This window comes from Kitasatospora sp. NPDC051853, from assembly GCF_044452665.1.
Classification (GTDB): Bacteria; Actinomycetota; Actinomycetes; order Streptomycetales; family Streptomycetaceae; genus Kitasatospora.
The window spans coordinates 279941-335510 of sequence record NZ_JBITBY010000010.1 but is presented as its reverse complement, the minus strand read 5'-3'; the positions used below and the strand labels follow the sequence as shown (position 1 = coordinate 335510).

Here is a 55570-nt window from a genome sequence, read left to right as displayed (position 1 = left end):
GGTCCTGACGGCGCTGCTCACCTTCCTGTGTGCCGTCTACTCCACCAAGCGCCTGCCGGACGGGCCCGGCGCCCGGGCCTTCACCGGCCTGGTCCTGCTCCTGGAGGTCGGCATGCTCGCCACCTTCCTGGTGCTCGACCTGGTGCTGTTCTTCCTGGCCTTCGAGATCGTGCTGATCCCGATGTACTTCCTGATCGCCCGCTGGGGCAGCGGTCAGCGGGTCCCGGCGGCCAACCGCTTCATCCTCTACACCCTGCTCGGCTCCGCCGTGATGCTGCTCGGCTTCCTGCTGATCGGCCATCAGACCGGCACCTTCGACATGACCGAGCTGGCGCAGCGCCACGGCTCCGGCCTGAGCCACGGCACCCAGGTGATCGCCGCGCTGGCGATCCTGGTCGGCCTGGCCGTGAAGGCCCCGGCCTTCCCGCTGCACAGCTGGCTGCCGGACGCGCACACCGCCGCGCCCACCGCCGGCTCGGTGCTGCTGGCCGGCGTGATGCTCAAGATGGGCACCTACGGCCTGGTCCGGGTGCTGCTCCCGGTGGTCCCGGACGGCACCGCCACGCTGGCCCCGTACCTCGGGGCGCTGGCCGCCGTCGGCATCGTCTACGGCTCGCTGGCCTGCCTGGCCCTGGCCCGGCCCGGTGCCAAGGGCGACCTCAAGCGCCTGATCGCGTACTCCTCGGTCGGCCACATGGGCTTCGTGCTGCTCGGGATCGCCTCGCTCACCCCGAGCGGGGTGAACGGCGCCCTGTTCGCCAACATCGCCCACGGCCTGATCACCGGCCTGCTGTTCTTCCTGGTCGGCGCCGTCAAGGACCGCTACGGCACCGCCGACCTGGACACCCTCGCCGGTGCCACCGGCGCCGCGCTGTACGGCCGGGCGCCCCGGATCGGCGGGCTGCTGGCCTTCGCCGCCGTGGCCAGCCTCGGCCTGCCCGGCCTGGCCGGCTTCTGGGGCGAACTGCTCGCCATGTACGGCGCCTTCGAGCCGGCTGCCGGGCTCTCCCGCCCCGCCTTCCTCACCTACCTGGTGCTGGCCGGGCTCGGCACCCTGCTCACCGCCGCCTACCTGCTGATCGTGGTCAAGCGGGTCTGCATGGGCGATCCGAAGCAGGACGGGCCCGAGCTTGCGGACATCAAGGCGTACGAGGCGGTCAGCTGGACCCCGCTGGCCGCCCTCACCCTGCTGGCCGGGCTCTGGCCCGCCCTGCTGCTCGGGCTCTCCGACCCGGCCGTCAAGCACCTGCTCGGGGGTGGCTGACCCGTGCTCACCCTCCCCACCTCCCTGGGACGGACCGCCATGACTCCTCTCGCCGCCGCCGACCCGGGCTCGCTGATCCAGTCCGTCGACTGGGTGGCGATCGCCCCGACGCTGATCGCCGCGCTCGGGGCCCTGGTGGTGCTGGTGGCCGACCTCTTCCTGAAGGGGAGTCAGAAGCGGCTGCTCTCCTGGCTGGCGGGCGGGGCCCTGGTGCTCGCGCTGGCCGCCCTGCTGCCGCTCGCCCTCGGCGACCCGCGCTCCACCTTCTGCATCACCGGCACCGGCTGCTCCTACGTGGCCGACGACTTCACGCTGGTCTTCCAGCTGCTGGCGCTGGCCGGCGCCCTGCTGGTCACCCTGCTCTCCGTCCACACCGTCAGCTCCGAGCAGCTGCCCGGCGGCGAGTACTGGTTCCTGCTGCTGAGCAGCGCCGCCGGCGCCGCCCTGCTGCCCGCCTCCCGGGACCTGGCCACCCTGGTGGTCGCCCTGGAGGTCGTCACCCTGCCGTCCTTCGCGCTGGTCGCGCTGCGCCGGGACGGGCGGGGCGCCGAGGCCTCGATGAAGTTCTTCCTCTCCTCCGTCACGGCCACCGCCGTGATGCTGCTGGGCGTCGGCTTCGTCTACGCCGCCTCCGGCAGCCTCCACTTCTCCGCCGTGGCCGAGGGCCTGACGCAGGCCCCGGCCCAGCTGCGCCACCTGGCCGAGGCGGGCGCGGTGCTCACCCTGGTCGGCTTCGCCTTCAAGACCGCCGCCGTGCCGTTCCACTTCTGGGTGCCGGACACCTACGTCGGCTCCCCGGTGCCGGTCGCGGGCTACCTCTCGGTGGTCGGCAAGGCGGCCGGTCTGGCGGGCCTCGCCCTGGTCACCACGCTGGCCTTCCGCCCGTACGGGCACACCTGGGGCCTGGTGCTCGCGGTGCTGGCCGCCGTCACCATGACCGCGGGCAACGTGGCCGCGCTCCGCCAGCGCGGCGCGGACCGGGACGGCGCCGTCCGGCTGCTGGCCTGGTCCTCCGTCAGCCAGGCCGGGTACCTGCTGGTGCCGCTGGCCGCCGCCGGGTATGCGGGGACGGCGGAGCCGGTCGGGGCGGCGGCCGCGTACGCGCTGATCTACGGGGCCGTCAACCTCGGTGCCTTCGCCGTGGTCGCGGTCTGCGGCGGCGGCGCGCTGGACTCCTACCGGGGCCTGTTCGCCCGCAACCGCTGGTCCGCGCTGGCGCTGGCCTTCTTCCTGCTCTGCCTGGCCGGGCTGCCGCCGGGCGTGGTCGGCCTGTTCGGCAAGGTCGTGGTCTTCCAGGCCGCGGTGGACGCGGGCCTCGGCTGGCTGGCCGTGGTGATGGCGGTCAACGTCGTGATCGCGCTGTACTACTACCTCACCTGGACCGCGAAGCTCTTCGCCCCGGGCGAGGGGACGGCCCGTCAGGTCCCGGGCCCGCTGAAGGCCGGCATCGCCCTGACGGCCGCAACCGCGGGCGTCCTCTCAGTGGCCCCGCAGCTCGTTCTCCAGGTGGTGTCGGGCTCCCTGTTCTGACGTACCGGCGGTCCTCAGGGAACGAAGGGCCCGTGCGGGCACGTTGATCCCGTAGTAGGGATGGGGTCAGAAGGGCTTCCCACCGCACCACCTGGAGGGCCTGCGTGCACCGGCACAACGGGTTGAGGACGGCCGCACTGCTCGGCGGCCTGTCGGCGCTGATCCTGGTGATCGGCAGCTTCTTCGGCCGGGCGGGCTTCGTCCTCGCACTGCTGGTCGCCCTCGGCACCAACGCCTACGCGTACTGGAACAGCGACAAGCTCGCGCTGCGCGCCATGCGGGCCCGCCCGGTCAGCGAGATCGAGGCGCCGCAGCTGTACCGGATCGTCCGCGAGCTCTCCACCTCCGCCCGTCAGCCGATGCCCCGGCTCTACATCTCGCCCACCGAGGCGCCGAACGCCTTCGCCACCGGCCGCGACCCGCGGCACGCCGCCGTCTGCTGCACCGAGGGCATCCTGCGGCTGCTGGACGAGCGCGAGCTGCGCGGGGTGCTGGGCCACGAGCTCAGCCACGTCCACAACCGGGACATCCTGATCTCCTCGGTGGCCGGCGCGCTGGCCTCGGTGGTGATGTTCCTGGTCAACTTCGCCTGGCTGATCCCGTTCGGCCGCAGCGAGGACGACGACGGCCCGGGCCTGTTCGGCATGCTGGCGATGATGATCCTCGGCCCGCTGGCCGCCTCCCTGATCCAACTGGCCGTCAGCCGCTCCCGGGAGTACCAGGCCGACGCCGACGGCGCCCGGATCACCGGGGACCCGCTCGCCCTGGCCGGCGCGCTGCGCAAGCTGGAGAGCGGCACCCAGCTGCGCCCGCTGCCGCCCGAGCCGGGCCTGAAGACCGCCAGCCACATGATGATCGCCAGCCCGTTCCGCACCGGCGAGGCCGGCACCCGGCTGTTCTCCACCCACCCGCCGATGGCCGAGCGGATCGCCCGGCTGGAGCGGATGGCCGGGGAGCGGCTGGCATGACAATCTGATCCCCGCCCTCAACACAGCGACCGCAGGAGCACATCCGCATGAGCAGCGCAGCACACTACGACGTCGTCGTCCTCGGTGCCGGTCCCGGCGGCTACACCGCAGCCGTCCGCTCCGCCCAACTGGGCCTGCGCACGGCCGTGATCGAGTCCAAGTACTGGGGCGGCGTCTGTCTGAACGTCGGCTGCATCCCGTCCAAGGCGCTGCTGCGCAACGCCGAGCTGGCGCACATCTTCACCAAGGAGGCCAAGACCTTCGGCATCAAGGTCGAGGGCTCGGTCAGCTTCGACTACACCGAGGCGTTCAAGCGCAGCCGCTCGGTGGCCGACGGCCGGGTCAAGGGCGTCCACTACCTGATGAAGAAGAACGGGATCACGGAGTACGACGGCCGTGGCACCTTCGTGGACGAGCACACCCTCCAGGTCGCGCTGAACGGCGGCGGCTTCGAGGTCGTCACCTTCGACCACTGCATCATCGCCACCGGCGCCTCCACCCGCCTGCTGCCCGGCACCAGCCTGAGCGACCGGGTGGTGACGTACGAGGAGCAGATCCTCACCGACCAGCTGCCCGGCAGCATCATCATCGCGGGCGCCGGCGCGATCGGCGTCGAGTTCGCCTACGTGCTGCACAACTACGGCGTGCAGGTCACCATCGTCGAGTTCCTGGACCGGATGGTGCCGCTGGAGGACGCCGAGGTCTCGGCCGAGCTGGCCAAGCAGTACAAGAAGCTGGGCATCCAGGTGCTCACCTCCACCCGGGTCGAGTCGATCGACGACAGCGACCCGGCGGCCAAGGTGAAGGTCACCGTCACCAAGGACGGCGTGCAGCAGGTGCTGGAGGCCGACAAGGTGCTCCAGGCGATCGGCTTCGCCCCCCGCACCCAGGGCTACGGCCTGGAGAACGCAGGGGTCAAGCTCACCGACCGGGGCGCCATCGCGATCGACGGCCGCGGCCGCACCAGCGTGGACCACATCTTCGCGATCGGCGACGTGACCGCCAAGCTGATGCTGGCCCACGCGGCCGAGGCGATGGCCGTGATCGCCGCCGAGACCATCGGCGACGCGGAGACCATGGAGGTGGACTTCGCGATGATCCCGCGCGCCACCTACTGCCAGCCGCAGATCGCCAGCTTCGGCTACACCGAGGCGCAGGCCCGGGAGCTCGGCTACGACGTCAAGGTCGCCAAGTTCCCGTTCACCGCCAACGGCAAGGCCCACGGCCTCGGCCACCCGGTCGGCTTCGTCAAGGTGATCAGCGACAACACCCACGGCGAGCTGCTCGGCGCCCACATGATCGGCCCCGAGGTCACCGAGCTGCTGCCCGAGCTGACGCTGGCCCAGCAGTGGGACCTCACCGTGCACGAGGTGGCCCGCAACGTGCACGCCCACCCGACCCTCGGCGAGGCCGTCAAGGAGGCCGTGCACGGCCTGGCCGGCCACATGATCAACATGTGACCGGCCGGTTGGTCTGGGCCCTTCGCGGGCCTGCCGCGCGTCAGTCGCGGTAGGTGCAGAGGGCCCAGACCACGAAGGCGTCGATCGCGATGGCGATCAGCGACCAGAGCGGGTAGTAGGGCAGGAAGAGGAAGTTCAGCACCAGGTGCAGCGAGACCAGGGCGATGCCGACCACCCGGGCCCAGGCCGCGCCGGTGAGCATCCCGAAGCCGACCAGGGCGAGCACCGCGCCGAGCAGCAGGTGGATCCAGCCCCAGGACGTCAGGCTGAACGAGAAGGTGTAGTTCGGGGTGGTCAGGTAGACGTCGTCCTTGGCCAGCGCCACCACGCCCTGCAGGACCCCGATCACCCCGCTGACGGCCATCATCACGCCGGCGAACAGCACCAGGCCGGTGACCGCCCCGGAGTTGGACCGGCGCGCACCGCCCGGGGCGGGTACGGGGCCTGACGGATCGTAGAGCGGGCCGGATGCCTGGGCCATGGCTGCCTCCTGGGCTGAACTGACGGAGTGCCAGTTTTGTCCCATTATGTGAGGGCCGTCGGTGCACGGCACCCCGGACGGGGCGGCGGGTGGACGGCGGATGGACGGCCCTCCGGGGGCGCGGGACGATGGAGGCGGCAGGAGAGAGGGGCCCGGGATGCGCCAGCACCGATTCCACCGCGACCACGGCGAGCACTCCGTCACCGTCTTCCTCCGGCAGGGCCTGCACACCGAGGCCGAGCTGCTGGTCGACGGCAAGGAGGTCGGCAACCGCCGCCTGACCGGCCGGGGCCCCTGGGCCCTGGACGACTCCCTCCCCGAGGACCCGCCGGTGCCGTTCACCGTCCGGATCACCCCGAGCGACCCGCCGGCCTGCGTCCTGGAGATCGCCGGGGCCGTGCACCCGATGCCGCCGGTGCAGCCGGCGCCGCCGGCGCCGCCGGCGACCTGAGTCAGCCGGAGAGCTCCGCGGCGGTCGGCGGATTGGCACCGGCCCGGGAGACGGTGAGGGCGGCGGCGCGGCCCGCGTAGCGCAGCAGCCAGGCCAGCTCCCGCTGGTTCAGCACCGACAGCGCCGGGCGGGCCGCCGCACCCAGCAGCCCCCGGGAGGCCAGCCGGTCCAGCACCGCCGCCGTGAACGAATCCCCCGCCCCGACCGTGTCCACCACCTCGGCCGGGGCGGCGGCCTGCTCGGCCTCGGCGTACCGGGTGTACGCGGCGGAACCGGCGGCGCCCCTGGTCACCAGCACCACGGCCGGGCCGAGGGCCAGCCAGTGCCCGGCCACCTCGCGCTCGCTCCTGCCCGGGTAGAGCCAGGCCAGGTCCTCGTCACTGGCCTTCACCAGATCGGCCACCGCGACGCAGCGCTCCACCCGCGGGAGCGCCTCGGCCGGGGAGCCGAGCAGAGCGGGGCGGACGTTGGGGTCGTAGCTGACGGAGGAACCGGCGGCACGGGCCCGCTCCGCGAGGGCCAGCACCGTCGCGGCCCCCGGCTCCAGCAGGGCGGAGACCGAGCCCAGGTGCAGGTGCTCGGCCGGCGCCACCTCGGTGTCGGCCAGGCTCCACCGCACGTCCAGCTCGTACGAGGGCTGCCCGTCCGGGCCGAGGGTCACCACGGCGGTCGGGGTCGGCACCCCGGCCTGACCGTCCGTCAGCAGCTCCACCCCGGCCCCGCGCAGATGACCCGCGATCAGCTCCCCGACCGGGTCCGCCCCGAGCTGGGTCAGCAGCGCCGCCCGCCGCCCCAGCCTGGCCAGCCCGTACGCGACGTTCGCCGGACTCCCCCCGGCGTGCACCACGTCCTCCCGCCCGTCCACCCGGACGACGTCTGCCACGCTCTCCCCGACCACCACGAACGAACCCATGACCGCCAACCTACCGGCCCGCCCTGACCGCCCTCCGGGCGGTCAGGGGCGCGAGGAACTGCGCGAATCGGAAGAAGGCGACCCAAGTGCCGGGTACGGAGACCCAGTTGCAAGTGAACCCCCGCCCCCGGCAACCAGGCCGGCCCCTCCCGCAGCGCGCAGCCACCCGGGAGGCCCGCCCGCGCCGCGCGCCCGGACCGCCCTCCGGGCGGTCAGGGGCGCGGGGAACTGCGCGAATCGGAAGGAGGTGACCCAAGTGCCGGGTACGGAGACTCAGTTGCAGGTGAACCCCCGTACCCGGCAACCAGGCCGCCGCCTCCGCCGCGCGCAGCCACCCGGGAGGCCCACCCGGGGGTGCGGGGAACTGCGCGAATCGGGAGAAGGTGACCCAAGTGCCGGGTACGGAGACCCAGTTGCAGGTGAACCCCCGTACCCGGCAACCAGGTCGTTGTCTCCCGCAGCGCGCAGTTCCCCGCGCCCCCGGCCTCACCACCTTGCGGCTACCCGTGCCTCCCCCGCGTGCCCCGCGCAGCGGCTCCACCAGCTCTCCAGATGCTCCGTCGTGCGCCCCGCGCAGCGGAAAAACGGGCCTGGTTGGGGTGGGGTGGGGGCGGTTATGTTGGTCGCTCCTGGGGCGGGAGGGGCGTGGGTGGTGAGCATCGAGGAGGCGGCGGCCCGGCGGTACGGGGCGGCCGGGGCGGCGGAGGGGGCCGGGCTCGCGGCGGTGCTGGCGGGGTACCGGCGGGCGCACCCGGGGGAGGGGCCGGTCGAGCTGGTGGCGGCGTTGGTGCACGGGCACCGGGAGGTGCTGGCGGCCCGGGAGCGGTTGGTGCGGCTGGCGGCGGGTGCGGGGCCGGAGGGGGAGCTGCGGGCGGGGGCGGAGCGGGCCGGGTTCGATCCGGCGGCGTCGTTCCAGGCCTGGCTGGCGGGCCGGGCGGCGGCCGCCCCGGGGGAGGAGGGGGCGGAGCGGCTGCGGGAGCGCCTGGGCCGGGTGCCGGGCCGGTTCGCGGTGGAGGCGCCGGAGCCGGGCCGCTGGCTGGTCCTGGGGCAGGGGGCGGAGGAGCAGGCGGTGACGGCGCTGCTCGGCGGTGGCTGTCTGGCCGTCGGCCTGGAGCGGATCGGTCCGGAGGCGGCCCGCCGTTCGGTGCGTGACGCCCGCGCCGCGCACCGCCTGGCGGCGGGCCGTCCGGGTGTCTGGCGGTACGCGGAGCTGTGGCCGCTGGCGGTGACGGCCGCGGCCGTGGACCGGCTGGATCCGCTGCTGGCCCCGGCGGTGGCCGCCGCCCGTACGTACCCGTACCTGGCGGAGGCGGTCCGGGCCTTCGCGGACCACGGGTTCGACCCGCCGAGGGCGGCCCGCGCGCTGCGCCTGCGGCCGGAGGAGCTGGAGCGGCAGTTGCACCGCTGGCGGCAGCTCACCGGTGCCGACGTCCGTACCCTGCCCGGCCTGACGGCCTCCCGGGCCGCCGTCGAGCTGGCCGCCGTCGAGCCGTCCGCGGTCGAGCCGTCCGCCCGAACACCGGGGGAATAGGGGGGTCCCCCCACTCGCTGCCGTCGAGGAGTGGGGCCGCATGATGGGCGGGTGACCCGGCCCGGCCGCCGGGCGTTCACCGAGCCGTCGTGGGGCGCTCCGTGCAGCTGTTGCCCATTCGTGACCGATACCGGGCCGTCTGACGCAACCTTCACCACCCGTGTGGACGTATACAGAGACCGTAGGCGATGTGGGGAGTACACGGATGAGGCGGGCAGACAGGGCCCTGGTGGCGGGCGTGGTCGGCGGCGTGCTGATGCTGACGGCGGCGTGCAGCGGCGGCAGCGGCGGTGGCAGCGGCAGCGGCGGCAGTGGCGGCGACGGGGCCGGCAAGCCGTCGGCGGAGGCGTCGAAGACCTCCGCGGCGGTGGTGAGCGTGGAGCCGGCGGACGGGACCAAGGAGGTCAAGCCGTCCGGTGTGCTGAAGGTCGCGGTGGCGAGCGGGAAGCTCACCACGGTGAAGGTGACCGGCAAGGACGGCGCCGAGGTGCCGGGCGAGCTGGCCGCGGACGGTTCGGGCTGGGTTCCGAAGACCAACCTGGCGGTCTCCACCGAGTACCAGGTGGACGCCCAGGCGGTGGACGACAAGGGTGTGGCGACCAGCAAGAAGAGCAGCTTCACCACGCTGACCCCGAAGAAGGGCGCGGGCCCGCGGGACAACGTCGCGGAGAACCAGACCTACGGCGTCGGCATGATCGTCTCGCTCACCTTCACCACGCCGGTGAAGGACAAGGAGGCGGTGGAGAAGGCGGTCACCTTCCAGACCGCCGACAACGCCGTGGTGAAGCCGCACTGGTTCGGCAACCAGCGGGTGGACTTCCGTCCGGAGGCGTACTGGAAGTCGAACAGCAAGGTCACGGTCAAGTACAACCTCAAGAGCGTGGAGACCTCGCCCGGGGTCTACGGCGAGGTGGACAGCTCCCAGACCTTCAACATCGGCCGCTCCCGGGTCAGCGTCGCGGACGCCTCGTCGAAGCAGATGGTGGTGACCGAGGAGGGCAAGGCGCCGTTCACCGTGCCGATCAGCGCCGGTGCCAGCTCGCCCGCCTCCCAGAACACCTTCAACGGGACCATGGTGGTGATGGCCAAGGAGGGCACCACCGTCATGGACTCCAGCACGGTGGCCAACCACGAGGGCCCGGACTACAAGGTCGAGATGCCGCACGCGCTGCGGCTCACCCCGACCGGCACCTACGTGCACGGCAAGAACGTGTCCCGGTCGATCTTCGGCAGCCAGAACACCAGCCACGGCTGCATCGGCCTGTACGACACGGCCGGTGACGGTTCGTCGGACACCCCGGCGGGCAGCTTCTACGACGCCTCGATCGTCGGCGACGTGGTGACCGTGAAGAACTCGGTGGGCAAGCAGGTCGACCCGTCGAACGGCATGAGCGGCTGGAACATCGACTGGAGCAAGTGGTGACGGTGCGTCAGCCCTAGCTCGCCTTCTCGGGCGGGGGTGCCATCGGGTTTACCGGGCACCCCCCATCGAAGGGACGGACGGCCACGGGTCGTACGTGGACCGTACCTTTGTGGGAGTAGAAAACCCACAGGAAATGGAGACGCAGTACCACGCTTTCCATTTCGGTGCGGACTCCCCGTCCCTCGGAGTTCCCGAGAAAGCGAGAATGGAAAATGACCACCACCAGAGAGCGTTCTTCCGCCGTCACGTTCCGAAGGCGCATCCGCGCTGAAATCCTGCCGGTCAGCGTGGAGGCCCGCCTCTCGCTGCTGCTCAGGGTGAGCGTGGCCCTGGTGTTCATCTGGTTCGGACTGCCGAAGTTCTGGCCCGGGCTCAGCCCGGCCGAACCGCTGGCGGTCCGGACCACGGAGGCCCTGACGTTCGGCGTGCTGCACGGGCACCTCGCCTGTGTGCTGATCGCGGTCTTCGAGGTCGGCTTCGGCCTCCTCTTACTGACCGGCCGGATCCCTCGGCTCACCTACCTGGTGTTCCTCGGCCACATGGCCGGGACGGCCGCCCCGCTGATCCTCTTCCCCGAGGTCACCTGGGTGATGCCGGTCGTGGGGACGCTGGAGGGCCAGTACATCCTGAAGAACGTGGTGCTGATCGCGGCGGTCACCTCCGCCCTGGTCCTGACGCGTCAGGACCAGCGCCAGCGCCGCCGGCTCCAGCAGCAGATCGACGAGCTGGAGCACGCCCGGCCGGCCGCCGTGGCGGCCTGACCCACCCTCGCCCCACCGACCTGAACGGATTCTCCCCGACCGGGGGACGGCAATGACGCCGTCCTCCGGTTCCTGCTTTTCCGGGGGAATTCACGGATTCGGATCACCGGATTGTCCGTGATCCCCCATCGGTGGCACCGGGGAACAATCCCGTGAATTCGGCCGTACGTTTGTGTCATCGAAAGCGGAACTCCTCACCAAGGACGGAACACCGTGACCACTGACGCCACTGCCACCGAGCCCCTCTCCATCGCCCTCGTCGGTTCCGGCCCGCGCGGCCTCTCGGTCCTGGAGCGCCTCGCGGCCCGGCTGAACGACGGCGAACTGAGCGGCCGTCAGGTCCGCATCCACGTGATCGACGCGGTGGAGGTCGGCTCCGGGCGGGTGTGGCGCACGGACCAGGACGACTGGTTCACGATGAACACGGTGGTCGGCCAGGTGACCATGTACTCCGGTGACCCGGACGGCGGCCCGGCCCGGCCCGGCGCCGGCCCCTCGCTGGGCCAGTGGATCGCCGAGCGGGCCAGAACCCACGGCGAGCCGCTGCTCGGCCCGGACGACTACGCCTCCCGGCAGCGCTACGGCCAGTACCAGCAGGCCGTCTACCGGAGCATCCTGGCCAGCCTGCCGGAGCGGGTCGAGGTGGTCGAGCTGAACGGCCGGGTGGAGCACGTCGTGCCGCGCGGCGCCGGCGGCTACGTGCTCCGGGTCGACCTGGCGCCGTACGACCTGCCGTACCTGATCGAGGCCGACAAGGTGCTGCTGGCCACCGGTCACCCGACCAACCAGCCGGACGAGTTCGAGCAGCGGATGCTCGCCTTCACCGAGCGCCACCCGGGCACTGCCTACCTGTGCGGGGACTCCGCCGCCGACATGAGGCTGGACAAGGACACCATCGCCCCCGGCGCCACGGTCGCCATCCGCGGCCTGGGCCTCTCCTTCTACGACGTGATGCTCAGCCTGACCGTCGGCCGCGGCGGCACCTTCGACACGGACCGGGACGGCACCCTGCGCTACCTGGCCAGCGGCCTGGAGCCGAAGATCGTCACCGGTTCGCGCAGTGGCCTGCCGATCCCGGCCCGCGGCCGGAACCAGAAGAACCCCGACCACACCCACACCCCGGTCTTCCTCACCAAGCAGGCGGTGGCCGAGGCCCGCGCCCGCCGGCTGGCCGAGACCGGCAGCGGCCAGCTGGTCTTCAACGAGGACGTGCTGCCGCTGCTGATGCGGGAGGTGGAGCACGTCCACCAGGAGGTGCACCGCCGCAGCGGCGCCACCACCCCCGCCGAGCCGATCGACCTGCAGAAGCTGGCCCGTCCGTTCCAGGGCGAACTCTTCGCCGACAGCCGGGAGTTCGAGGCCCGTCTGCTGGAGGTGATGCGGGCCGACCTGGCCGCCGCCGACCAGGGCAACGCCGAGGGCCCGCTGAAGGCCGCGCTGGACGTGCTGCGCGACATCCGCAACGTGGTGCGCGAGGCGGTGGACTTCGGCGGCCTGCGCCCGGACAGCTACGCCCGCGAGTTCCAGCGCGACTTCCTGCCCGTCAACTCGCTGCTCTCGGCCGGTCCGCCGATCGCCCGGGTCGAGCAGCTGGTCGCCCTGATCGAGGCCGGGGTGGTCGAGGTGGCCGGCCCCGCCACCGACTTCGCCGCCGACGAGGAGAGCGGCACCTTCCGGATCTCCTCCCCGCAGGTGAACGGCTCCGAGCGGACCGCCACCGCCCTGATCGACGCCCGCATCCCCACCCCCGACCTCTACCGCGACTCCGCCCCGCTCACCCGCTCCCTGCTGACCGACGGCACCATCAGCGAGTACCGGCACGCCGACGAGCTGACCGGCGAGATCTTCTACACCGGCGGGCTGAACGTCACCCAGGCCCCGTTCCACCTGATCGCCGCCGACGGCACCGTCCACCCCGACCTGTACGCGCTGGGCATCCCGACCGAGCACACCCGCTGGTTCACCCAGGTCGGCAGCGGCAAGCCGGGCCTCAACACCCTGTTCCGCCAGGACGCCGACGCGATCGCCTCCGACATGCTGAGCACCGCGGCCCGCGCCGGGCTGCAGTACCTCACCTCGGTGGCGGCCCGCTGATCCGACGGCACCACCGCTGAACTGCCCTTCTCCACAAAGGAAAACGGCCCCTCCGGTTGGCTCTGACGAAGTGCCAGAAGCCGACTGGAGGGGCCGTCGTGCGTCGGTCGAGAGTGTCCCGCGTCGTGAGGTCCACCCGATCGAAGGGAAGCGGTACCCATGGGATCCACCCTCGCCACCGGTCTGCGCCGGGGCACCGTGCTCGCCCTGGCGGCCGTGCTGTCCGTCACCACCCTGGCCACCGGTGCGGCCACCGCCGCCGAGGACACCACCGACTCGGCGGTCAGCCAGTTCGCCCTGCAGGAGAGCTGGGCCGAGTTCGAGGACGGCGGGGCCAACCTGCTGCTCGCCTGGAACGAGAAGACCGTCCAGGCCACCATCGCCCAGGTCGGCCTGAACGGCGCCGCCGGCATCCTCCCGCCGGTCTCCGCCCGCTACCACGCGATCGTCTCCACCTGTGCCTACGACGCCTGGGCCGCCTACGACGCCCGGGCGATCGGCACCCGCCTCGGCGGCCAGCTGCGCCAGCAGTGGTGGAAGCGGACCTACGCCAACCGCAAGGCCGCGGTCGCGTACGCCTCGCACCGCGCGCTCAAGGACCTCTTCCCGCAGCAGACCGCGAGCTTCGACGCGCTGCTCCAGCAGCAGGGCTACGACCCGGCCAACGCCGAGGTCAACACCTCCACCGCGGCCGGCATCGCGCACACCGCCTGCGACGCGGTGCTCAACTACCGCCACAACGACGGGGCCAACCAGCTCGGCACCCCCGCCTACTCCGACCCGGGCAGCGGCTACGCCCCGGTCAACCCGGCGCAGGACCTGAACGCCTTCGACAAGTCGAAGGTGGTCGCCCCGGACCGCTGGAGCCCGCTGATCGTCAACGGGGTGACCCAGAAGTTCGCCGGCATCCAGTTCGCGGCCACCAAGCCGTACGCGATGAAGACCACCAGCCAGTTCCGGCCGGTCGTCCCGCCGGCCTACGGCACCGCCGAGGCGAACGCCTCGATCGAGGAGCTGCGCCAGATCAGCGCGGGCCTGACGGACCGCCAGAAGGCGATCGCCGAGTTCTGGATCGAGGCCGCGGAGGGCCCGACCGGCCACCAGAACCGCCAGGCCCAGTGGGTCGCCCGCCGCGACTTCCACACCCTGAGCCAGGACGTGAAGATGTTCTTCGGCCTCAACATGGCGATGGGCGACAGCGGCAACGCGGCCTGGGAGTCGAAGAAGTACTACGACTACGCCCGCCCGCTCACCATGATGCGCTACGCCTACGACGGTCAGCAGATCCAGTCCTTCGGCGGCCCCGGCCAGGGCACCGTCACCATGGACGGCAAGAACTGGAAGTCCTACCTGCCGACCCCGGCCTTCGCCTCGTACATCTCCGGCCACTCGATCTGGGGCGCCACCTGGGGCGAGTACATGAAGCTGTGGACCGGCAGCGACACCTACGGCGAGAGTGCCGTGGTCAAGGCCGGCACCCTGAAGTACGACACCAACGCCCCGGCCACGGACATCACGCTGAAGTGGGACACCTTCAGCCAGGCGGCCGACGAGGACGGCATGTCCCGCCTCTACGGCGGCGTGCACTGGCGCTTCGACAAGGAGCAGGGTGCGCTGCTCGGCCGGAACGTGGCGAACAACGCCTACAACGTCGCCCGCCAGTACTTCGCCGGGATCACCCCGAACGTGGGCTGACCGGGCGTCAGGAGGGGCGGTCGGGGCGAGTCTGACCGATATGTCCTGAATGTCTCCCTATGATCGGACCGCCGTCCGCACGGTGCGGGCGGCGGTCCGAGGGAGTTCCGATGGACGATTACCCGCTGCTCAACCTCTTCTGGACGATGCTCTGGCTGTTCCTCTGGGTGCTCTGGTTCTTCCTGCTCTTCAAGGTGATCGGGGACATCTTCCGCGACCACACGATGGGCGGCTGGGGCAAGGCGGGGTGGCTGGTCTTCGTGATCCTGCTGCCCTACCTGGGGGTGCTGGTCTACCTGATCGCCCGGGGGCGCTCGATGAGCGAACGCGACCGCGAACAGGTGCAGCGCAGTGAGGCCGCCTTCCGGGCGTACGTCCAGGAGGCCGCCGGCCAGCAGACGGGCGGCCAGAAGCCGACCCAGGCCGACGAGTTGGCGAAGCTGGCGCAGCTGCGGAGCAACGGCACGCTGACCGAGGAGGAGTTCCAGCAGGCCAAGGTCAAACTGCTGGCCTGAACCGGAACCGATCCTGTCCGGGGCCTTCCTCGACGATCTCCGAACTGGCATGCTGGCGGCCTGTTTTGGACATGTCGAGGGGGGTTCCGTGTCTCGTCTCTGGAGTGCGGGCCTGGCTGCGGCCAGCGCCCTGCTGTTGGTCCCCGGTGTGGCCGTCGCCGCACCGTCCGCCGGAGGGGCTCCGGCCAAGGTCGATCCGGTGTCCTGGACACCGTGCAACCCCGATCCGAGCAAGCCGGATCCGGGCATCTACGACTGCGCCACCTACCCGGTGCCGCTGGACTACGCCAAGCCGAACGGCGAGAAGATCGGCATCGCGATGCTGCGCCGCCGGGCCTCCGACCCGGCCAACCGAATAGGCTCGCTCTTCCTCAACCCGGGCGGCCCGGGCGGCAGCGGCTACCTCTGGGCCACCACCACCCGCTTCCAGAAGAAGGTCCAGGAGCGCTTCGACCTGGTCGGCTTCGACCCGCGCGGCGTGGCCCGCAGCAACCCGTTGCGCTGCTTCACCACCAACGAGGAGTCCGACGCCCTCTGGGCACGGGCCACCGGCGTCCCGGTCACCGCGGACGAGGTCCGCGACACCATGGCCGCCAACCGCGACTACGCGGCCGCCTGCGGCAAGAACGCCGGCCCGCTGATCAAGCACATGTCGACCATCAACGTGGTCCGCGACCTGGACCGGATGCGGCAGGCCGTCGGCGACGCCCAGCTCACCTTCGCGGGTTTCTCCTACGGCACCCTGATCGGCTCCACCTACGCCAACATGTACCCGTCCAAGGTCCGCGCCGTGATCGTCGACGGCAACGTCGACCCGCAGCTGCGCCTGGCCAACGGCCTGGAGTACGACCGCCAGCGCGCCGACGGCTTCGAGATCTCGCTGGACGCCTTCCTCGAGCGCTGCGCCGAGGTCGGCGCCCCGCGCTGCGCCTTCGGCGAGGGCGACACCCGGGCCCGCTTCGACGCCATCCGGGACCACCTGCGCACCAACCCGGTGACCCTGCCGAGCGGCTCCGTCGTCACCCTCTCCACCTTCACCAGCCAGGTCGCCAACGCGCTGTACGCGCAGAGCCGGCTGGCCCCGCTGGCCAAGTCCCTGAAGGACCTGGACACCGCGATCAACGCCCAGGGTGCCCGCTCCCTGACGGCCGGTCAGGCCTCCACCGGCGACGCCGACCAGCTGGCCGTCCTGGCCCCGGCCGCCCTCCGGGAGGCCCCGGCCGAGACCCCGTACACCTCGGACGACTCCTACTACGGCGTCAACTGCCAGGACAAGCCGTACCCGCCGGCCCCGCAGCTCTTCCCGCTGCTGGCCCGCGCCTGGGAGCACGAGTCCCCGACCTTCGGCCGCTACCAGGCCTTCGACGCGCCGCCGTGCGCGACCTGGCCGGCCCCGGCGCTCACCTCCGAGCGCTACAGCGGCCCGTGGAACAAGAAGACCGCCAACCCGGTGATGGTCATCGGCAACCTCTACGACCCGGCCACCCAGTACAAGTTCGCCCAGCGCATGCAGCGTGAGCTCGGCAACGCCGTCCTGGTCACCGTCGACTCCATCGAGCACTGCGCGATCGGCCGCAGCGCCGCCCTCAACACCCTGGTCACCGACTACCTGGTCGACCGGACCCCGCCGGCCCCGGGTCAGACCCTCAAGCCGGACCTGGACCCCTTCCCGGCGGTCTGATCCGACGTCACCACCACCGGCGTGCCCGTCCCTCCGCACGGAGGGGCGGGCACGCTCATTCGTTGACCAGCACCGGGAGGGAGAGGACGGCGGTGACCGGGGCGGAGGTGAGCTTCCCGGCCGGGACCGAGAAGTCGATGCCGCCCTGCGCCGCGCGCGGCCCGAGGTGGGCGCCCTCGGACTCCTCCTCCTCGTAGTGGAAGGTGCCGGTGCCGGCCAACTGCCCCTGCTGGTCGTAGAAGGCGGCCCGCAGCTCCAGGGTCAGCACGTCGCTGACGTCCGAGGTGACGGTCAGGTGGCCGCCCACGGCCGCGCCCTTGTCCAGGGTCAGGCGCTCCAGCGAGACCCGGTCGGTGAACGGGCCCGGCTCCACCCGGACCTCGCCCGGGCGGACCGGCCCGGCCAGCGAGGCGGTGGGGGAGGGGGCCTCCTTGGGCGCCGGCAGCGAGACCTGACCCGGGGCCGGCGGCGGCGCCGCCTCCTGCTCCGGTGCGGTGGAGGTGCACCCGGTGAGCAGGGCCAGGGCGAGCAGCGGAAGGACGAGGGCGGGGCGGGTCGGGTTCACGACGTGGGCTCCTGGGGGCGGGAGTACGGCCGGGGGCCGGGAGGGGGCGTGTGCCCTCCCGGCCCCCGGTGTCGGACGGATCGTCAGCTGCCGTACGGGGTCAGCGCGGCGAACGGGGTCAGCGCGGCGAACGGTTGAACAGCGAGCGGTACATCTTGCCGTACAGCTCGGTGTTGTCCTGGCTGGCGGCGTAGCGCTGCGACCCCGGGCCGAAGGCGAACAGCGGCACGTCGGCGCCGGTGTGGTTGCCGGACAGGTAGGTCAGCCAGAGGCTGGCCTCGGGGCTGCCGTCCACCACGCCCGCCGGGTCGTCCGGGGTGCGGAAGGTGGCCGGGGCGAAGTTCTTCGCGTCCTTGGAACCGGCGCCGTTCACGATGCCGGTGGAGCGGGTGGCGTCCTTGGTGTTGCCGCCGGAGCGCGAGGGAGTGCTGTTGTTGGCGGTGTTGCCACCGTCGACGTTCACCGGCGGGGCGGCGGCCTCCGCGTTGGTGAAGCTGCCCTTCTCGATGATGTTGAAGCCGGCGCACTCGTGGTCGGCGGTGACGATCACCAGGGTGTGGCCGTCGCGCTTGGCGAACTCCACGGCCTTGGCCACGGCGTCGTCGAAGGCCTTGATCTCGCCCAGGGTCTGGGCGGCGTCGTTGGCGTGCGAGCGCTTGTCGATCTGGGCGCCCTCGACCTGGAGGAAGAAGCCCTTGCGGTTGCGCTTGCCCAGCAGGTCGATCGCCTTGGTGGTGAGGTCCGACAGGGTCGGCTCGGCCTTCTCCGGGGCGCCGGCCGGCAGCGCGGCCTTGGCCGCCTCCACCGTCAGGTTGCCGCGGTTGAACAGGCCGATGACCTTGCCGCCGCGCACCGCGTCCAGCTCGGCCTTGGTGGCGACCTTCTGGCTGGCGGCGCTCTGCGCGGGCAGCGCGGCGTCGCCGAAGCTGCCGAGCACCTGGTAGCCGCGGTCCTTCAGGGCCTTCTGGTCGTCCGGCTCGAAGCGGGCCAGGCCGCCGCCGAGGATGACGTCGGCCGTGCCGTTGCGGGCGATCTGCTCGGCGACCGGGGTGATCAGGGTGGTGTCCGAGGGCTTGGCCTCGTACGTGCCGTCGGCGTTCTTCGGCAGGCAGGCCGCGTCCGAGTAGACCGGGCCCTGGCAGCCGCGCAGCAGCACGTGGCTGAACTGGCCGGCCGGGGTGGCGTCGGTGATCTCGGCGGTCGAGACGTTGCCGGTGGCGAAGCCGGCCGCCTTGGCCTGCTCCATCAGCGTGGCGACGCGCTTCTCGTACGAGTCCACGCCCAGCGCCGCGTTGTAGGTCTTCACACCGGAGGACCAGGCGGTGGCGGAGGAGGCCGAGTCGGTGACCAGGGCGGGCTTGTCGCTGCCCTTCTCCACCGCGTAGGTGGCGACCTGGCCGACGACCGGCAGGCGCTCCATGTTCAGCCGGCCCGCGGCACCGTAGAAGCGGTCCCGGCCGGCCGTGACATGGGTGCGGCCCATGCCGTCGCCCACCATGTAGATGACGTTGCGGATGTCGTTGCCGCCGCCGTACCAGCCCTCGTGGCCCTGGTCGTTGCGGTACTGCTCGGACGGCTCCGAGTTGGCGGTGACCGCCGCGCCGCCCACCAGGGCGCTCGCGGTCACGAGCACCAACGCGGCCTTGAAGGCCTTGCGCTGCATAGGGGTTCGTCTCCTCGACAGGTTCGGCGCACCCGGCCGGCTTCCGACCGCTTCCCACCGCGCACGCACCCGGGACAGCGCCGGGCGGTGCGACCGTAGCGACGGCGCGTGAACGCGCCACCCGTGGTGGGTGTCCGTTGTCCGAACAACTTCCCCACCGGCCGCCACGATGCGGCACGATCGGGCACGGAGGACAACGGACGAGGGGGATTCCGTGGAGAACCTGATCGCGGCGCTGGACGCCACGCGGACCGCGGCGGGGCTGCGCACCGTGACCGAACTGCTGGAGCCCGGCGGCGGCAACCTGGTCCACGACCCCTTCTCGGTGCTGATCTCCCGTCGGGTGACGCTCGGTCGGGGGAACGTCTTCTACCCGGGCGTCACGGTGGAGTGCGACCCGGAGAGCAGCTGCGCGATCGGCTCCGGCAACGTCTTCCGCCCCGGGGCCGTGGTGCTGGCCGAGGCGGGCGGCTCGGTCCGGATCGGCGACGGGAACCTGATCGGGGACGGCGGCGCCCGGATCAAGGCCAACCGGGCCGACGCGGCCGTGGAGGTCGGCGACCGGGCCAGGCTGCTCAACGGCCCCGAGATCGTGGGCCGTTCGGTGATCGGCGACGGCTGCCAGGTGATCGGCGCCATCGCCGCCCAGTCCGTCCGCCTGACGGGCGGCGGCGACCACGCGTACCCGGACCCGGACGGGCGGGGCGCGGTGCTCAAGGGGAGCGGCCTGGCGCGCGGGCTGGCCCTGGCGGTGGGCGAGGTGGTGAACGGCAACGGCGACTTCGCCGTCGCCCCGGTCGAGCGCCAGCGGGCGTACCACCCGGAGGCGCCGCGCCTCTGACGGGACGTGACGCGGGTCACGTCGGGCGGCTGTCACACTCCGGGCGGCCGTTCCGTCGAAGGGGTGACAGCGCAGAACGAGCACCGAACGAGGGAGCACCCCGTGGAGATCCGCCTCAACCCCTACACCAACCCGGTCCTGGGCAAGGTCTTCAAGCACATCATCGCGGCGGGGAAGGTCCTGGAGGAGTCGGGCCTGCCGACCGCCACCCAGGAGCTGGTCAAGCTCCGCGCCAGCCAGATCAACGGCTGCGGCTTCTGCACCGACATGCACTTCAAGGACGCCGTCCACCACGGCGAGAGCCCCGAGCGGCTCAACCTGGTCGCCGCCTGGCGGGAGGCCACCGTCTTCACCGAGGCCGAGCGCGCCGCCATCGAGCTCACCGAGGAGGCCACCCGGATCGCCGACGCGGCCGGCGGCGTCAGCGACGAGGTCTGGGCCCGCGCTACCCAGCACTACGACGAGGACCAGCTCGGCGCCCTGGTCGGCGCTATCGCCCTGATCAACGCCTTCAACCGGGCCAACGTCATCCTGCAGACCCCGGCGGGCGACTACCGCCCCGGCCAGTTCGCCTGACGCCCGGTCACCCGGCCGGGGTCCTCGCGGCCCGGGCCGGGTGACGGTGCATCAGACGGCGGCCAGGCTGACCTGCTGGTCGAAGACCACCCAGCGCCGGCCCCCGCGGCCGGAAGGACGGTGCTGGTCAGAGCCGGCGTGGCGACGGCGAGCGTCCTGCGAACCGCGATGGCCATCAGGCGGATTCCGTTCTCGCGAAAGGCCGCGCGCTCCGTGTGCGACCTCAGGTGATTTCCCCAGGTCGGGCCCGGGGCAAGGCCATTGGCGCCGGACTCGCCGCGACCGGATCTGCCCGCGGGGGCCCGCTCCGTGGGAGGCTGGTGGCATGAAGGTGATCGGTTTCGTCCTGAACGTGCTCTGGCTGCTGCTCTGCGGGATCTGGATGGCGATCGGCTACGCGGTGGCCGGGATCATCTGCTGCATCCTGATCGTCACCATCCCGTTCGGCATCGCCTCGTTCCGGATCGCCGGCTACGTGCTCTGGCCGTTCGGCCGGACCACGGTGGAGAAGCCCGACGCCGGTGCGCCGTCCTGCGTCGGCAACGTGATCTGGATCGTCTTCGCCGGCTGGTGGCTGGCGCTCGGTCACATCGCCACGGCCATCGCGCTGGCGATCACCATCATCGGCATCCCGTTCGCCTGGGCCAACCTCAAGCTGATCCCGATCTCGCTGATGCCGCTGGGCCGCGAGGTGGTCTCCACCGACCAGAAGTTCGGCGCCCGCTGACCCGTCGGGCGGCCGTCCCGGCCCGGACGGCCGCCGCGGTGGCCCCGGCCGCCGGGTGGGTGAGGTGACAGACCACGGGCGTGAGGCTCCCTCCGGCGGATCGGGGCTGCATAGAGTCGCGGGCGTTCCGAACCGCCGCGCCTCCAGGGGGACTTCGTGCTGCCCAGAAGACTGCTCACCGCCGCCGCACCGCTGCTCGTCGGCGCGCTCGCGCTCACCGCGAGCGCCTGCGCCAAGGACGAGGGCGAGGTCGGCGCGGACGGCAAGAAGATCGTCAAGATCGCCTACCAGGGGCCGCTGAGCGGGGACAACGCCGCGCTCGGGGTGCACATGGAGAACGGCGTGAAGCTGGCCGTCAAGCAGGCCAACGAGCGCGGCGACCTGCCGTTCTCGCTGACCTACGTGGCGGCCGACGACGCGGGCAGCGCCGACCAGTCCCCGGCCGCCGCGCAGAAGGTGATCGACGACGAGAAGGTGCTCGCCACCATCGGCCCGGCCTTCTCCAGCCCGACCAAGGCGGCCGGCCAGCTCTACTCGCAGGCGAACCTGCTGGCGCTGACGCCTTCCGCGAGCAGCCCCTCGCTGACCACGCTCGGCTTCAGCTCCTTCCTGCGCGGCATCCCGAACGACAACGCCCAGGGCGGCGGGATGGCCTCGTACTACGCGAAGAAGCTGAAGGCCAAGAAGGTCTTCCTGGTGGACGACAAGACCGAGTACGGCATCGGCCTGTCCGCGGTGGCGGACGCCGACCTCAAGGCGGCCGGCGTCGAGGTGGTGCGCCAGAGCGTGCCGCAGAAGACCCCGGACTACACCGCCGTGGCCACCGCCGCGAAGAACTCGGGTGCCGACGCGCTGATCTACGCCGGCTTCTACGCGGACGCCGCGCCGTTCGCCAAGAAGCTCAAGGAGGCGGGCTTCGACAAGCCGAGGATCGCCTCGGACGGGGTGAACGACCGGAAGTTCATCGAGCTGGCCGGTGCCGCCTCGGAGGGCTGGCTGGTCACCTGCCCGTGCGTGGACGCGGAGGTGGAGGCGGGCATCAAGAAGTTCACCGCCGACTACCAGGCCGAGTTCAAGACCGCGCCCGGCACCTACTCGGCGGAGTCCTTCGACGCCACCAACCTGGTGATCGAGCAGATCAAGGCGCTCGGCCCGGACGCCACCCGTGACCAGGTGCTGGCCAAGGTGAAGCAGGCCGACTACAAGGGCCTGACCAAGCGCTTCCGCTTCGACGCCAAGGGCGAGTTCCCGGACCGGACCGCGTTCCTCTACGAGGTGACCGAGGGCAAGATCGTCTACCGGGGCAACATCGAGACGCTGGCCGCGAGTTGAGCCAGGGGAGGACCCTCCGATGTCGCTCCACGAGTTCTGGGACTACCTGATACCGGGCGTCGCCCTGGGCGCGCTCTACTCGGTGATCGCGATCGGCTACACGCTGGTCTACGGCGTGCTCCAGCTGATCAACTTCGCCCACAGCGAGGTCTTCATGCTGGGCGGCTTCGGCGGCCTGGTCGTGCTCACCCAGCTGACCCCCGACCACCCCTCGGCCACCGTCTCGGTGCTGCTGGTGCTGGTCGGCCTGCTGGCCTCGGGCCTGGTCGGCGGGGCCACCGCGTACGGGTTGGAGCGGGTGGCGTACCGGCCGCTGCGGCGGCGCGGGGCGCCCAAGCTGATCTTCCTGATCAGCGCCATCGGTGCCTCCTTCTTCCTCTACAACCTGGCCGGCAAGCTGTTCGGCCGCGACCCGCTGCCGATGCCGGAGATCTACCGGAACAACGTGCTCTTCACGGTCTTCGGCGCCCGGGTGACGATCACCCAGGTCCTGCTGGTGGTCTGCGCGGTGGTGATGATGGGCGGGCTCGACCTGCTGGTGCACCGGACCAGGCTGGGCTCCGGCATCCGGGCCCTGGCCCAGGACCCGGAGACGGCCGGGCTGATGGGCGTGGACACCGACCGGGTGATCTCCCGGACCTTCGTGATCGGCGGCCTGATGGGCGGGGTGGCCGGCTTCCTGTTCGGGCTGAACACCCAGGTCTCCTTCACCATGGGCTTCAACCCGGGCATCACCGCCTTCGCGGCGGCGGTGCTCGGCGGCGTCGGCTCGATCCGCGGCGCGATGCTCGGCGGTCTGCTGCTCGGCCTGGTGGAGACCTTCAACGTGCCGCTGTTCGGCGAGGAGTGGCGCTACGTGGCCGCCTTCGTGGTGCTGGTCGGGGTGCTGATGCTCCGTCCGACCGGCATCCTCGGCGTCCGGATCGGGAGGACGGCATGACCACCCTGCTCCAGCGGCCGAGCCCGTCCCGGCTGGCCCGGCTCCGCACCCCCAAGTGGTACCAACTGCCGCGCTGGCGGCGGCTGTCCGCCCTGCTCGGGGCCGGCCTGCTGCTGGCCGTGATGACCGGCGAGCAGGGCAACGGGCGGGACCTGCTGTACTCGCTGCGGGAGACCCTCACCGGCGCCCGGCTCTGGATCTGCCTGGGCCTCGGCGTGCTGCTCTGGGCGGTGGCCGAGCTCGGCGCCCCGGCCCGGGCCGCCGCCCGGAAGGCGCTGACCGGCCTGCCCCGGCCACGACTGCCGCGCGCCGCACGGCCGGTGCTCGTCGTGCTCGGCCTGGCCGTCGCCGTCCTGGCCCCGCTCGGGCTCAGCCGGGCCACCAACCAGGTGCTGGTGGACTGGGTCGGCATCTACGTGCTGCTCGCCCTCGGCCTGAACGTGGTGATCGGCTGGGCCGGGCTGCTCGACCTGGGCTTCGTCGCCTTCTTCGCGATCGGCGGCTACAGCGCCGCGTTCTGGACCGGCCACCTGCCGGTGAAGCCGCCGTTCGAGCTCAACCCCTTCCTGGTGATCCCGGTCGCCATGCTCACCTGCCTGCTCGCCGGGGTGCTGCTCGGCGGGCCGACGCTGCGGCTGCGCGGCGACTACCTGGCCATCGTGACCCTCGGCTTCCACGAGATCATCTACCTGGTGGCCAAGAACGCCGAGGGCTTCACCCACGGCTCCAACGGGGCCTTCGGCATCCCGCACTTCTCGGTCGAGCTCGGCCCGGTCTCCTACCGCTGGAAGCTGGACCCGGTCGACTACTGGTGGCTGCTGCTCGGCCTGATCGTGCTGGCGGTCCTGGTGCTGCGCCGCCTCCAGCACTCCAAGGTCGGCCGGACCTGGGCGGCGATCCGCGAGGACGAGATCGCGGCCGCCGCGCACGGCGTGGACACCGTGAAGTACAAGCTGATGGCCTTCGCGATCGGCGCCTCCACCTCCGGCGCGGCCGGGGTGGTGTACGCGAGCAAGGTCGGCTTCGTGAACCCGGAGAACTTCCCGCTGCTCTACTCGGTGCTGGTGCTGGCCTACGTCATCTTCGGCGGCATGGGCTCGCTGCCGGGGGTGCTGCTCGGCGCCGGGCTGCTGGCCTGGCTGCCGCACGCGCTCAAGGACGTGGTGGACCAGAAGGACCGCTTCATGTACCTCGGGGCGCTGCTGGTGGTCATGATGATCTACCGCCCGCAGGGGCTGATCCCCGCCGGTGGCAAGCGAGTTGGGGGAGGGGCCCGATGAGCGTGGTGCTGGAGGCGGAGGGGCTGACGCTGCGCTTCGGCGGGCTCACCTCGCTCGCGGAGGTCGGCCTGCGGATGGAGCGCGGCGAGGTACTGGCCGTGATCGGCCCGAACGGCGCGGGCAAGACCTCGCTGTTCAACTCGCTGACCGGCGTCTACCGCCCGCAGGAGGGCCGGGTCACCTTCCACCCGGCCGACGGCGGCACGTACGAACTCCTGGGCCGCAAACCGCACCTGGTGAACCGTGCGGGCGTCGCCCGGACGTACCAGAACATCCGGCTGTTCGGTGCGCTGACGGCGCTGGAGAACGTCCAGGTGGCGGCCGAGACCCGGCTGCGCAGCGGCCCGCTGGGCATCGCGCTCGGCCTGCCGCACGCCCGCCGGGCCGCCCGGCGCAGTGCCGAACGGGCCGGTGAGCTGCTGGAGTTCGTGGGTCTGGCGGCCAAGGCGGACGAACCGGCCGGAGCGCTCGCCTACGGCGACCAGCGGCGGCTGGAGATCGCCCGCGCGCTGGCCACCGACCCCCGGGTGCTGCTGCTGGACGAGCCCGCGGCCGGGACCAACCCGACCGAGAAGCTCGAACTCACCGCCCTGATCCGGCGGATCAACCGGGAGCTGGAGATCGGCGTGCTGCTGATCGAGCACGACATGAAGCTGGTGATGTCGGTGGCCGACCGGGTGATGGTGCTCAACTTCGGCCGGGTGATCGCCGAGGGCACCCCGGCCGAGGTCCAGCAGGACCCGGCGGTGGTCGAGGCCTACCTGGGCGCGGAGGTGGCGGCGTGACGAGCGTGGTGGAGCCGGTCCGTGACGCCCCGGACGGCACCGGCGGCGCCCCGGCGCTGCTGGAGCTGGCCGGGCTGCGGGTGGACTACGGGGCGGTCACCGCGCTGCGCGGGATCGACCTGACGGTCCGCCAGGGCGAGGTGGTGGCCCTGCTCGGGGCCAACGGCGCGGGCAAGTCGACCACCCTGCGGGCGGTCTCCGGCCTGCTCCGCCCGGCCGCGGGGGAGGTGCGGTTCGCCGGCGAGCGGATCGACGGCGTGCCCTCCCACGAGGTGGTCGGCCTCGGCATCGCCCACTCCCCGGAGGGGCGGCGGGTGTTCGCCGGGATGACGGTGCTGGAGAACCTGCACCTCGGCGCCTACCGCTTCGGCCGGGTGGACGCCGCCGACCTGGAGCGGGTGTTCGGGCTCTTCCCGCGGCTGGCCGAGCGCCGTCGCCAGGTGGCCGGCACCCTCTCCGGCGGCGAGCAGCAGATGCTGGCGATCGGCCGGGCCCTGATGGCCCGCCCCGAACTGCTGCTGCTGGACGAGCCCTCGATGGGCCTGGCCCCGATCATCGTGGCCCAGCTCTTCGAGATCGTCCGGGAGATCAACCAGCAGGGCACCACCGTCCTGCTGGTCGAGCAGAACGCCGCCCAGGCGCTCCGGCTGGCCGACCGCGGCTACGTGCTGGAGACCGGCGAGATCCGGATGCACGGTCCGTCCGCCGAGCTGCTCCACGACCCCCGGGTCCGGGCCGCCTACCTCGGCGAGGGCGCCGCCTGACGGTCCTTCCGACTGCTCCGCAGCCGCGTGATGTGTCGCCACGTCACGCGGCTGTGTCGTTCCCGCGTACTTCCCGGCCCCCGTCTTGTGGGCCCCGGGCCGCCGCTCCTAGGGTCGCGTCCATGGCAACCGGAGTCCTCCTCGTTGCCCGCCGCCACGTCGACCACGGACGCCTGGCCTGCGGGCTCTGTCTCCCGCGCTGAACCCTCCGCACCCGTCCATCCCGCGACAACGGAAGGCACAGCCATGCCCGAGCACACCTCCCCCAGCCGCCGCGGCTTCCTCACCGGCGCCGCCGCGGTGGCCGCCGCCACCGCCGTCCCGCTGACCGCCGGCCGGGCCGCGGCCGACGGGCCCGCCGCCACCGCCGCCCGCCCCAACATCCTGCTGATCGTCACCGACGACCAGCCCAAGCACACCAACTGGGCCATCCAGAAGACCATCGCCTGGCTCGGCGACCACGGCGTGGAGTACCCGAACGGCCACGTCGCCACCCCGCTCTGCGCCCCGTCCCGCTCCTCGGTCTTCTCCGGCCGCTTCGCCCACAACCACGGTGTGCGCAACAACGGCGCCTCGGCCGCGCTGGACCAGCACAGCACCGTGCAGCGCTACCTGAAGCAGGCGGGCTACCGCACCGGGCTGTTCGGCAAGTACCTCAACTCCTGGACGCTGGCGGACAATCCGCCGCACTTCGAGGACTTCCTGCTGCTCCAGCCGTCCTACAGCAGCAGCGCCAACTACAACGACAACGGCACCGTCCGGCAGATCAGCGGCTACCCCACCAACGTGATCAAGAACCATGCGCTGGCCTTCCTGGACAAGGCCGCCACCGACACCCGGCCGTGGTTCGCCTACGTCACCCCGTACGCCTCGCACGAGCCCAACACCCCGGCCGCCAAGTACGCCGACACCGTCGTCCCGGCCTGGAACGGACGCCCCTCGGTGCCCGAGGACGACCGCAGCGACAAGCCCGCCTACATCCGCAACGCGACCGCCACCCTGGACGACGCCCGGGAGCTGCGCAAGCGTCAACTCCGCACCCTGCTCTCGGTGGACGACGCGGTGCAGGCCTTCCGCGACAAGCTGGAGGCACTCGGCCAGCTGGACAACACCCTGGTGATCTACGTGGCCGACAACGGCTACACCTGGGCCGACCACGGCTGGCTGAAGAAGTCGGTGCCCTACTCGCCCAGCCACCAGGTGCCGTTCTACCTCTCCTGGCCCGCCGCCGGTCTGGGCTCCGGCACCGTCGACAACCGGCTGGTCGCCAACATCGACATCGCCCCGACCGTCCTGGACGCCGCCGGCATCACTCCGGACACCCCGCAGGACGGCCGCTCGCTGCTGACCGGGTACTCCCGGGGCCACCTGCTGGTCGAGTGGTGGAAGCAGGGCACCGCCGCCGGCGGGCCCAACACCTGGGCCTCGTACGTGGACAAGGAGAAGCAGTACACCGAGTACTACGACCTCCACACCAACGCGGCCGGGGTGGTGAGCGGCACCGGACAGGTGCTGTTCCGCGAGTACTACGACCTGGTCAGCGACCCGTACCAGCTGCGGAACCTGCTCCACCAGGCCACCCCGGCCGAGGAGCAGGCGCTCGGCATCCCGGCGCTGGCCGCCACCCTGGCCGCCGACCGGACCAGTTGACCCGGACGGCCCCCGCCCGCGCGGGGGCGGGGGCCGTCCGTCCGTTCGTCCGAAGGGAACCTCCACGCGATGACCACCACCGAGCTCACCGTCGTGTCCGTCGGCGAACCCTCCGGCGGGCACAAGTCCTGCTGCACGCCCGGCCGTTCGGCGTCCGCCGCCCCGCAGGCCCAGGTCGCACCCGCCGCCCGGTCCGCCCGCGGTCTGCTCCGGCTCCCGGGCGGGCGCTTCCTGATGGGCACGGACGACGGCGTCGGCTACCCGGCCGACGGCGAGGGGCCGGTCCGCGAGGTCGAGGTCGCGCCGTTCCGGATCGCGCCGACGGCCGTCACCAACGCGCAGTACGCCGCCTTCGTGAAGGCCACCGGGTACGTCACCGAGGCCGAGGCCTTCGGCGCCAGCTTCGTCTTCGAGGGCTTCCTGACCGGGGACTTGGCCGCCGCCTCGCCCGCGGTGGCCGCCGTCCCGTGGTGGCGCTCGGTGGCCGGCGCCTCCTGGCGCAGCCCCGAGGGCCCCGGCTCCTCGGTCGGCGAACGCCAGAACCACCCCGTGGTGCACGTCTCCTGGAACGACGCCCGGGCCTACTGCGCCTGGGCGGGCGCCCGGCTGCCCACCGAGGCCGAGTGGGAGTACGCCGCGCGCGGCGGCCTGGAGCAGCGCCGCTACCCCTGGGGCGACGAACTCGCCCCGGGTGGAAGGGAGTCGTGCAACATCTGGCAGGGCGTCTTCCCGACCGTCAACACCGGCCACCGCGGCACCGTCCCGGTGAAGTCCTACCGGCCGAACGGCCACGGCCTGTACAACGTGGCCGGCAACGTCTGGGAGTGGTGCGCCGACTGGTTCAGCCCCGACTTCCACCGCACCGGCCCCCGGCAGGACCCGGCGGGCCCGCCGAGAGGAACCGCCCGGGTGATGCGGGGCGGCTCCCACATGTGCCACGACTCCTACTGCAACCGCTACCGGGTGGCCGCCCGCAGCTCCAACACCCCCGACAGCTCGGCCGGGAACATCGGTTTCCGGGTGGCGGGCTGACCCGTCGCCGGATTCTCCGTGGCGTTGCCGTTCGTGCCCGTGTACACAGGTGCCCATGAGCACCGTGGACCCGAGCGCCCTCGCCCCGACCTTCCGCCCCGCCGAGCTGGCCGGTGACGGCTTCCGGGCCGTGCCCTGGAGCCTGGTCGGTGACGTCGAGCGCCGGTGCCGGGAGATCGCCGCGATCGCGGCCGACCCGGACGTCGCCCTCTGGAACCCGCTGGCCGGCCAGACTCCCGCCCACGCCGAGCGCTGGATAGCCGGCCGGACGGCGGCCTGGGAGTCCGGCGCCGCCGGCTCCTTCGCCCTGCTCGACCCCGACCGGGACCACCTCCTCGGCAACGTCACCGTCCGTTGGGTGGACCCCTTCGACGGCCTCGCCATGATCGGCTACTGGCTGGACCCCGCCGCCCGCGGCCGCGGCCTGGCCACCCGTGCCGTCCAGGCCGTCACCCGCTGGTCCTTCGAGTCGGTCGGCGCCCGCCGCATCGAACTCGCCCACGCCACCGGCAACTCCGCCTCCTGCGGCGTCGCCCTCCGGGCCGGCTACCCCCTCGAAGGCACCCTCCGCGACAGCCACCGCTTCGGCGACGACCAGTACCACGACGAGCACCTGCACGCCCGCCTCGCCACCGACTGACGGGCCGCCGGCCCGGCCCGGCCCGGTCCGTACGGTCACCGGCCCCGGGGAAGGCCCGCACGGTCACCCGCCCTGGCCGGCGCTCCCGACCGGGCCGATCCGGACCGGCGACCCGCCGCCCTCCGTGACGGGCAGTGAACCGGCGCCCGGCCAGGCCAGGGTGACCGACTGGGTCTCGTCCGGCGGGGTCACCACCAGACCGGTGATCCGGACCCCGGAGCCGCCCGAGCCGTTGGCGGGGTAGCCGATCCCGAAGTAGGTCGACTTCCCGCTCGCCACCACGCCCGCGACCACCGGCTCGCCGGAGCGCTTCGCGGACACCGTGCCCGCGGAGGTCCTCAGGTCGACGCCCGCGTAGCCGGACAGCGTGCAGTCCTTGCCGCTGTGGTTCCTCAGCTCGACCACGACGGTGTTCTCGCCGTCGCCGGTGATGGTGCGGTCCGCGGCGGTCACGGTCAGGTCGGCGGTCCGGCACCTGGCGGTCCTCCCGGCCGTGGCCGGGGTGCTCGGGGCGGCGGTCGGCGTCTGTGCCTGCGACTGCGTCTGCACCGGCGTCCGGGCCGGTGTCGGAGCGCTCTCCGCTCCGCCCGCCCCGCCCGCCCCGCCGTCCTGGCAGGCGGTGAGCAGGAGGGCGGCGGCGACGGTCAGGACGGCGAGGGCGGGCTTGCGGACGCGCATGGTGTTCTCCTCCGGCGGGGCTGCGGTGCTCGGTGGTCTCCGCAGTGCATGACCGCCCGCCCCGGCGGACCGTTCCGCCCGTTCCCCTCCCAGGACAGTCCTGTGACACACCGTCAGGACGGCTCCCCCTCCACCCGCACGATCGCCTTCCCCAGGTTCGCCCCGTCCAGCATCCCGAGGAACGCCTCCACCGACCGGTCGAACCCCTCCGTCACGGTCTCCTCCGCCACCAGCGCCCCCGAACGCAGGTGCGGCGCGGCCCACTCCTCCAACTCGGCCTGCGCGTCCCGGTGGTTGCGCACCAGGAACCCCTCCACCCGCAGGCTCTTGCCCACCACGTCGTACAGGTTGTACGGCGCGGCCGGCGGGTTCGCCGGGTCGTCGTACTGCGCGACCGCGCCGCACCAGGCGACCCGTCCGCCCTCCCGCAGCACCTCGATCGCCCCGGCCAGGTGGTCCCCGCCGACGTTGTCGAAGTACACGTCGATCCCGTCCGGCGCGGCCGCCCGCAGCTGCTCGCCGACCGGCCCGTCGTGGTGGTCGAAGGCCGCGTCGAAGCCCAGCCGCCCGGTCAGCTCCCAGACCTTCCCGGCCGATCCGGCGCTGCCGATCAGCCGCCCCGCCCCCATCAGCCGGGCGAACCGCCCCACCGCCGTCCCCACCCCGCCGGCCGCCGCACTGACGTAGAGGTCCTCGCCGGGCTGCAGCCGCGCCACCCGGGTCAGCCCCACGTACGCGGTCAGCCCCGTCCCGCCCAGCACGCTCAGGTACGCGCTCAGCGGCACCCCGTCCGCCGGCCGGAGCACCCGCACCCCGCCCGGGTCGGGCCGCCCGCCCGGTTCGGGGAGCTCCTCGGCGGCCAGCACCGCGTGGGTGCGCCAGCCCTGACGGTGCGCCACCAGGTCACCCTCGGCCAGGTGCGGCGACCGCGAGGCCACCACCCGCCCCACCGACCGCCCCTCCATCGGGGCGTGCAGCTCGCCGGTGTCCATCACCTCGCGCATGTACGGGTCGACCGAGAAGTACAGGTTCTCCACCAGCGCCCCGCCCGCCGGGACCTCGGGCAGCGCCCGCTCCACGAAGGCGAAGTCGGCGGGGGAGGGGCGCCCCTGCGGGCGGGCGGTCTGGTGGACGTAGCGGGCGGTGCGGGCCATGGTGTTCTCCTCCGTGATCGGTACGCACCGAACGCTAGGCACCGGAGCCGGGCCGGAGCAGGGGCGCGCGTCGATGGTTCCCGCCCTTCCATGAACCCCCTTCATGGAAGGCACCCCCACCGGCTAGGTTTCACCCGTGACCACGTCCCCCACCGACCTCACCCCCGCCGACCTGCGGATCCTGGCCGCGGTGGACCGCGAGGGAAGCTTCACCGCCGCCGGAGCGGCGCTCGGCCTCTCCCAGTCCGCCGTCTCGCACGCCGTGCGCGGGTGCGAGCGCAAACTGGGCGCGGTCCTGTTCGAACGGGGGCGCCACGGAGCGCGCACCACCCCGGCGGGCGCGAAGGCCGCCGCCCACGCCCGGCAGATCCTCCACCTCCTCGCCGTCCTGGCCGCCGAGACCAGGGCGGCCGCCACCCCGGAGCCCGCCGAGCCCGCCGGCCCGGTCCGGATCGCCGCCTTCCGCAGCGCCGCCGCCCACCTGCTCCCGGCCGTGCTGGCCCGGCTGACGGCCCGTCACCCGGGCCTGCGCCCGGAGGTCAGGATCGTCCGCGACATCGGCCGGGGCACCGCCGGCGAGGTGGCCGACGGTCACGCCGACCTCGCCGTCGCCACCCTCGACGCGGCCACCGGCAGCACCCCCTCGCCCGCGCTGCCCGGCCTGGTGGCCGGCCGCCTGTTCAGCGAGCCGTACGCCCTGGTGCACCCCGCCGGGCACCCGCGTCCGCGCACCCTCCCGCTGGTCGACTGGGACGAGAACTGCGGCTCCTACACCCGCGAGTGGTGGCGCCGGCAGAGCTGGATCCCGGCTGCCACCGTCACCGTCGAGGACGACACCGTCACCCTCTCCATGGTCGCCCAGGGCCTCGGCATGTCGATCATGCCCGCCCTCACCCTGCTCTCCGCCCCGCCCGGCGTCACCGTCGCCCCGCTCGACCCGGACCCGCCGACCCGGCACGTCGGCTACGTCACCACACCCGCCCTGGCCCGCACCGCCGCCGTCCGCGCGGTGATCCGCGAACTGCGCACCGCCCAGGCGCCCGCACTCGACTGACGGACCGTCAGTCGCCCTGCGGCGGCAGCGACTCCCGGAGCGTGCGGAACTCCACCGCGATCCCGTCCAGGGTGTAGTGCGCGTTCAGCCCGCTCGGATTCGGCAGCACCCACACCTCGGTGGCGCCGATCCCCTCCGGCTGCCGCCCCACCGCCGCCTTCCGCCGCCCGAAGGCCGTCCGGTACGCCCCGATCCCCAACACCGCCAGCGCGTAAGGCCGCAGGCGCTCCACCCGCTCCACCAGGGCCGCCCCGCCGAGCCGGTACTCCTCGGCGGTCAGCTCGTCCGCCTTGGCGGTGGTGCGGGCCACCACGTTGGTGATCCCCAGCCCGTACGGGATCAGCTCCAGCTGTTCCCGGGGCCGGAGTTGGCGCGGCGTGAAGCCGGAGCGGTGCAGCGCGGGCCAGAACCGGTTGCCCGGCCGGGCGAAGTGCAGCCCGGTGGCGCCCGACCACAGCCCGGGGTTGATGCCGCAGAACAGCACCCGCAGCCCGGGTCCCACCACGTCCGGGATCGTCCGGTCCCGTGCCGCCGCCAACTCCTCGGCCGTGGGCCGACCCTGGGTGACCATCCACCCAGTCTGCCTCGTGGGGGCGCGCGGTGTCATATTCACAACGACCATGCCACGAAGGGACAGTGAGTTCGATATTCCGCTGCCACGCCGTCCTGGGAGGGCGCAGAATGGCTGGATGTCCTACGAACTCAAGGCACTCATCGGCTCCTGGGACCTGCTCAAGGTGGTGGCCGCGGAGGTGCCGGTCGCCCGCGTGACCAGACTGGAACAGGGATTGGCGCTCATCCCGATGACGGACCTTCTGTTCGACACCGTCGCCGAGCACGGCGGCGTCCTGCAACCCGGCTTCACCGCCTTCCCCGGCGGCTTCGGCCGCCGCCTGGTCGCCTGGTCCCAGGCCTCGCCGATCGGCTACGTCGAGGCCCACTACGTCGGCGGCGACGGCACCCAGCGCGCCGCCGTCTGGGTGGACGGCCGCCTCGTCCTGGGCCCGCTCGCCTGCACCTCCGACCAGCCCTTCCCGGAGGACGGCAGCCCCATCTCCCAGGCCCTGCGCCGGATCGGCGCCCAACGCACCCCGGCCGCCGACGAGTTCGACGAGGTCGGCCTCGGCCGCCACAGCCGCCTGGTCGACTGGCCCGCCGACTGACCCTCCCGCCGCCGCCCCCTCCGCCCCTGCTCCGTCCGGCCCAGTCCGGCCCGATCCGCACGTCCGCCTTCCGGCCCAACGTCTCCCCGGCGCCCCGGCCGTACGGCCTACCGCGCCACCCGCCCGTCTGGCGCACCGTCACCCACCCGCCCGGAGCACGGTCTTGCTCCGCCGGACGCCCCGTCAGCCGCCCCGTTGCCGGGCGGCGAACCGTTCGGCCTACGCGCGGTGGCCCGTCACTCCGGGGTGGACCAACGTGTGGTGCAGGCGACAACGCCTGGATCACACGAAAGGAAACGCAAGAATGCGTGCCACCTGGACGGCCGCCGTGCTGACCGCCACCCTGGGCCTCGCCCCGGTCATCACCACGTCCGTCACCGTCGCGAACGCTGCCGACTCCGCCTCCGCGACCAGCCTCCGTCTCCTCGCCTCCCACCCCGAGCGCGTCCTCCCGGACCTCGCCCGCCCCGGCCTCTCCCTCCCCGACCTGGCCGGCATCATCCCGCCCGCCCCGGACCTCCCGGTCAAACCCCCGGTCCCCGACCTCCCGGTCAAACCGCCGGTGCCGGACCTCCCCGTGAAGCCCCCCGTGGACGTCCCGGCCCTCCCCGAGGTCCCCGACCCGGGCAAGAACCTCGCCATCCTCGGCTCCCTCGGCGACGTCCTCGGCCAGATCACCAAGCTGGTCGGCTCGGCCACCGCCGGCGCCCCCGACCCGGCCGCCCTGCAGAAGCAGCTCGACGACCTCCAGGCCGCCATCAAGGCCCTGCTCGGCCAACTCCCCGCACCCCCGGCCCCGTCCACCCCGACCCTCCCGGTCGACCGGACCCGCGCCGCCCCCTCCGACCTCGCCCCGTCCCTCCCGCCGGCCCCGGGCCTCCCCGAGACCCCCGCGGTCCCGGCCGTCCCCGCCGCCCCGCTCCCGCTCAACCCGGCCGACGCCCTCGCCAAGGTCCAGAAGGACCTCACCGACCTGGTCGCCAAGGCCACCGCCACCAAGCCCGACCCGGCCGCCGTCAAGGCCGCCATCCCGGGCCTCTCCACCGACACCGTCGCCGCCACGGCCGCCACCGCCACCACCCTGGCCACCGGCTGACACCCCGTCACCACCACCCGCGCCCCGGGCCCGTGCACGGGCCCGGGGCGCGGGTGGTGTCGGCATTTCCGGGGAGCAGCAGCCGCTATCCGCCGGCCAGGCGGAGGAGGGTGGCGATCAGCTCCAGGACGAGCTTGACGGCCGACCAGAAGTCCCTGCTGGTGATGAGGGACCTCGTACTGACCGCCAACGCCTTGGCGAAGAGCGCAGCCCGCCTGCGAACATCCGGAATGGCCACCGAAGGAGGCGCCGGGTTCTTGCCCGGGGTCTGACGGCGCTGTGAAGCGCCACCAGGGGGAACGTGGGCGTGGCCGCGCCCCTGCGCGACCTTGCGCTGGGGCTTGTCGGCCTTCCGCCCCTTCGACCTGTGCTTGCGCCGACGGTGGTGCTTATGCTGCATGAGGACTCCTAGTCGTGTAGTGCAGCAGCTGGAGGGTTGGTTGTTGCCCAGGGGTCCCTGGAGGAGCCCGCCGGCACCGGTTTGGCGACATGAGGCCGGCTGGGCTTCTCCGGGAGCAGGGCGTACCGCAGTGAGGTTCTGTGCCCTGCGGTCGTGTGAAAGCTGCAGTCCGCGCATGCAGCGTTGATGTTTTACGTGGCCCTCAAGGGCCTTCGGGATCGCCGAAGGGCATTTCGGGAAAGCGGAATAGACCGTGCCGGATGAGTTCCGTTCGGTGCTAAGCTCTGCCGGGATGCGGCAGGGCAATTCCTGATACTAGCGCACGAATTCGACCATACTGGCCGCGGTCACCGCGGGCCCTCGCGCTTCAATGCGCAGATCATCATATCGACCATATCACCCGGCCTCCCTGCGGCCACCGACAGCAAAACCCGGGCGGCATGGCCATGACCGGCAGAGAGCATCTTTCCGGCAATGGCCATGATCTCCGCCGTGGGCATGCGCGAAGCCCGCGTCGTCATCTCGTGCAGCCAGTCGGCGGTAGATGCGGATTCGCTGCGGGAGCCGCCGCTCGCAGTGGGCTGAAAATTTGCGCCGACCGTACCGCTGCCGTTGCGCCGGTCCCCTGTACGGACGGGCTGACCGGCATCAGTGTTGCGCCGGTCCCCCTTGCTCTGTGGTCGTGCCCCGCTGCACAGGAGGGGACTGCAGTGGGCCTCCAGGCGCAGCTGCACGAGCTCCCGCAAGGGAATCAAGGGCGTGCGGTACTGGCTGGCGGTCCCATGCAGCCGGGTCAGATTCCTCTCGCTGGGGATCCGCTGGCCGCTGCGCCAGTGGGAGACGGCCGCCTCGGAGACGGCGATGCGCCTGGCCACTGATGACATGGGAGTGCGACCAAATGCCGCAAACGTCTCATTCAGTGCGGTGCTGAATCTTTCGCGATGCAGGCAGGTCTCCTCCGGGTGCTCCCGAGTGGCATCCGGAAGGCCTTCTGTCGAGATGTCGACTTTTCCTTCAAAGGGCATGCAGGCCAGTCCCTCCGTGCATCTGAGTGCGGACCGCACGACTCTAGTGGGCTCGCGGGCGGCACGGAAAGGTGTGCCGTCCGCGAGATCTTTACTTCGCCGTGAAGCCAGGATATTTCGGTCATTTGGGGCAGATTGGCCACTTTGTCATTAGCATGACATCTGCAGTGATCGCGCCATGGGGTAAGGCTGTGATATATAGGAGGCTTGTCGGCATTGCAGTGGAGCAGCCGGCGCCAAATGCGGGCTTATGCTGCCTGCGTGCAGAGCAGAACGGGTGATGCGCATGTCTGACCTTCCGGCCTGGGATGACCCTGCCCTGGGGACCATGAAGCGTGCCGCCCTCTGGCTCGTCGAAGTCGTGGGGGTGGGAGGAGTGTTCACCAAGGAGGACCTCCGTCAGGCCTTCCCCGGCGTCTCACAGATCGACCGGCGGATGCGGGACCTGCGCGACTTCGGGTGGGTGATCCACACCAATAGGGAGGCCGATGATCTTGACCCGTTCGAGCAACGGTTCGTTGAGCGCGGCGATCCGGTGTGGGAGCCCGGCAGGGGGACCCGCGCAAAGGGCACGATCGCGATCGGTGCCGGCAAGCGTCGTGAGACGATCTCGGGAGACGGCAACATGTGCCGCTCCTGCGGGATCACGCCGGGAGCCGAGTACGACGACACCCGTGACACCGCCCAGCTGGACATCGCCCGACGTCGGGTTCGCCGGCCGGACGGCACGGAGGAGATCGAGCTGGTGACAGAGTGCCAGCGCTGCCGGCTGGGCGGTCGGCAGCTGGTGGTGGATGTGGGTGATGTCGTCCGGTTCGTTGAGCGCCTCTCGGAGCAGGACCGTTTGGTGCTGGCCGGCTGGATCGCCGCGGATGAGCGTGACTTCCGCCCCGCCGAGCGTGCCTGGAGCCGCTACCGGGCCCTCCCGGCCGACTCCCGGGCCGAGGTCCGGTCCGCCCTCGGGCTCTGAACAGCGCTGCAGCACACCGATTTTGCGCACCTCGTGAGGGGGAGAAGGAATGACCAAGGATTACGGCCGGCCGCTCAGGGCGGAGGACAGCCGGACGATGGTGGAGGTACGGCTCAAGGAGCTCTCTGAAGCCGGTGGCACCCGCGAGACGGTGACCGTTGAGTGGAGGGGGAAGCCCTCTTCCTTCGACGTCATCGAGATGCCGGTGGGCGACCTCTACTACAACCCCGCCACCCATCGGATCAAGGCACAGCGGAGCCTCGACGCTGACCGGGATGCACTCCTCGAGGCAGATCCGTGGAGCGTCGAGAGTCAGCAGTACCTGGACTTCCTCCTCAAGGCGCTGCCGGCGGACCCGTCCCATACCGATCCCGAGTTCGCCAAGCTCGCCGACAGCCTCGCGGAGTACGGGCAGAATGACGCCGGCCTCATCACCCGAGACGGTGTGCTGGTCAACGGCAACACCCGAAGAGCGGCGCTCCTCGAACGGCACGGGCCTGCTGCGGTCATGCGTGTCGGGGTCCTGCCCGCATCGTGCGGTTGGAACGATGTCGCCGCCGTCGAGCTGGCTCTCCAGCTGCGCAAGGACCACCGGCGTGAGTACTCCTACATCAACCGGCTCCTTGCGATCGACGAGCTGGTCTCCCAAGGGATCACGCTGCCTGAGATCGCAAAGACCTTCCGCACCACACAGGAGGCCTGCCGTCGCGACCTCTGGATCTACAACCTGATCCAGAACCTGGTCCGGAGGAGCGAGGCGAACGGCCGGGCGCTACCGCTCATGGCTTTCGAGGATCACAGCGAGAAGCTCCGGGAGCTCCACCGGAAGGTTGCGAAGGAGGCAGCGAAGGGGCCGGAGAAGGCCGACCTGATGTTGGAGGTCCGTCTCGCAGCCACCATGCTCGGTTTCGCCAAGACTGACCTGCGGCTCATCGAAGGCGACTTCCATGACCGGTACCTGGCCGACGCACTGCCAAGTGAGCTCAAGCCGACCCCGGTGCCAGCCGGGACGGTGAGCATTCCGGGCCTTGGCCGCTCAGTGAAGGGCCCTTCGGCCGGGATCTCCGCAGCACGGCAGATGACCGATGCCATTCTGCAGGCCAGGGCCGTCGCCTCGGCACACCTTCCCGCGGAGAGCGAGGAGGTGGCGAAGTCGGCGACCACGCTCAATGCCTACCGCGAGGCCTTTGACTCTTCCCTGCAGTTCGCCGGCAAGGACGCCAGGGTCCGCAAGCGCAAGCAGGCTGCGCCGACTCGCCTCGTCGACGCCAGCCAGGCGATCGACCAGTGCGTGACCGACCTCGTGATGTCCCGGGCATCACGTAGCCTCGACGAGGACGCGTTCGATGATGCGGCCACCAAGCTCAGGCGAAGCCTCGGCAAGCTGGCGCTGGAGATCAAGCGCACCGTCTCCGAGCCCGGTGACGACACGTCGTGGTTGATCGGGCTGCTCGACAAGGAGATCTAGTGCCGGACCTCCATCCGCCCAGCCTCACCCTCGGCTTCGACGTCAGCCGGACGAAGGCGCTGCTGCGTACGACGACGGAGCACGCAGCTGAGCTCGCGCGGCTGCTCACCAGGTTCTCGGCCGGCCGGATGACGGACCAGCACGCGGCCGTCGTCCCTGTCGACGACTTCGTGGCTGGCCTCGAGGCCCTGGGCAGCTGGAGCGACCCGGCTGGAGTGACCTGGGAGCCTGCCTTCCAGAACCTGGTCGTCGAGATGCTCGACACGTCCGAGGTGGCCGAGCAATTCCTGGCGGGCGGCATCGAGTTGGACGAGGTCGCCCCGGAGGACCTCGGCCAGCTGCTGGGCAAGGCTTGGCAAGGAGATCTGACAGCCTTTCAGCGTCGCGATGCTGCTCGGCTGCTGACGCTCCGGCACGGAGCGAACTTCAGCGTTCCGGGTGCGGGCAAGACCCGCGTCGCTCTCGCCGTCTTCGCGGCCCTGCGTGAGCGTGGTGATGTCGAGAGGATGCTGGTCGTCTGCCCGAAGTCGGCCTACGAGGCGTGGCAGGACGAGAGCAGTACGTGCTTCCGCGACCCACTGGACGTCCGGATCATGGGTGCCGGGGTGCCTGAACCGGCCGATGTCCTCGTGGTCAACTACGAGCGCCTGGGGCGGGCGCAGTACGCCTTGGCGGAGTGGATCGGCCGGGCTCCGGTGCTGCTGGTCCTGGACGAGGCCCACCGGATGAAGCTCGGCGGCGCGGGCGTCTACGGGGCGGCATGCCTGGCCCTCGGGCCGCTGAGCCACCGCCGCCTGATACTGACCGGAACGCCCGCCCCCAACGGCGCCAAGGACCTGGAGAGTCTCCTCTCCTTCGTCTGGCCGGGCCACGGGCGGCGGGTGGTGGCCCAAGCCGTCGGTGGAGGTGACCTTGCTGAGGCGAGCCGCGTTCTGAGGCCGCTCTACACCCGCACGACCAAGCGGGAGCTGGGGCTTCCACCCATGCAGGTCCGGCTGAAACTGCTTCCCATGCCCGAGCTCCACCGCGAGATCTACGACGCCATGGAGGGTCGGTTCACGGCTCGCGCGCTCGCCGAACGGGCGAGCTTCCACTCCCTGGCCAGGTCAGTGCTCCGGCTGCTGATGGCGGCGACGAGCCCTGCCCTCCTCGTGGAGGGCTCCAGCAGGTTCGAGCCGCTCGCCCTCCGGGTCCCGCCGCTTTCGGTGCCCGAAGGCGACCCGCTGTACGCCTTGCTGCAGAAGCTTCCCAGGTACGAGACGCCCCCGAAGTACGAGGAAGCGCGCTCCATCGTGAGGGCAAATGCGGAGAGGGGGCGCAAGACACTGGTCTGGGCAAGCTTCGTGCGGAGCATCACGACGTTGGAGGAGCTCTTCGCGGAGCACAGCCCTGCGGTCGTCCACGGCGGGACCCCTGACCGCGAGGAGCAGCTGCGCCGGTTCCGGGAGGACCGTGAGTGTGCGGTCCTGATCTCCAACCCAGCCACCCTGGGTGAGGGCATCAGCCTCCACCAGGTGTGCCACGACGCGGTCTACATCGACCGGGACTTCCAGGCCGGCCGATTCCTCCAGAGCATCGACCGCATCCACCGTCTGGGGCTGCCGCCGGACACCTTGACCCGGGTGACTGTCCTGGCATCGGAAGGTACGGCCGACGTGAAGGTGGCCGCCCGGCTCGCCGAGAAGATCGACTTCATGGGGCGGATCCTCGACGATCCGTCAGTCCGGATGCTCGGTGACCTGGATGAGGAGCCCGCGTTCGCGGCCGGCCTGGATGAAGGTGACCTTCGCGCGCTGTTGAGCCCCGCCACGACTGGCTGGCGGGCAGAAGACCGGGCGGACGGGCGCTGGCACTGACGCCGGAGGGGGGCCGGCCGTCGGTGCGGGCCGGCCACCGCAGCATGGTCCTGCGGTGGCCGGCCCACCTCGTACGGTGCCCGCTCAGCCGCTCCACGGCCGGCTGAGGAGACCGTTCCGGCTAGCGGTAGTTCACGAACTGGATCGCGAAGTCCAGGTCCTTGCCCTTGAGCAGGGCCTGCACCGCCTGGAGGTCGTCCCGGCTCTTCGAGCTGACGCGGAGCTCGTCGCCCTGCACCTGCGCCTTGATCCCCTTCGGGCCCTCGTCGCGGATGATCTTGGCAACCTTCTTCGCGTCGTCCTGGGAGATGCCCTCCTTGACGTCCGCGAAGATCTTGTACTCCTTGCCGGACAGCTGCGGCTCACCCGCGTCCAGCGCCTTCAGCGACAGGCCGCGCTTGATGAACTTGTCCTTCAGCACGTCCAGGATCGCCTTGGCGCGCTCCTCGCCGTTGGCCTTCATCTCGATCTTCTCGCCCGAGCGCTTGATCTCCCCGCCGACGTTCTTGAAGTCGAACCGGGTGGCGATCTCGCGGGAGGTCTGGTTGATCGCGTTGTCGACCTCCTGCCACTCGACCTTCGAGACGATGTCGAAACTGGAGTCGGCCATGGTGTGTTGGTCTCCTTGATGCTCTGACTGCACGGTCACCCCCGCCCCCGAGGGCAGGCGCCGCCCCAGCCTATCCACCCCCGCCCCACCCCACCCCCGACAGCCACGCCCCGCCGCCTTGATCATCACGTGACCAACCAAGTGGCGAAGCACCCCCATCCATCAGGTATCGTTTACGAGGTCGAACGGGGCAGCGCCCCGCAAGACGAAACATCCTGGCTGGTTGCCCGAGCGGCCAAAGGGAGCAGACTGTAAATCTGTCGCGCAAGCTACGCAGGTTCGAACCCTGCACCAGCCACAGGATAAAGAGGGACCCGGAGAGCGGAAACGCTCTCCGGGTCCCTCTGTGTTGCCTGCGCCTTACGGCAGGGCGTTGGCGGTCCGGGTGTCAGCCATCAGGGCCCGGAGCTCCCGTGGGGTTGGCCAGGGGGCCTGGCGGTGGATCATGCGGTGGCAGTTCGCGCAGATGAGGGCAAGGTCCGTGAGCTTGGTGCGGACGGCTCCGGACTGGTGGAGCGGCACTACGTGGTGGCATTCGATGTAGCCGGCTCCGCGTGCGCCGTAGGCGAGCTCGAAGTCAAAGCCGCACGCCTCGCAAGCGAGCCGCAGGCCTCGGTGCAGCACCGAATCGATCTTCTTCTTGCGTAGTGAGCGGCTTCTCTCCCGGTGCAGGTGCTTCTTGAGGAGGATGCGGCCTTCAGGAGCTTCGATGTCATCGAGGTCCTCGTCCACCTCGGTCTCGGCTGTTGGCCGGTCAGTGAGCTCGCCGGACAGGATGCCCGCCCGGATCAGGGCTGCGGCAGCAGCCATCTCCAGGGGGCTGTCGAGGAAGTCCTGGAGAACCAGGGCGTCCAGCGAACCACCGTTGGTCGGTCGGCCCTCGTAGTCGGGGTGACGGGTGGCGATGTCGAAGGTCTTGCGGGCGACGCTGTTGGCATTCCGGAAGGTGGCACCGCGAGCTGAAGCCGGGTGCACCGGGAGCAGCTGGAGCAGGTCGGAGAGCTCCACGACCCGCGGGTCGGTGGGCCGCCGCCCCTGCCAGCCGTTGTCGGCGATCAAGGCGCACGCGAGGATGATCTCGTCCCGGGTCCAGTCGGGACTCCGGGTGGACCTGATGGTGAATCCGAGGCGTTCGAGCCAGGGGACGGCCGCCGTGGTGCCGCCGGAGAAGTCCGTCGGCTTCAGCGCGGTGCCGTGCTGGTACCGGTGCGCGGCACCAGCAATGGCCTTGGAGTCGTACTGCCTCCCTTCGTGGACGAGTACGTAGTCGCGGGCCTTGCCGAAACCGTAGGCGGAGAGGAAGGCGTCCCTTCCCAGACGGTCGTACTCGTCGATGGCGCTGAGCACCGATTCGCGCGTGAGCTCTCCCTTGGACATGCTGCCGAGGATAGGACGGGAGAGTGTCGTCATCAGGTGTTGGAGCGTCAGTTCGTGGTGTTACAAAGGTCCGCATGACTGGGGACCACCGGCCGGACGTGGCCTTCGCTGATCTCGGCTCCGCCGATCTCGTCGTCGATGCGGTCTACGCCGGCGGGACGACGGGCAACCTGAGGGACGAGCCGATCAACAAGATCGTCCCCGGCGTCGGGAACCAGGGTGGCTTCCGCCCGGCTGGTCATCCCAAGAACGGTGCGGTGCGCCTCTCGGTGCTGTTCACCACAGGAGGGGAGGTCGACTGGCCGGACCAGTTGGACGCGGAAACGGGTACCTTCACCTACTTCGGCGACAACAGGACCCCCGGCAGGGACCTTCACGCGCCGTCCCGGGGTGGCAATCTGCTGCTCCGTGACGCCTTTGCCGCTGCCCGGGGAACCCCGGAGGAGAGGGCAGCGAAGGTGCCTCCGTTCCTGCTGTTCGAACGGGCTCGCGAGCGTGGTCGCGCAGTCCGGTTCAGAGGGCTGCTCGTGCCGGGTGGACCGACGCTCTCCGCGGATGACGAGCTTTCAGCTGTCTGGCGGACCACTGCGGGCGAGCGATTCCAGAACTACCGAGCCCGCTTCACCGTTCTCGATGAGAGCCGCGTCACGCGGGCCTGGATCCGGCACGTCCTCAGCGGCGGCGACAGGATGCAGGGCGCACCCCGAGCCTGGGCAGACTGGGTCACCGATCGGACGTACCGGCCGCTGGTGGCGCCGCGCACCACGGATCTCCGATCGAAGGAGAGCCAGCTGCCGTCGGACAAGGTGGGGGCAGCTGTGCTCAGCACGATCCGGGAGCACTTCAGGGGCAGGGAGAGCTACTTCGAGTCCTGCGCAGTGGAGATCTGGCGGCTGATGGCACCGGCGACGGGGGACTGCGATGTGACCCGCCCCAGCAGGGACGGTGGGCGGGATGCCGTCGGGAAGTACCGGATCGGGCCGCCGACGGCCCAGATAACCGTCGACTTCGCGCTGGAGGCCAAGTGCTACAGCCCGGGCAACTCTGTCGGAGTACGCGAGATGTCCCGGCTGGTTTCGCGTCTCAGACACCGGAACTTCGGTGTGCTGGTGACCACGTCGCACTTCCACAAGCAGGTCCAGGAGGAGGTCCGCGACGACGGCCATCCGATCGTGATGGTCTGCGGCCGGGACATCGTCGAGGCGCTCCGCGGCCACGGGATCAGTACGGCGGATCAGGCCAAGGGGTGGCTTGAGCAGGCCTGCCCGCTGCCGGTCTGATCGCCGTTTGGACATCCAGAAGCCCCGCCCCGGACCCGGGGCGGGGCTTCGTGCGTGCCGCAGGAACGTCAGGCGTTCTTGGCGGTGGTGAAGCGGTTGGTGACGTCGGTCCAGTTGACGACGTCCCAGAGGCGGGTGACGTAGTCGGGGCGGACGTTGCGGTACTGGAGGTAGTAGGCGTGTTCCCAGGCGTCGAAGGCGAGCAGGGGGGTGGTGCCCTGGCCGACGTTGCCGTGGTGGTCGTAGACCTGCTCGATGATCAGGCGCTGGCCGAGGGGTTCCCAGGAGAGGATGCCCCAGCCGGAGCCCTGGACGCCGACGGTGGCGGCGGTGAGCTGCTTCTTGAAGGCGGTGAAGGAGCCGAAGTGCTCGCCGATGGCGTCGGCGAGGTCGCCCTCGGGTTCGCCGCCGCCCTCGGGGGAGAGGTTCTCCCAGAAGAGGGAGTGCAGGACGTGGCCGGAGAGGTGGAAGCCGAGGGTCTTCTGCAGGCCGACCAGGCCGCCGTAGTTCTCCTTCTCGCGGGCTTCGGCGAGCTGTTCGAGGGTGGTGTTGGCGCCGGCCACGTAGGCGGCGTGGTGCTTGGAGTGGTGGAGCTCGAGGATCTCGGCGGACATCGCCTTCTCGAGGGCCGAGTAGTCGTACGGAAGATCGGGGAGCGTGTACTGACCCATGGGTAAAAGGGCTCCTAGTTCGCTGTGCTGACGGTGTGTCGGCGTACCACGGCCACCTTATTGCGTATGACTTGCAATTACATCTGAGAGCCAGGAGAGTGTCATGCGGGAGTGGCCGGCCCGCCAGCCGTCTGCTGCAGAACGTCCCGGCCGCCGCGCCGGGGAGTCCTCCCGCCAGTGCTGATCGTCTTCCCAACCGGCGCCCGCCGGGACGTCGGACCGGCCACCCCCACCAGCCCGTCGCCACGGTTCCGGAGCCCCGTCCGCTTGCGCCCGCGGACGTGTTCGACCCGCCCCGGGCGCTGGAGCGGCCGGTCATCGGCAGGGCGATGCGCAGCGAGGAGCCGGGCGAGGCGCTGCCGCCCGAGCGACCGGCACCGCCTTCCTCCACCTCACCCCGTGGGTCACAGAGGGGAGGAGGGGAGAGCGCACTACCCCGGCGTGTTCTGCCGGGGCAGCGCCAGCGCCACCGTGTCGGCGAACTCCCGCACTGCACTGGTCCGCGACACCACCCGCCCGCTGTGGATCACCAGCCGGCTGTGCCCGCCCGCCAGCACCCCGGCCACCGAGTCGCCCCGGACCGCCAGCAGCTCCGCCGGGAAGCCCGCGTCCACCCGGACCGGCGGGAGCCCGAGCGCGATCCGGGCCTGGTTGGAGACCGCCTCGTACGCGGCCTCCGGGCCGAGCCCGCCACCGCCGGCGAGCAGGTAGGCGGCCTCCAGCGGGTCGGCCCGGCCGACCGGGTTGCCGGTGTCCCGCAGGGCTCCGCCGCCGGCCGAGAGGCTCACCCCGGCCTCGGTCAACTCCCGTACCAGGGAGGTCCGGAGGGCCATCGGCGGGCCCTCCAGCCCGACGCAGTGGCCGTTCTGCGGCAGGCAGGCCACCCGCAGCCCGGCCCCGGCCAGCGCGGCGGCCCCGCCGGGCACCATCGCGGACAGCGGGCCGATCGTCACCCGCGGCCGCAGCGGAGCCAACGCGGCTGCCAGTCGGGCGAGTTGGCCCGGGTCGGCGCCGGCCGTGTGCAGGTCCACCGGGCAGTCCGCCTCCCGGGCGGCCTCCAGCAGCACCTGCACGTACCCGGCCGGGTCCGGGTCGAGGTCGGGGCAGCCGCCGGCCGCGGTGGCGCCGAGCTTGAGCGCCTCCCGCAGCTGGGCCCGGCCGTCGGCCCCGGCCCGGCCGGTGAGCAGCCGGGGCACGGCCACCGCCTGGAGTTCGGCCAGCCCGCGCAGCGCCTGGCGGGCCGTCAGCACGGCCTCCAGGCGGCGCAGCCCGTGCACGTCGGCGATCCGGACGTGGGTGCGCTGCGCGGTGGCCCCGTAGCCGAGGGCGGTGAGGGCGGCCTCGGTGACCCGGCGGACCAGCTCGGCCGGGGTCTCCGGGGGAGGGGTCTGCAGGGCGGCGGAGAAGGCCGCGTCGTAGTGGGCGTGCGGTTCGGCGGGCGCGGGCAGCAGCAGGTAGCCGCTGAGGTCGATCCTGGCGCCGGTGGTGGTGGTCGGGGCCCCGGGCAGGGCGGGCAGCGGGCCCAGGGAGCCGCAGGTGCCGACGGCCTGGATCCGGTCGCCGCTGATCCGCACGTCCACCAGCCGGCCGTCGGTCAGCCGGGCGTTGGTGAGCAGGAGGACGGGGCCGTGGCCCAGGGGGTTGCCGCTGCGTGCGGGTTCCTCGCCCTGGTGCGGCCCGTCGGCGGGTGCGCTGTCCGCGGTCATCGGCCGGCTCCTCGTTGTCCGGCGGCCCGCCGGGCGGTCCGGGAGCCGCAAGATCACTGGGGGTCGAGCCTATGGGGCCCGGGTGCGAGGCGCTCGGAGGCTGGCATAAGTCGTATCGGGTCGGGCCGTGACCCCCGCCCGGGGCCGCGGGGTCCGCCGTGGGTTCCACGGCGCGATCGAACGCCGGTCCTGCGGGGGAGTGCCCGTACGAGCTGTCCACCTGCGATCTTCCGGTCGGGGAACGGATTTCACCTCTGGCCGGGAAACGTGTAATCTCTTCCTCGTTCGCCCCTATAGCTCAGTCGGTAGAGCGTCTCCATGGTAAGGAGAAGGTCTGCGGTTCGATTCCGCATGGGGGCTCTGGTGAGAAGGCCGAGGATCTCCGGATCCGACGCACGATCACCTTAGCGGTGTAGCTCAGTTGGTAGAGCAAGCGGCTCATAATCGCTGTGTCACCGGTTCAAGTCCGGTCACCGCTACCCGCGTAGTCGATCGGGGGGACAATCTCCCGATCGGCTACTCTTGTCGTGTCATCAATCGTTGTCCAAGGAAGGCACTCCCGTGGCTGCCACCGACGTCCGCCCGAAGATCACGCTGGCCTGCGTGGAGTGCAAGGAGCGGAACTACATCACCAAGAAGAACCGGCGTAACGACCCGGACCGTCTTGAGCTGAAGAAGCACTGCCCCCGCTGCAACTCGCACACCGCGCACCGCGAGACCCGCTGACCCCGTAGGGCGTCACCGGGCCTGGTGTGATCAGGCTCTTGGCTCCAGGCCGTGTCTCCCGCAAGGGGGCACGGCCTGGAGCTTTTTCTGCATCTCCCGTACCACCGCACAGCGTGACCCACCGTCAGAGGAGTGGCCCATGGCTCTCGACCCCTCGTTCATCGGGCGGACCTACCCGCCCACCGCGCCCTACGAGGTCGGCCGCGAGAAGATCCGCGAGTTCGCGGTCGCGGTCGGGGACGCCAATCCGGCGTACACCGACGTGGAGGCGGCGAAGGCGCTCGGCTACTCCGACGTGATCGCACCGCCGACCTTCCCGTTCGCGATCGCCTTCCAGGCGGCCGCCCAGGTGGTGAACGACCCCGAGCTCGGGCTGGACTACAGCCGGGTGGTGCACGGGGACCAGAAGTTCCTCTACACCCGGCCGGTGCAGGCGGGGGACCGACTGTCCGTCACCATCGTGATCGACGCCATCAAGTCGCTGGCCGGCAACGACGTGCTGACCGTCAGCGGCGCCGTGCACGACGAGAGCGGCGCGCACGTGGTCACCGCCGTCATGACGCTGGTGGCCCGCGCCGCCGACACCGCCGACACCGCGCAGGGGGAGTGAACGAGATGAGCATCACGTACGCCTCGGTCGAGGTCGGCACCGAACTGCCCGCCCAGTCCTTCCCGGTGACCCGCGCCACGCTGGTCCAGTACGCCGGCGCCTCGGGCGACTTCAACCCGATCCACTGGAACGAGAAGTTCGCGCTGGAGGTCGGCCTGCCCGACGTCATCGCGCACGGCATGTTCACCATGGCCGAGGCGATCCGGGTGGTCACCGACTGGGTCGGCGACCCGGGCGCGGTGGTCGAGTACGGCGTCCGCTTCACCAAGCCGGTCCCGGTGCCCAACGACGGCGTCGGCACCACCATCGAGGTCTCCGGCAAGGTGGCCGCCCTGCTGGACGACAACAAGGTCCGGGTCGACCTGCTCGCCAAGAACGGCGACAACAAGGTGCTCGGCATGTCCCGCGCGGTCGTCCGGCTGAAGTGACCCGAAGTCGGCCGCGGCTAGGCTGGGGGGCGTGCTCGTTGAACTGGACGCCCCCCTCGCCCCGCTGACCACGCTGCGCCTCGGCGGCCCGGCCCGTCGGCTGGTCACCGCGACCACCGACGCCGAGGTGGTCGAGACCGTGCGCAAGGCCGACGAGACCGGGGAGCCGCTGCTGGTGATCGGCGGCGGCTCCAACCTGGTGATCGGCGACGCGGGCTTCGAGGGCACCGTGCTGCGGATCGCCACCACCGGCTTCGAGCTGGACGGCACCGTGCTGGAGCTGGCCGCCGGCGAGGTCTGGGCCGAGGCGGTGGCCCGCACCGTGGACGCCGGCCTGGCCGGCATCGAGTTCCTGGCCGGCATCCCCGGCTCGGCCGGGGCCACCCCGGTGCAGAACGTCGGCGCCTACGGCCAGGAGGTGGCCACCGGCATCACCGAGGTGGTGGCGTACGACCGCCGGGCCGGCGAGACCGTCACCCTGGCCAACGCCGACTGCGCGTTCTCCTACCGGCACAGCCGCTTCAAGGCCGACCCGGACCGCTACGTGGTGCTGCGGGTCCGCTTCCGGCTGGAGGACGCCGGCGGCCTCTCCACCCCCGTCCGGTACGCCGAGGTGGCCAAGGCGCTCGGCGTCGGCCAGGACGAGCGGATCGGCCTGCGGAAGGCCTACGAGACCGTGCTCGGCCTGCGGGCCGGCAAGGGCATGGTGCTCGACCCGGCGGACCACGACACCTGGTCGGCCGGCTCCTTCTTCACCAACCCGGTCCTGACGGCCGGTCAGTACGCCGACTTCCGGGGCCGGCTGGGGGAGCGCACCGCCCCGGCCTACCCCGCGCCGGACGGCTGCACCAAGACCTCCGCCGCCTGGCTGATCGACCAGGCCGGCTTCGGCAAGGGCTACGGCTCCGGCCCGGCCACCCTCTCCACCAAGCACACCCTGGCCCTCACCAACCGGGGCGCCGCCTCCACCGAGGACCTGCTCGCGCTGGCCCGGGAGATCCGGGACGGCGTCCGGGCCGCCTTCGGGGTGGAGCTGGTGAACGAGCCGGTGATGGTGGGCGTCAGCCTGTAGCCAGCCAGGAGTCGACGTCCGCGAGCAGCACCTTGCGGACGTCCTCCGGCGCCCGGGAGCCGCGGATGGACTGCCGCGCCAGCTCCGCGAGTTCGGCATCGGTGAAGCCGTGCACGTCCCGGGCCAGCTCGTACTGGGCGGCCAGCCGGGAGCCGAACAGCAGCGGGTCGTCCGCGCCCAGCGCGAGCGGCACCCCGGCCTCGAAGAGGGTGCGCAGCGGCACCTGCCCGGGCTCCTCGTAGACCCCGAGCGAGACGTTGGAGGACGGGCAGACCTCACAGGTCACCTGACGGTCCGCCAGCCGCTGCACCAGCCGCGGGTCCTCGGCCGCCCGCACCCCGTGCCCGATCCGGCCGGCCCCCAGGTCGTCCAGGCAGTCCCGGACCGACTCCGGGCCGGAGAGCTCGCCGCCGTGCGGGGCGGCCAGCAGCCCGCCGTTGCGGGCGATGGCGAAGGCACGGTCGAAGTCCCGGGCCAGGCCGCGCCGTTCGTCGTTGGAGAGCCCGAAGCCGACCACCCCCTGGTCGGCGTACCGGACCGCGAGCCGGGCCAGCGTCCGGGCGTCCATCGGGGACTTCATCCGGTTCGCCGCGACCAGCACCCGGATGCCGACGCCGGTGGCGGCCGAGGCCTCCCCGGTGGCGTCCAGGATCAGCTCCAGGGCCGGGATCAGCCCGCCGAGGCGGGGCGCGTACGAGGTCGGGTCGACCTGGATCTCCAGCCAGCGGGAGCCGTCCCGGGCCTCGTCCTCGGCCGTCTCCCGGACCAGCCGCCGGATGTCCGCCTCGTCCCGCAGCACCGAGCGCGCGGTGTCGTACAGCCGCTGGAAGCGGAACCAGCCGCGCTCGTCGGTGGCCCGCAGCTTGGGCGGCTCGCCCGAGCTGAGCGCCTCCGGCAGCCGGACGCGGTGCTTCTCGGCCAGCTCCAGCAGGGTGGCGGGCCGCATCGAACCGGTGAAGTGCAGGTGCAGGTGGGCCTTCGGCAGGGCCCGTACGTCACGAGGCTGATCCATTCACCGATCCTGCCGCATACCGCCCCCGAACGGGAACCGCCCCCGTCACGTCCTCCGAAGGAGTGAAGGGGGCGGCACCACGGTGGTGACGGGGCGTCAGTCGCGCGCCTCGCCCAGCAGCTTCTGCATCCGGCTGATGCCCTCGACCAGGTCGGCGTCGCCGAGCGCGTACGACAGGCGCAGGTAGCCCGGGGTGCCGAAGGCCTCGCCCGGGACGACCGCGACCTCGGCCTCGTCCAGGATCAGGGTGGCCAGCTCGGCGGAGGTGGCCGGACGCTTGCCCCGGATCTCCTTGCCCAGCAGGTCCTTGACCGAGGGGTAGGCGTAGAACGCGCCCTCGGGCTCGGGGCAGAGGACGCCCTCGATCTCGTTGAGCATCCGGACGATGGTCCTGCGGCGGCGGTCGAACGCCTCCTTCATCTCGTCCACGGCCGCCAGGTCGCCCGAGACGGCGGCCAGCGCGGCGCGCTGCGCCACGTTGGAGACGTTGGAGGTGGCGTGCGACTGCAGGTTGGCGGCCGCGTTCACGACGTCCTTGGGGCCGATCAGCCAGCCCACCCGCCAGCCGGTCATCGCGTAGGTCTTCGCCACGCCGTTGACCACGATGCACTTGTCGGCCAGCTCGGGCAGCAGGGCCGGCAGCGAGGTGAAGGTCGCGTCGCCGTAGACCAGGTGCTCGTAGATCTCGTCGGTGAGCACCCAGAGGCCGTGCTCCAGCGCCCAGCGGCCGATCGCCTCGGCCTCGGCCTCGGTGTAGACCGCGCCGGTCGGGTTGGACGGGGAGACGAACAGGACCACCTTGGTCTGCTCGGTCCGGGCCGCCTCCAGCTGCTCCACCGAGACCTTGTAGCCGGTGGTCTCGTCGGCGATCACGTCGACCGGCACGCCGCCGGCCAGCTTCACGGCCTCCGGGTAGGTGGTCCAGTACGGGGCCGGGATGATCACCTCGTCGCCCGGGTCGAGGATCGCGGCGAAGGCCTCGTAGATCGCCTGCTTGCCACCGTTGGTGACCAGCACCTGGGAGGCGTCCACCTCGTAGCCGGAGTCGCGCAGCGTCTTGGCGGCGATCGCGGCCTTGAGCTCCGGCAGACCGCCGGCCGGGGTGTAGCGGTGGTTCTTCGGGTCCTGGCAGGCCTCGACGGCCGCCGCGACGATGTAGTCCGGGGTCGGGAAGTCCGGCTCGCCGGCGCCGAAGCCGATCACGGGACGGCCGGCCGCCTTCAGGGCCTTGGCCTTGGCGTCCACCGCGAGGGTGGCGGACTCGGCGATGGCGCCGATCCGGGCGGAGACACGGCGGTCCGACGGGCGGGTGCTGGGGGTGGGAGCGCTCATGCCCGCCATCGTCGCAGAGAGGGCGCTCCGGGGGCACGAGGGTCCAGGATGCGTACCGATCGGTCCGCATTGCGTACGGCTTGCGCCCCGACCTGGTGAATGGGGTTCGACCTGGCGGCCCGGAACACGTACACTCACTGCTCGATGGCTCCCGAAGTGCAGCTCCACACCGAGGCGTAGTGAACGCAGCGGCCAGGATGCGGTAGGTTGTGAGACATCTCCGGAGCCCACAAGGCTCCGTAGGGCAATAGCTCAATTGGTAGAGCACCGGTCTCCAAAACCGGCGGTTGGGGGTTCAAGTCCCTCTTGCCCTGCTGCTTGAACCGTACCCAGCCCGTTCGCTCCACTGGAGCGAGCGGGCTTGATGCGGAGAGGGCACCTTTCAGCACTGCATTCGCCGGATCGCCCGCACCCGCGACGCGACGCTCGGCAGGACCCGGATTCAGGTGAGGACGAGTGACGGAGACCACGGGCTCCACCGCAACGCCTGAGAGCGGCAACCCCGAGGGTGCCGCGGAGGCCACGCCTGCCGACGAGGCGCAGTCGCGCCGCGACCGCAAGCGCGCCAAGAAGGCCGAGGGTGGCGACAAGAAGGCCGGCAAGCGCGCCAAGAAGGGCGTCTTCGCCCGCGCCGCGCTGTTCTACCGGCAGATCATCGCCGAGCTCCGCAAGGTGGTCTGGCCGTCCCGCAGCCAGCTGACCCAGTACACCATCGTCGTGGTGGTCTTCGTGGTCGTGGTGATGGGCCTCGTCTCCGGCCTCGACTACGGCTTCTCCAAGCTCAGCCTGTGGGTGTTCGGCTGATCCGCCGCCACCTCCCGCTCCACTCCCCGACCCGGGCCGTCCTGACGGTCCGGGTCGAGCTGTCGGCGCACTCCGGGCGTTCCCGCTACCGTTGACTCGGTACTGTTGGAGGTCCGAGTCGTTCCCGCAGCGCGCCCGTCGTGGCGCCGGAAGGCCCGGAGCCGTTCCATCTCACTTCCAGGAAAGAAGCAGCCACCGTGTCTGACTCCCCCCTGTACGACGCCGACGAGACCGTCCGCGAGGCGGATGACCTCGCCGCCGAGGCCGCCGACGTCGAGGCTGCCGACGTCGAGGACGCCGAGCAGATCGTGGACGCGGTCGACTCGGACGAGGACGAGGTCGAGGCTGCGGACGAGGCCGAGGCGGGCGAGCCCGCCGAGGAGGCCGCCGTGCACGAGGTGGACGAGGACGAGCTCGACGAGGACGACGCCTTCGCGGCCGCCCTCCAGGCCGTCGGCTCGGACGCCGAGGACGAGGACGAGGACGACGAGGCCGCCGACGAGGCCGAGGCCGCCGTCGAGGAGCCCGAGGTCGAGGTCGACCCGGTCGCCGCCTTCCGCGAGGAGCTCCGCACCGCGCCGGGCGAGTGGTACGTCATCCACACCTACGCCGGCTACGAGAACCGCGTGAAGCAGAACCTCGAGCAGCGCGCCGTCTCGCTCAACGTCGAGGACTACATCTTCGACTCGCAGGTGCCGCAGGAGGAGGTCGTCCAGATCAAGAACGGCGACCGCAAGACCATCCGCCAGAACAAGCTCCCCGGCTACGTCCTGGTCCGCATGGACCTCACCCCGGAGTCCTGGGGCGTCGTGCGCAACACCCCCGGTGTCACCGGCTTCGTCGGCAACGCCTACGACCCGTACCCGCTGACCCTGGACGAGGTCGTCAAGATGCTCGCCCCCGACGTGGAGCGCCAGGCCGCCAAGGAGGCCGGCAAGGCCTCGCCGGTCCGCCCGGTCGAGGTCCAGGTGCTCGACTTCGAGGTCGGCGACTCGGTCACCGTCACCGACGGTCCGTTCGCCACCCTGCAGGCGACCATCAACGAGATCAACCCGGACTCGAAGAAGGTCAAGGGCCTGGTCGAGATCTTCGGTCGCGAGACCCCGGTCGAGCTGTCCTTCGACCAGATCCAGAAGAACTAGTACAGAGCTTCGGATTCGGGGCGGGGCCACCAGGCCCCGCCCCGAACTCGTTTTGGTCCAGGCCGCAACTGCGGTTAGCCTGGTCCGATGTGTGTCCACCCGGCCGGGTGTCGCCCCTGCCCCCGGACGCACCAGAGCAAACCACTCTCGGAAGGACCCGGAGAGCATGCCTCCCAAGAAGAAGAAGGTCACGGGGCTCATCAAGCTCCAGATCAACGCCGGCGCGGCCAACCCGGCCCCGCCGGTCGGCCCCGCGCTGGGCCAGCACGGCGTGAACATCATGGAGTTCTGCAAGGCCTACAACGCTGCGACCGAGTCGCAGCGCGGCATGATCGTGCCGGTGGAGATCACGGTCTACGAGGACCGCACCTTCACCTTCATCACGAAGACGCCGCCGGCCGCGCGCCTCATCCTGAAGGCCGCGGGCGTGGACAAGGGCTCGGCCGAGCCGCACAAGACCAAGGTCGCCAAGCTGACCGCGGCTCAGGTGCGCGAGATCGCCACGGTCAAGCTCCCCGACCTGAACGCCAACGACCTGGACGCCGCGTCGAAGATCATCGCCGGCACCGCCCGGTCGATGGGCATCACCGTCGAGGGCTGATCACCCCTCTCGTCCACCCGTGGCAGGGCCCGCGCGGCCCGATGAACCACGAACTCCATCACTTTCAGGAGAAGCAGTGAAGCGCAGCAAGGCCCTCAAGGCCGCGGACGCCCAGGTCGACCGCACCAAGCTCTACGCCCCGCTCGAGGCCGTCCGCCTCGCCAAGGCGACCTCCACCACCAAGTTCGACGGCACCGTCGAGGTCGCCATGCGTCTGGGCGTCGACCCGCGCAAGGCCGACCAGATGGTCCGCAGCACCGTGATCCTCCCGCACGGCACCGGTAAGACCGCTCGGGTCCTGGTCTTCGCGACCGGCGAGCGTGCCGAGGCCGCGCGTGCTGCCGGCGCCGACATCGTCGGTGCCGACGAGCTGATCGACGAGGTCGCCAAGGGCAAGCTGGACTTCGACGCCGTCGTCGCCACCCCGGACCTCATGGGCAAGGTCGGCCGCCTCGGCCGCGTGCTCGGTCCCCGTGGCCTGATGCCGAACCCGAAGACCGGCACCGTCACCCCCGATGTCGCCAAGGCTGTCAACGACATCAAGGGCGGCAAGATCGAGTTCCGCGTCGACAAGCACTCGAACCTGCACTTCATCATCGGCAAGACCTCGTTCTCCGATGACCAGCTGGTCGAGAACTACGCCGCCGCGCTCGAGGAGGTCCTCCGGGCCAAGCCGGCCGCCGCCAAGGGCCGTTACATCAAGAAGACCGCGTTCTCGACCACCATCGGCCCCGGCATCCAGGTGGACCCGAACCGCACCCGCAACCTCCTCGTCGAGGAGGACCCGGCCGCCGTCTGAGCCTCGGTGCTCCAGCGGTAACCGCGTTCGACGGGCCCGCATCCCCTTTCACCGGGGGGTGCGGGCCCGTTCGCTTGTCTACGTCGACTAGAGTCCGCCTACCGAGATCCGGGACGTAGGGGGTTCCACGAATGCGCACGATACGGGTGACCGCCCTGGCCGCGCTGCTGGTGGCCGGGCTGACGGCCTGCGGGGCCGGTGGCTCCGGCGACGCGAAGGGCGCCGCCTCGGCCGCGCCGTCCGGCACCGCTTCCGCCACCGGCTCCGCGGTCCCGTCGGGGGCGGCCTCGGAGGCCGCGGGCTCGGCGAGTCCGACCGCGGGGAGCACCGCGGGCGGCGGCAGCACCACCGGCACCGGCTCCGGCGGCACCGCCCCGGGCACGCTCCCGGCCCCGGCCGGGGCCGCCAAGGACGTGCTGTTGGCGGCGAACGCGGTGATGGCCAAGGCCGGCAACGCCAAGCTGTCGGTCGGCACCGGCGCGGTCGCCCAGGGCGGCGGCGGCTCCTTCGTCTGGGCCCAGCCGGGCGGCATCGACCTGGTGCTGACCCAGCCGGACGGCGCCCAGGCCCGGCTCCGCTCGGCCGGCGGCTCGGTCTGGGTCGGTGCCCCCGAGCAGACCGCCGCGCTGGTCGGCGGGAAGCCCTGGATGAAGGTCGACCCGAACGCCAAGCCCGGCGGCACCCAGGTGCTGGCCGGTGGCGAGGACGCCCGCGGGCTGGTCGCGCTGGCCAAGGTGCTGGACCCGTCGGTGGCGCTGGCCGCCGGGGCGGGCAGCCAGGGCCTGACCAAGGTCGGCGTCGAGTCGGTGGACGGCCAGGAGGCCGTGCACTTCCGCGCCACCGGGGTGGCCGACGCGCTGGTCAACGGTCTGACGGAGGATCAGAAGCGCCAGGCCCTGGCCGATCTGGGCCGCAACGGCGGCGCGCTGGACCTGTGGATCAACGGGAAGAACGAGCTGGTCCAGCTCCGTGCC

General features: G+C 71.6%; 54 protein-coding genes and 4 tRNA genes (2 of these 58 cut by a window edge). 43 read left to right on the top strand and 15 right to left on the bottom strand.

The window, feature by feature from the left end; genetic code table 11:
* The 4 genes from ACIA8O_RS28650 to lpdA all read left to right on the top strand — a co-directional run.
* Positions 1-1264: the 3' portion of a NuoM family protein gene (locus tag ACIA8O_RS28650; RefSeq protein ID WP_396296854.1), read on the top strand. It extends 257 nt beyond the left edge of the window; only the last 1264 of its 1521 coding nucleotides appear in the window; the start codon falls outside the window, past its left edge; its stop codon occupies positions 1262-1264.
* A 39-nt stretch (positions 1265-1303) separates the two neighbouring features.
* Complete coding sequence (locus ACIA8O_RS28645; RefSeq protein ID WP_396296853.1) at positions 1304-2794, top strand: NADH-quinone oxidoreductase subunit N; 1491 nt, start codon at positions 1304-1306, stop codon at positions 2792-2794.
* Positions 2795-2898: 104 nt separating this feature from the next.
* On the top strand, positions 2899-3762 hold the full coding sequence (htpX, locus tag ACIA8O_RS28640; protein WP_396296852.1) for a zinc metalloprotease HtpX: 864 nt from the start codon (positions 2899-2901) through the stop codon (positions 3760-3762).
* A 47-nt stretch (positions 3763-3809) separates the two neighbouring features.
* Positions 3810-5222, top strand: coding sequence for a dihydrolipoyl dehydrogenase (lpdA, locus tag ACIA8O_RS28635; protein WP_396296851.1), 1413 nt, complete (start codon positions 3810-3812; stop codon positions 5220-5222).
* Between the two features lie 40 nt (positions 5223-5262).
* Here lpdA and ACIA8O_RS28630 read toward each other — a convergent pair whose 3' ends face one another.
* Positions 5263-5703, bottom strand: a complete 441-nt coding sequence (locus tag ACIA8O_RS28630; protein WP_396296850.1) for a hypothetical protein — start codon at positions 5701-5703, stop codon at positions 5263-5265.
* 157 nt (positions 5704-5860) lie between these two features.
* On the opposite strand from ACIA8O_RS28630, the gene ACIA8O_RS28625 reads away from it, so the two are divergent.
* Positions 5861-6154: a hypothetical protein gene (locus ACIA8O_RS28625; protein ID WP_396296849.1), complete on the top strand. Its 294-nt coding sequence runs from the start codon at positions 5861-5863 to the stop codon at positions 6152-6154.
* A 1-nt stretch (position 6155) separates the two neighbouring features.
* Here ACIA8O_RS28625 and ACIA8O_RS28620 read toward each other — a convergent pair whose 3' ends face one another.
* The gene (locus tag ACIA8O_RS28620) at positions 6156-7067 is read right to left on the bottom strand and encodes a carbohydrate kinase (protein WP_396296848.1); all 912 of its coding nucleotides are present in this window, start codon (positions 7065-7067) and stop codon (positions 6156-6158) included.
* Positions 7068-7719: 652 nt separating this feature from the next.
* Here ACIA8O_RS28620 and ACIA8O_RS28615 point away from each other — a divergent pair.
* From ACIA8O_RS28615 to ACIA8O_RS28585, 7 genes are all read left to right on the top strand, one after another.
* Complete coding sequence (locus tag ACIA8O_RS28615; RefSeq protein WP_396296847.1) at positions 7720-8598, top strand: hypothetical protein; 879 nt, start codon at positions 7720-7722, stop codon at positions 8596-8598.
* A gap of 205 nt (positions 8599-8803) precedes the next feature.
* Complete coding sequence (locus ACIA8O_RS28610) at positions 8804-10021, top strand: Ig-like domain-containing protein (RefSeq protein WP_396296846.1); 1218 nt, start codon at positions 8804-8806, stop codon at positions 10019-10021.
* 212 nt (positions 10022-10233) lie between these two features.
* A complete protein-coding gene (locus ACIA8O_RS28605) occupies positions 10234-10782 on the top strand; it encodes a DoxX family membrane protein (protein WP_396296845.1) in 549 nt (182 codons plus the stop codon).
* A 213-nt stretch (positions 10783-10995) separates the two neighbouring features.
* On the top strand, positions 10996-12876 hold the full coding sequence (locus ACIA8O_RS28600; RefSeq protein ID WP_396296844.1) for an FAD/NAD(P)-binding protein: 1881 nt from the start codon (positions 10996-10998) through the stop codon (positions 12874-12876).
* A gap of 159 nt (positions 12877-13035) precedes the next feature.
* The gene (locus tag ACIA8O_RS28595; protein WP_396296843.1) at positions 13036-14571 is read left to right on the top strand and encodes a vanadium-dependent haloperoxidase; all 1536 of its coding nucleotides are present in this window, start codon (positions 13036-13038) and stop codon (positions 14569-14571) included.
* A 110-nt stretch (positions 14572-14681) separates the two neighbouring features.
* Complete coding sequence (locus ACIA8O_RS28590) at positions 14682-15086, top strand: SHOCT domain-containing protein (RefSeq protein WP_396296842.1); 405 nt, start codon at positions 14682-14684, stop codon at positions 15084-15086.
* A gap of 88 nt (positions 15087-15174) precedes the next feature.
* Positions 15175-16767 carry an alpha/beta hydrolase gene (locus tag ACIA8O_RS28585; RefSeq protein ID WP_396296841.1) on the top strand — a complete coding sequence of 531 codons (1593 nt, stop codon included), beginning with the start codon at positions 15175-15177 and terminating at the stop codon, positions 16765-16767.
* Positions 16768-16822: 55 nt separating this feature from the next.
* Here ACIA8O_RS28585 and ACIA8O_RS28580 read toward each other — a convergent pair whose 3' ends face one another.
* Together ACIA8O_RS28580 and ACIA8O_RS28575 are read right to left on the bottom strand one after the other, a co-directional pair.
* The gene (locus ACIA8O_RS28580; RefSeq protein WP_396296840.1) at positions 16823-17332 is read right to left on the bottom strand and encodes a hypothetical protein; all 510 of its coding nucleotides are present in this window, start codon (positions 17330-17332) and stop codon (positions 16823-16825) included.
* 118 nt (positions 17333-17450) lie between these two features.
* Positions 17451-18995, bottom strand: coding sequence for an alkaline phosphatase (locus tag ACIA8O_RS28575; RefSeq protein ID WP_396296839.1), 1545 nt, complete (start codon positions 18993-18995; stop codon positions 17451-17453).
* 214 nt (positions 18996-19209) lie between these two features.
* Here ACIA8O_RS28575 and ACIA8O_RS28570 point away from each other — a divergent pair, with 214 nt between their 5' ends.
* From ACIA8O_RS28570 to ACIA8O_RS28520, 11 genes are all read left to right on the top strand, one after another.
* On the top strand, positions 19210-19836 hold the full coding sequence (locus ACIA8O_RS28570) for a hypothetical protein (RefSeq protein WP_396296838.1): 627 nt from the start codon (positions 19210-19212) through the stop codon (positions 19834-19836).
* A 102-nt stretch (positions 19837-19938) separates the two neighbouring features.
* Positions 19939-20412 (top strand): carboxymuconolactone decarboxylase family protein, encoded by a 474-nt coding sequence (locus ACIA8O_RS28565; protein ID WP_396296837.1) that lies wholly within the window; start codon positions 19939-19941, stop codon positions 20410-20412.
* 325 nt (positions 20413-20737) lie between these two features.
* Positions 20738-21139, top strand: coding sequence for a YccF domain-containing protein (locus ACIA8O_RS28560; protein ID WP_396296836.1), 402 nt, complete (start codon positions 20738-20740; stop codon positions 21137-21139).
* Between the two features lie 156 nt (positions 21140-21295).
* The gene (locus tag ACIA8O_RS28555) at positions 21296-22471 is read left to right on the top strand and encodes a branched-chain amino acid ABC transporter substrate-binding protein (protein WP_396296835.1); all 1176 of its coding nucleotides are present in this window, start codon (positions 21296-21298) and stop codon (positions 22469-22471) included.
* 19 nt (positions 22472-22490) lie between these two features.
* On the top strand, positions 22491-23411 hold the full coding sequence (locus ACIA8O_RS28550; RefSeq protein WP_396296834.1) for a branched-chain amino acid ABC transporter permease: 921 nt from the start codon (positions 22491-22493) through the stop codon (positions 23409-23411).
* Positions 23408-24691 (top strand): branched-chain amino acid ABC transporter permease, encoded by a 1284-nt coding sequence (locus ACIA8O_RS28545; RefSeq protein WP_396296833.1) that lies wholly within the window; start codon positions 23408-23410, stop codon positions 24689-24691. The genes ACIA8O_RS28550 and ACIA8O_RS28545 overlap by 4 nt, the downstream gene beginning before the upstream one ends.
* Positions 24688-25476: an ABC transporter ATP-binding protein gene (locus ACIA8O_RS28540; RefSeq protein ID WP_396296832.1), complete on the top strand. Its 789-nt coding sequence runs from the start codon at positions 24688-24690 to the stop codon at positions 25474-25476. The genes ACIA8O_RS28545 and ACIA8O_RS28540 overlap by 4 nt, the downstream gene beginning before the upstream one ends.
* A complete protein-coding gene (locus ACIA8O_RS28535) occupies positions 25473-26240 on the top strand; it encodes an ABC transporter ATP-binding protein (RefSeq protein WP_396296831.1) in 768 nt (255 codons plus the stop codon). The genes ACIA8O_RS28540 and ACIA8O_RS28535 overlap by 4 nt, the downstream gene beginning before the upstream one ends.
* A 246-nt stretch (positions 26241-26486) precedes the next feature.
* Positions 26487-27890 carry a sulfatase gene (locus ACIA8O_RS28530; RefSeq protein WP_396296830.1) on the top strand — a complete coding sequence of 468 codons (1404 nt, stop codon included), beginning with the start codon at positions 26487-26489 and terminating at the stop codon, positions 27888-27890.
* A 69-nt stretch (positions 27891-27959) separates the two neighbouring features.
* A complete protein-coding gene (locus ACIA8O_RS28525; RefSeq protein ID WP_396296829.1) occupies positions 27960-28922 on the top strand; it encodes a formylglycine-generating enzyme family protein in 963 nt (320 codons plus the stop codon).
* A gap of 55 nt (positions 28923-28977) precedes the next feature.
* Positions 28978-29562: a GNAT family N-acetyltransferase gene (locus ACIA8O_RS28520; protein WP_396296828.1), complete on the top strand. Its 585-nt coding sequence runs from the start codon at positions 28978-28980 to the stop codon at positions 29560-29562.
* A 63-nt stretch (positions 29563-29625) separates the two neighbouring features.
* Here the strand turns inward: ACIA8O_RS28520 and ACIA8O_RS28515 are convergent, their stop codons facing one another.
* Together ACIA8O_RS28515 and ACIA8O_RS28510 are read right to left on the bottom strand one after the other, a co-directional pair.
* A complete protein-coding gene (locus ACIA8O_RS28515) occupies positions 29626-30240 on the bottom strand; it encodes a DUF4232 domain-containing protein (RefSeq protein ID WP_396296827.1) in 615 nt (204 codons plus the stop codon).
* A 113-nt stretch (positions 30241-30353) separates the two neighbouring features.
* Entirely contained in the window at positions 30354-31394 is a 1041-nt protein-coding gene (locus ACIA8O_RS28510) for an NADP-dependent oxidoreductase (RefSeq protein WP_396296826.1), read from the bottom strand.
* A 136-nt stretch (positions 31395-31530) separates the two neighbouring features.
* Between ACIA8O_RS28510 and ACIA8O_RS28505 the strand changes: the two genes are divergently transcribed.
* The gene (locus tag ACIA8O_RS28505) at positions 31531-32448 is read left to right on the top strand and encodes a LysR family transcriptional regulator (RefSeq protein WP_396296825.1); all 918 of its coding nucleotides are present in this window, start codon (positions 31531-31533) and stop codon (positions 32446-32448) included.
* Between the two features lie 7 nt (positions 32449-32455).
* Here the strand turns inward: ACIA8O_RS28505 and mug are convergent, their stop codons facing one another.
* Positions 32456-33019: a G/U mismatch-specific DNA glycosylase gene (gene mug, locus ACIA8O_RS28500; RefSeq protein ID WP_396296824.1), complete on the bottom strand. Its 564-nt coding sequence runs from the start codon at positions 33017-33019 to the stop codon at positions 32456-32458.
* A gap of 118 nt (positions 33020-33137) precedes the next feature.
* On the opposite strand from mug, the gene ACIA8O_RS28495 reads away from it, so the two are divergent.
* Complete coding sequence (locus ACIA8O_RS28495) at positions 33138-33611, top strand: hypothetical protein (protein WP_396296823.1); 474 nt, start codon at positions 33138-33140, stop codon at positions 33609-33611.
* Between the two features lie 304 nt (positions 33612-33915).
* Complete coding sequence (locus tag ACIA8O_RS28490) at positions 33916-34707, top strand: hypothetical protein (RefSeq protein WP_396296822.1); 792 nt, start codon at positions 33916-33918, stop codon at positions 34705-34707.
* Between the two features lie 85 nt (positions 34708-34792).
* Here ACIA8O_RS28490 and ACIA8O_RS28485 read toward each other — a convergent pair whose 3' ends face one another.
* The gene (locus ACIA8O_RS28485; RefSeq protein ID WP_396296821.1) at positions 34793-35107 is read right to left on the bottom strand and encodes a hypothetical protein; all 315 of its coding nucleotides are present in this window, start codon (positions 35105-35107) and stop codon (positions 34793-34795) included.
* Between the two features lie 347 nt (positions 35108-35454).
* On the bottom strand, positions 35455-36132 hold the full coding sequence (locus tag ACIA8O_RS28480; RefSeq protein ID WP_396296820.1) for a hypothetical protein: 678 nt from the start codon (positions 36130-36132) through the stop codon (positions 35455-35457).
* A gap of 328 nt (positions 36133-36460) precedes the next feature.
* On the opposite strand from ACIA8O_RS28480, the gene ACIA8O_RS28475 reads away from it, so the two are divergent.
* The 3 genes from ACIA8O_RS28475 to ACIA8O_RS28465 are packed head-to-tail and all read left to right on the top strand — an operon-like array spanning position 36461 to position 40426.
* Complete coding sequence (locus tag ACIA8O_RS28475; protein ID WP_396296819.1) at positions 36461-37102, top strand: hypothetical protein; 642 nt, start codon at positions 36461-36463, stop codon at positions 37100-37102.
* A 49-nt stretch (positions 37103-37151) separates the two neighbouring features.
* Entirely contained in the window at positions 37152-38570 is a 1419-nt protein-coding gene (locus ACIA8O_RS28470; RefSeq protein WP_396296818.1) for a transcriptional regulator, read from the top strand.
* Positions 38570-40426, top strand: a complete 1857-nt coding sequence (locus ACIA8O_RS28465) for a DEAD/DEAH box helicase (RefSeq protein WP_396296817.1) — start codon at positions 38570-38572, stop codon at positions 40424-40426. The genes ACIA8O_RS28470 and ACIA8O_RS28465 overlap by 1 nt, the downstream gene beginning before the upstream one ends.
* A 121-nt stretch (positions 40427-40547) precedes the next feature.
* Here the strand turns inward: ACIA8O_RS28465 and ACIA8O_RS28460 are convergent, their stop codons facing one another.
* Positions 40548-41036 carry a YajQ family cyclic di-GMP-binding protein gene (locus ACIA8O_RS28460; protein ID WP_345286313.1) on the bottom strand — a complete coding sequence of 163 codons (489 nt, stop codon included), beginning with the start codon at positions 41034-41036 and terminating at the stop codon, positions 40548-40550.
* Between the two features lie 217 nt (positions 41037-41253).
* On the opposite strand from ACIA8O_RS28460, the gene ACIA8O_RS28455 reads away from it, so the two are divergent.
* Positions 41254-41334, top strand: a tRNA-Tyr gene (locus ACIA8O_RS28455).
* Positions 41335-41396: 62 nt separating this feature from the next.
* On the opposite strand, the gene ACIA8O_RS28450 is transcribed toward ACIA8O_RS28455, so the two are convergent.
* A complete protein-coding gene (locus tag ACIA8O_RS28450) occupies positions 41397-42446 on the bottom strand; it encodes an HNH endonuclease (RefSeq protein WP_396296816.1) in 1050 nt (349 codons plus the stop codon).
* Positions 42447-42487: 41 nt separating this feature from the next.
* On the opposite strand from ACIA8O_RS28450, the gene ACIA8O_RS28445 reads away from it, so the two are divergent.
* Positions 42488-43693, top strand: a complete 1206-nt coding sequence (locus ACIA8O_RS28445) for a restriction endonuclease (RefSeq protein WP_396296815.1) — start codon at positions 42488-42490, stop codon at positions 43691-43693.
* Between the two features lie 68 nt (positions 43694-43761).
* Here ACIA8O_RS28445 and ACIA8O_RS28440 read toward each other — a convergent pair whose 3' ends face one another.
* Together ACIA8O_RS28440 and ACIA8O_RS28435 are read right to left on the bottom strand one after the other, a co-directional pair.
* Complete coding sequence (locus ACIA8O_RS28440) at positions 43762-44364, bottom strand: superoxide dismutase (RefSeq protein ID WP_396296814.1); 603 nt, start codon at positions 44362-44364, stop codon at positions 43762-43764.
* A gap of 431 nt (positions 44365-44795) precedes the next feature.
* Positions 44796-46070 (bottom strand): hydrolase, encoded by a 1275-nt coding sequence (locus ACIA8O_RS28435; protein WP_396296813.1) that lies wholly within the window; start codon positions 46068-46070, stop codon positions 44796-44798.
* A 287-nt stretch (positions 46071-46357) separates the two neighbouring features.
* On the opposite strand from ACIA8O_RS28435, the gene ACIA8O_RS28430 reads away from it, so the two are divergent.
* The 6 genes from ACIA8O_RS28430 (at position 46358) to ACIA8O_RS28405 (ending at position 48906) form a co-directional block, all read left to right on the top strand.
* Positions 46358-46430, top strand: a tRNA-Thr gene (locus ACIA8O_RS28430).
* A 46-nt stretch (positions 46431-46476) separates the two neighbouring features.
* Positions 46477-46549, top strand: a tRNA-Met gene (locus ACIA8O_RS28425).
* 82 nt (positions 46550-46631) lie between these two features.
* Entirely contained in the window at positions 46632-46796 is a 165-nt protein-coding gene (gene rpmG / locus ACIA8O_RS28420) for a 50S ribosomal protein L33 (protein WP_014144273.1), read from the top strand.
* 139 nt (positions 46797-46935) lie between these two features.
* Complete coding sequence (locus tag ACIA8O_RS28415) at positions 46936-47406, top strand: MaoC family dehydratase N-terminal domain-containing protein (RefSeq protein WP_396296812.1); 471 nt, start codon at positions 46936-46938, stop codon at positions 47404-47406.
* A 5-nt stretch (positions 47407-47411) separates the two neighbouring features.
* Complete coding sequence (locus tag ACIA8O_RS28410; protein ID WP_396296811.1) at positions 47412-47834, top strand: MaoC family dehydratase; 423 nt, start codon at positions 47412-47414, stop codon at positions 47832-47834.
* A 31-nt stretch (positions 47835-47865) separates the two neighbouring features.
* Positions 47866-48906 (top strand): UDP-N-acetylmuramate dehydrogenase, encoded by a 1041-nt coding sequence (locus tag ACIA8O_RS28405; protein ID WP_396296810.1) that lies wholly within the window; start codon positions 47866-47868, stop codon positions 48904-48906.
* Here the strand turns inward: ACIA8O_RS28405 and ACIA8O_RS28400 are convergent.
* Together ACIA8O_RS28400 and ACIA8O_RS28395 are read right to left on the bottom strand one after the other, a co-directional pair.
* The gene (locus tag ACIA8O_RS28400; RefSeq protein ID WP_396296809.1) at positions 48896-49918 is read right to left on the bottom strand and encodes an adenosine deaminase; all 1023 of its coding nucleotides are present in this window, start codon (positions 49916-49918) and stop codon (positions 48896-48898) included. The genes ACIA8O_RS28405 and ACIA8O_RS28400 overlap by 11 nt on opposite strands.
* A gap of 96 nt (positions 49919-50014) precedes the next feature.
* On the bottom strand, positions 50015-51250 hold the full coding sequence (locus ACIA8O_RS28395) for a pyridoxal phosphate-dependent aminotransferase (protein WP_396296808.1): 1236 nt from the start codon (positions 51248-51250) through the stop codon (positions 50015-50017).
* A gap of 241 nt (positions 51251-51491) precedes the next feature.
* Here ACIA8O_RS28395 and ACIA8O_RS28390 point away from each other — a divergent pair.
* The 6 genes from ACIA8O_RS28390 to ACIA8O_RS28365 form a co-directional block, all read left to right on the top strand.
* A tRNA-Trp gene (locus ACIA8O_RS28390) sits at positions 51492-51564 on the top strand.
* A gap of 142 nt (positions 51565-51706) precedes the next feature.
* Positions 51707-52054, top strand: a complete 348-nt coding sequence (secE, locus tag ACIA8O_RS28385; RefSeq protein ID WP_396296807.1) for a preprotein translocase subunit SecE — start codon at positions 51707-51709, stop codon at positions 52052-52054.
* A 197-nt stretch (positions 52055-52251) separates the two neighbouring features.
* Complete coding sequence (gene nusG / locus ACIA8O_RS28380; RefSeq protein WP_396296806.1) at positions 52252-53196, top strand: transcription termination/antitermination protein NusG; 945 nt, start codon at positions 52252-52254, stop codon at positions 53194-53196.
* A gap of 166 nt (positions 53197-53362) precedes the next feature.
* Positions 53363-53797: a 50S ribosomal protein L11 gene (gene rplK / locus ACIA8O_RS28375; protein ID WP_345286294.1), complete on the top strand. Its 435-nt coding sequence runs from the start codon at positions 53363-53365 to the stop codon at positions 53795-53797.
* A 76-nt stretch (positions 53798-53873) separates the two neighbouring features.
* Positions 53874-54596: a 50S ribosomal protein L1 gene (rplA, locus tag ACIA8O_RS28370; RefSeq protein ID WP_396296805.1), complete on the top strand. Its 723-nt coding sequence runs from the start codon at positions 53874-53876 to the stop codon at positions 54594-54596.
* A 131-nt stretch (positions 54597-54727) separates the two neighbouring features.
* Positions 54728-55570 carry the 5' portion of a hypothetical protein gene (locus ACIA8O_RS28365; RefSeq protein WP_396296804.1) on the top strand. It continues 135 nt past the right edge of the window, so 843 of the gene's 978 nt are visible here — the first part of the coding sequence; it begins with the start codon at positions 54728-54730; the stop codon falls past the right edge of the window.

What these genes read in the sequence shown, in the direction of transcription:
- ACIA8O_RS28620 (WP_396296848.1), bottom strand. Translation starts at nt 7,067, where the DNA reads ATGGGTTCGTTCGTGGTGGTCGGGGAGAGCGTGGCAGACGTCGTCCGG.
- ACIA8O_RS28625 (WP_396296849.1), top strand. Translation starts at nt 5,861, where the DNA reads ATGCGCCAGCACCGATTCCACCGCGACCACGGCGAGCACTCCGTCACC.
- ACIA8O_RS28415 (WP_396296812.1), top strand. Translation starts at nt 46,936, where the DNA reads ATGGCTCTCGACCCCTCGTTCATCGGGCGGACCTACCCGCCCACCGCG.
- ACIA8O_RS28520 (WP_396296828.1), top strand. Translation starts at nt 28,978, where the DNA reads ATGAGCACCGTGGACCCGAGCGCCCTCGCCCCGACCTTCCGCCCCGCC.
- ACIA8O_RS28440 (WP_396296814.1), bottom strand. Translation starts at nt 44,364, where the DNA reads ATGGGTCAGTACACGCTCCCCGATCTTCCGTACGACTACTCGGCCCTC.
- ACIA8O_RS28545 (WP_396296833.1), top strand. Translation starts at nt 23,408, where the DNA reads ATGACCACCCTGCTCCAGCGGCCGAGCCCGTCCCGGCTGGCCCGGCTC.
- ACIA8O_RS28560 (WP_396296836.1), top strand. Translation starts at nt 20,738, where the DNA reads ATGAAGGTGATCGGTTTCGTCCTGAACGTGCTCTGGCTGCTGCTCTGC.
- ACIA8O_RS28575 (WP_396296839.1), bottom strand. Translation starts at nt 18,995, where the DNA reads ATGCAGCGCAAGGCCTTCAAGGCCGCGTTGGTGCTCGTGACCGCGAGC.
- ACIA8O_RS28435 (WP_396296813.1), bottom strand. Translation starts at nt 46,070, where the DNA reads ATGACCGCGGACAGCGCACCCGCCGACGGGCCGCACCAGGGCGAGGAA.
- ACIA8O_RS28595 (WP_396296843.1), top strand. Translation starts at nt 13,036, where the DNA reads ATGGGATCCACCCTCGCCACCGGTCTGCGCCGGGGCACCGTGCTCGCC.
- ACIA8O_RS28540 (WP_396296832.1), top strand. Translation starts at nt 24,688, where the DNA reads ATGAGCGTGGTGCTGGAGGCGGAGGGGCTGACGCTGCGCTTCGGCGGG.
- mug (WP_396296824.1), bottom strand. Translation starts at nt 33,019, where the DNA reads ATGGTCACCCAGGGTCGGCCCACGGCCGAGGAGTTGGCGGCGGCACGG.
- ACIA8O_RS28605 (WP_396296845.1), top strand. Translation starts at nt 10,234, where the DNA reads ATGACCACCACCAGAGAGCGTTCTTCCGCCGTCACGTTCCGAAGGCGC.
- ACIA8O_RS28485 (WP_396296821.1), bottom strand. Translation starts at nt 35,107, where the DNA reads ATGCAGCATAAGCACCACCGTCGGCGCAAGCACAGGTCGAAGGGGCGG.
- lpdA (WP_396296851.1), top strand. Translation starts at nt 3,810, where the DNA reads ATGAGCAGCGCAGCACACTACGACGTCGTCGTCCTCGGTGCCGGTCCC.
- ACIA8O_RS28515 (WP_396296827.1), bottom strand. Translation starts at nt 30,240, where the DNA reads ATGCGCGTCCGCAAGCCCGCCCTCGCCGTCCTGACCGTCGCCGCCGCC.
- ACIA8O_RS28450 (WP_396296816.1), bottom strand. Translation starts at nt 42,446, where the DNA reads ATGACGACACTCTCCCGTCCTATCCTCGGCAGCATGTCCAAGGGAGAG.
- ACIA8O_RS28610 (WP_396296846.1), top strand. Translation starts at nt 8,804, where the DNA reads ATGAGGCGGGCAGACAGGGCCCTGGTGGCGGGCGTGGTCGGCGGCGTG.
- ACIA8O_RS28445 (WP_396296815.1), top strand. Translation starts at nt 42,488, where the DNA reads ATGACTGGGGACCACCGGCCGGACGTGGCCTTCGCTGATCTCGGCTCC.
- ACIA8O_RS28510 (WP_396296826.1), bottom strand. Translation starts at nt 31,394, where the DNA reads ATGGCCCGCACCGCCCGCTACGTCCACCAGACCGCCCGCCCGCAGGGG.
- ACIA8O_RS28645 (WP_396296853.1), top strand. Translation starts at nt 1,304, where the DNA reads ATGACTCCTCTCGCCGCCGCCGACCCGGGCTCGCTGATCCAGTCCGTC.
- ACIA8O_RS28490 (WP_396296822.1), top strand. Translation starts at nt 33,916, where the DNA reads ATGCGTGCCACCTGGACGGCCGCCGTGCTGACCGCCACCCTGGGCCTC.
- ACIA8O_RS28460 (WP_345286313.1), bottom strand. Translation starts at nt 41,036, where the DNA reads ATGGCCGACTCCAGTTTCGACATCGTCTCGAAGGTCGAGTGGCAGGAG.
- ACIA8O_RS28550 (WP_396296834.1), top strand. Translation starts at nt 22,491, where the DNA reads ATGTCGCTCCACGAGTTCTGGGACTACCTGATACCGGGCGTCGCCCTG.
- ACIA8O_RS28475 (WP_396296819.1), top strand. Translation starts at nt 36,461, where the DNA reads ATGAAGCGTGCCGCCCTCTGGCTCGTCGAAGTCGTGGGGGTGGGAGGA.
- ACIA8O_RS28410 (WP_396296811.1), top strand. Translation starts at nt 47,412, where the DNA reads ATGAGCATCACGTACGCCTCGGTCGAGGTCGGCACCGAACTGCCCGCC.
- ACIA8O_RS28530 (WP_396296830.1), top strand. Translation starts at nt 26,487, where the DNA reads ATGCCCGAGCACACCTCCCCCAGCCGCCGCGGCTTCCTCACCGGCGCC.
- ACIA8O_RS28400 (WP_396296809.1), bottom strand. Translation starts at nt 49,918, where the DNA reads ATGGATCAGCCTCGTGACGTACGGGCCCTGCCGAAGGCCCACCTGCAC.
- ACIA8O_RS28470 (WP_396296818.1), top strand. Translation starts at nt 37,152, where the DNA reads ATGACCAAGGATTACGGCCGGCCGCTCAGGGCGGAGGACAGCCGGACG.
- ACIA8O_RS28480 (WP_396296820.1), bottom strand. Translation starts at nt 36,132, where the DNA reads ATGCCCTTTGAAGGAAAAGTCGACATCTCGACAGAAGGCCTTCCGGAT.
- ACIA8O_RS28630 (WP_396296850.1), bottom strand. Translation starts at nt 5,703, where the DNA reads ATGGCCCAGGCATCCGGCCCGCTCTACGATCCGTCAGGCCCCGTACCC.
- ACIA8O_RS28395 (WP_396296808.1), bottom strand. Translation starts at nt 51,250, where the DNA reads ATGAGCGCTCCCACCCCCAGCACCCGCCCGTCGGACCGCCGTGTCTCC.
- rplK (WP_345286294.1), top strand. Translation starts at nt 53,363, where the DNA reads ATGCCTCCCAAGAAGAAGAAGGTCACGGGGCTCATCAAGCTCCAGATC.
- ACIA8O_RS28590 (WP_396296842.1), top strand. Translation starts at nt 14,682, where the DNA reads ATGGACGATTACCCGCTGCTCAACCTCTTCTGGACGATGCTCTGGCTG.
- ACIA8O_RS28495 (WP_396296823.1), top strand. Translation starts at nt 33,138, where the DNA reads ATGTCCTACGAACTCAAGGCACTCATCGGCTCCTGGGACCTGCTCAAG.
- ACIA8O_RS28525 (WP_396296829.1), top strand. Translation starts at nt 27,960, where the DNA reads ATGACCACCACCGAGCTCACCGTCGTGTCCGTCGGCGAACCCTCCGGC.